Raw genomic sequence first — 57,671 nt, forward strand, 5'->3', positions numbered from 1 at the left:
CGTGGGACGTGGGACGTGGGACGTGGGACGTGGGACGTGGGACGTGGGACGTGGGACGTGGGACGTGGGACGTATAAGGGTGAGGTAATGCGGGTTTAGTGTCAAGAAAATAACGCCCTTGGAACTATTTCTTTCACCTTGTCAAACATTTAACTCAATAGCGAAAGGCCGATCATTTTACAACCGGCCTTCCACCTACCCGCAGTTACGTCCAACGTCCAACTTCCAACTTCCAAACTACAGTTCTACGCCGCTCAGCTCATTTCTGCTGTGGGAATTTTGGGGGAGCTGAAATGTACGTGGACAAGGCATAGAGGGGGAAGCTGTATCTTTCATACCGCGAACCTTCCATAACGCCGCTCGCGAGCTTGTTTGGTTTTGTGAAGCTGAAAGATTCACAGACAAAACAGAGTCATTAAAGCAGACTGTAATACAAGGCTAAAATCGCCATACCAACTCATTTCTGCTGTGGGAATTTTGCGGAGCTGAAACGTTCGTGGACAAGGCATAGAGGGCGAAGCTGTATCTTTCATACCGCGAGCCTTCTATAACGCCGCACACGAGCTTGTTTGGTTTTGTGAAGCTGAAAGATTCACAGACAAAACAGAGTCACCAAAGCAGACTGTAATACAAGGCTAAAATCGCCATACCAACTCATTTCTGCTGTGGGAATTTTGCGGGCTGAAATGTTCGTGGGCAAGGCATAGAGGGCGAAGCTGTATCTTTCATACCGCGAGCCTTCTATAACGCGGCACACGGACATTTCAGCCCGCAAAATTTTAGGCCATGCCGCCGTTGGCGCATATCTGCTGTCCTGATATCCAGCCAGCCTCCTCCCTGACCAAGAGAGACACCGCGTCCGCGATGTCACCTGGGGTCCCGATTCTGCCAAGGGCTGACATTGCTGCCATCTGAACAATCTGCTCTTCGCTCTTGCCTTTCCGAAACAGCTCGGTATCGACCGGCCCGGGGGAGAGAGAATTGACTGTGATCTGCCTGTTCCCCAGTTCCTTTGCCAGCACCCGGGTCAGCTGATCAACTGCGCCCTTGCTTGCTGCATATGCACCGTAGGTCGGAAGCAGCATTTTTGTCACGGTGGATGTGATGTTTATTATACGACCACCATCCGCCATGGTTTTTGCAGCTTCCTGACAGGCGAAAAAGACACTCTTCAGGTTCAGATCCATCAATTCATCATAGCTTTCCTCATCCATTTCGATAACTGGTGTATTCAGCAACATCCCGGCGTTATTAATCAGTATATCCAACCTGCCGAATTCTTTGACAGAAGATTGAAAGAGTTCTCTGATCTGCGACACTTTCTTCATATCCGCCTGTATGGCCACACCCTGCACGCCCTCTTGGGCGAGTTCCTGCACAACATCTTCAGCCTGTCCTTTGCTCTGTGCATAATTAACACTGACGTTGGCGCCCATCCGGCCCAGTTTCAATGCTATCTGCCTGCCTATGCCACGTGAACTGCCCGTTACAATTGCCACTTTTCCTGCAAGCGTTTTTTCCATTTCCCTTCTCCCAAATTGAACTTAAACTTAATTTGGTCTGTTGAACTCTTTGCATGAATAATGTGAAGCACCCGACGAGATATGCGTTTAGCTACCATTTTCCGCATAGACCATGGTAATTGCATCGCTGGACGATGACACGCTCCGGCCTTTACTCTTGACTAAATCTGTCATAACGGGTTATACATTACAGTTTTTCTACGCGCCCTGAGACCTGCATCGGGTACTGTGAGTATGCACCCATGCTGCCAGCCACCCGCACAACCACGCCTGCACCGCAGGTAATGTGTCAGATCCGCAGCAAATGCGCTAATTTGTCAAGCACATCTTCACTCATCCTGCAGATGCCTTAAGGTACTATCACATCGGCACAGGTACAGAAAAAAAAGGATACTATAGAATGAAAGTACTCATCGCCCTGGAAGACGGGACAATCTTTGAGGGACAATCCTTCACCGGCGCTGGCGAAGCCATCGGTGAGATTGTCTTCAACACCTCTATGAGCGGCTATCAGGAAGTTCTTACTGATCCCTCCTATACCGGCCAGCTGGTCACCATGACCTACCCCCTCATCGGCAACTACGGTGTCAACCCTGAAGATATGGAATCATCTAAGGTTCACCCTAAAGCCTTTCTGATGAAAGAGTATAATCCGGTTCCATCTAACTTCCGATCCACCGCAACACTCGCAGATTTCCTTAAAGAGCACGATGTACTTGGTGTACATGGATTTGATACCCGCGCCCTGGTGAAGCACATCCGTACTGTCGGTGCCATGAAGTGCATCGTATCCACTGAAGATCTAGACCCGGAATCACTGATTCGTCGAGCCGGTGAATGGTCCGGCCTCGTTGGCCAGGACATGGTTAAGCGTGTGAGTTGTACCGAGCCATATGGCTGGGCTGATAACAAACCTGTACCAGGTACGAACTTTGAAACCGCTGACTGCACCACCAGCGACGACCCTTTTAAAGTTGTAGCTTTCGATTTCGGCCTCAAATACAACCAGCTCAGAGAACTGACGGAGCGAGGCTGCAAGCTTCAGGTTGTGCCGGCTACCACCGACGCCCAGACCGTGCTCGATATGGCCCCTGACGGCATCTTCCTTTCCAACGGCCCCGGTGACCCGGAAGGCGTTGAAGGAGTTGTAGATACCTTGAGAACACTGCTCGGCAAGAAACCGATCTTCGGAATCTGCCTCGGCCACCAGATGCTCAGCCTGGCCTACGGAGGTTCAACCTTCAAGCTCAAATTCGGACATCGTGGCGGTAACCAGCCCGTAAAAGACCTGACCACCGGCCATGTTGAAATTACTGCCCAGAATCATGGCTTCTGTGTTGATATGGACAGCCTCAATTCAGATGAGGTTGAACTTACCCATATCAATCTCAACGACAACAGCTGCGAGGGTATGCGCCATAGGAAGCACCCTGCGTTTTCAGTTCAGTACCATCCGGAACATGCCCCAGGTCCACACGATTCTCTTTATCTCTTTGACCGTTTCGTCGACATGATGCGGGACAACAAATAGGACCCTCGAAAACCGGTACGCGAAGCACACGCAATTATTTTAGCATATAGAGAACGAGATCATGCCGAAAAGAACAGATATCAAGAAAATCCTCATCATCGGCTCCGGCCCAATTATCATCAGCCAGGCCTGTGAGTTTGATTACTCCGGTGCCCAGGCAGTCAAAGCCCTGAAAGAGGAAGGTTACGAAGTTGTCCTGATCAACTCCAACCCGGCAACCATCATGACCGACCCGGAACTGGCCGACGCCACGTACATTGAGCCTATCACCCCGGAGTTCGTCATTAAGGTTATTGAGAAAGAACGTCCAGACGCACTTCTACCGACCCTCGGTGGCCAGACCGCGCTCAATACCGCGATAAAAATTGCTGAGACCGGCATCCTCGAGAAGTACAACGTCGAGTTGCTGGCCGCCAACATAGACGTTATCAAAAAAGCTGAAGGTCGGGAGGAATTCAGGGCTGCCATGCACGCTATCGGCCTCAACGTTCCGCAGTCCGCTATCGTCCGTACCCTGGAAGATGCAATGGCTGCAGCCGATGATATCGGTTTTCCGGTCATCGTTCGTCCAAGCTTCACCCTTGGCGGCACAGGCGGTGGTGTTGCCTACAACCGCCAGGAGCTTGAAGAACTCTGCACCTCCGGCCTCGACCTCTCCATGACCACCGAGATCATGCTCGAAAAAAGCCTTCTTGGCTGGAAAGAGTACGAACTCGAAGTAATGCGAGACAGAAAGGACAACGTTGTGATCATCTGTTCAATCGAGAACATGGACGCCATGGGTGTACACACCGGTGACTCCATCACTGTCGCCCCGGCCCAGACCCTGAGCGACCGTGAATATCAGGAGATGCGCGATGCGGCTATCGCCATTATCCGCGAGATCGGTGTTGAAACAGGTGGCTCCAACGTGCAGTTTGCCGTAAACCCGGAAGATGGAGAATTGGTCATTATTGAGATGAATCCAAGGGTTTCAAGAAGCTCCGCGCTCGCCTCCAAGGCTACCGGTTTCCCGATCGCCAAGATCGCCGCTAAGCTTGCCGTAGGCTACACCCTGGATGAGATCCAAAACGACATCACCCGTGAAACCTACGCCGCATTTGAGCCAACCATTGATTACTGCGTAGTCAAAATTCCCCGCTGGACCTTCGAGAAATTCCCGGAAGCGGAGGACGTACTCACCACCGCCATGAAGTCTGTTGGTGAGACTATGGCTATTGGCCGTACCTTCAAGGAAGCTTTCCAGAAAGGTATGCGCTCCCTGGAGATAGGTCGTTTCGGCTTCTCCGCCGATGGTAAAATCGATCTTTCCGAGCTCGAGATCGAAGATCTGGAAACCAACTTGCGGGTGCCGAACTCCAAGAGAATGCCGCATCTGTATGAGGCTCTACGTCGTGAGATGCCGATTGAGGCAATCTACAAGTTGAGTGCCATCGACCCATGGTTTCTGCATAACCTCAAGCAGATCGTCGACACCGAGCGCGAAATCGTCAAACGCGGTTTTCAGGGCCTCGATAAAGGATTCCTTAAAACCTGTAAAGAGCAGGGATTCTCCGATATTCAGCTGGCACATCTTACCGGCACTTCCGATGACGATATCCGCAAACTGCGCAAGTCACATGAGGTGACCCCGGTATACAAACTCGTCGACACCTGTGCTGCCGAGTTTGAGTCGTACACCCCATACTACTACTCCACCTACGAGATGGAGAACGAAGCAGTCGAGACCAAAGGCAAGAAGATTGTCATTCTCGGCGGCGGTCCCAACAGGATCGGCCAGGGTATCGAATTTGATTACTGCTGCGTGCACGCCGCCTTTGCCCTGGAAGAGATTGGGGTAGAGTCGATCATGATCAACTCCAACCCCGAGACCGTTTCCACCGACTACGACACCTCCGACAAGCTCTATTTTGAGCCGCTGACCCACGAGGATGTACTTAACATCATTGAGCAGGAGAAGCCGGACGGCATCATCGTCCAGTTTGGTGGTCAGACTCCATTGAACCTGGCTGTACCCCTTGCCAAGGCAGGAGTACCAATCATTGGCACTCAGCCGGACGCCATCGACCGCGCCGAAGACCGAAAGCGGTTCCAGCAGTTTCTGCAGAAACTCAACCTGCGTCAACCCGAAAACGATACAGTTCATACACTCGAAGAGGCACTTGAGGCCGCAAGACGTATCGGCTATCCGGTCGTGGTTCGCCCGTCTTATGTTCTCGGTGGTCGAGACATGCGCATCGTCTACAATGATGATGGTATCAGAAAATTCATGAAAGCGGTTGGCGGCTCCAAGCTCGAGCACCCGGTCCTGATTGATAAATTCTTAAAAGACGCCATCGAAGTAGATGTGGACGCACTCTGCGACGGTACCAGAACCATCATCGGCGGCATTATGGAGCACGTCGAAGAAGCAGGTATTCACTCCGGTGACTCATCCTGCGTATTGCCTCCATACACTCTCGGCAAAGACATCGTAGACCAGATCAAGGATGCCAGCCGGGCTATGGCCCAGGAGCTTGGTGTGGTGGGCCTGATGAACGTGCAGTTTGCCGTAAAGGATGAAACTCTCTTCATTCTTGAGGTAAATCCGCGTGCCTCCAGAACCGTACCCTTTGTCTCCAAGGCAACCGGCTTACCACTGGCAAAGCTGGCTACCAAGGTAATGATGGGAATGAGTCTCGATGATCTCGGTATCACAAAAGAAGTTGAGATCGACCACTGGGCGGTGAAGGAAGCCGTTTTCCCATTCGACCGTTTTGAAAATGTAGATACCCTGCTTGGACCTGAGATGAAGTCTACTGGCGAAGTGATGGGAATCGATGAGAAACTCGGTCTTGCCATTGCCAAAGCACATCTGGCAGCCGGTTCCACCTTACCGCTCTCCGGCGCTGTATTCATCAGTGTGCGGGATGGTGACAAAGCTGCGATCCTGCCGGTTGCAAAAAACCTTGAAGCGCTTGGTTTCTCCATTGTAGCCACAGACGGTACCGGCAATTATCTTCAGGATAACGGTGTGTCCTGCGAGCTGGTCAATAAAATTTCCCAGGGAAGACCCCACATTCTCGATAAGGTACGCGACAAGGAAATCGTGCTGATCATCAACACTTCCCTTGGCAGGCGGACGACCGAAGATGCCTATACAATCAGGCGCTCCGCCCTTAATTACCACGTGCCATACTCCACTACTATTACCGGTGCCCGGGCAGTGGTTCGAGCAATACGTGAAGTACGTACACATGAAATAGGAGTTCAGCCTGTACAATACTTTACCTAGTGGTATACTGAAAAAAAATGATTACGGCCCCTCGACATACCCTGATAATGCTTTACTGTTACCAGTGCGATATGAGAGGGGCTGACCAGTTTGAATAACATATCATTCTGGAAAGTTACCGATAAAACCCCATAATAAAAGGAGCCACCGGAGGACTCTTTGAATACTTTTTATAAAAATTTAAGCATGTGGTTGGTGATTGGTCTCACCATGATCCTGCTCTTCAACCTTTTCAACAGTCCGCAAACAACCTCACCGTCCATTACTTATAGTGAGTTTATCAATAGCGTAGATAAAAAAGCTATTACCCGCGTTGTCATCAATGGCGATGTGATCAGCGGTACTACCCAGGACGGCAAGGCCTTTCAGACCATTTACCCCGTTGCTGACCGGGATCTCATCCCGATGCTTCGACAGGCGGGTGTTGACATAAGCGTCAAGGAAGTTCAGAAGGACTCATGGTTTATGACCATCTTTGTCTCCTGGTTTCCGATGCTGCTGCTGATTGGTGTCTGGATTTTCTTCATGCGTCAGATGCAGGGCGGTGGCAAGGGAGGCGCGCTTTCCTTTGGTAAGACCCGTGCCAAACTTATGGAGCAGGGCCAGAACAAGGTAACCTTCGACGATGTAGCTGGTATTGACGAAGCCAAGGAAGAACTTGAAGAGATCGTTGATTTTCTTAAAGATCCGCAGAAATTTACCAATCTTGGTGGTCGTATCCCTAAAGGTGTGTTGCTTGCCGGCCCTCCAGGTACCGGTAAGACTCTCCTTGCCAAAGCAATTGCGGGTGAAGCGGACGTACCATTTTTCACCATTTCCGGTTCCGACTTTGTTGAGATGTTCGTTGGTGTAGGTGCTTCCCGTGTTCGTGATCTGTTCACCCAGGGCAAGAAAAACGCACCATGTATCATCTTCATAGACGAGATCGATGCAGTAGGTCGTCACCGTGGTGCAGGTCTTGGTGGTGGTCATGACGAACGTGAGCAGACACTGAACCAGTTGCTGGTCGAAATGGATGGTTTCGAGTCCAACGAAGGTGTTATCATCGTTGCCGCAACCAACCGTCCTGACGTTCTTGATCCTGCCCTGCTTCGCCCCGGTCGTTTTGACCGCCAGGTAGTGGTACCGGTGCCTGATGTTGGAGGCCGTAAGAAAATTCTTGAAATTTACGCCGCCAAGACCAAGATGGCCCCGGGAATCGATCTGGAAATTGTCGCACGAGGTACCCCAGGTTTTTCTGGTGCCGATCTCGAGAACCTCATCAACGAAGCAGCCCTGATGGCAGCGCGCAGTGGTGCTGCTCAGATCGATCTGACCTTGCTTGAGAAGGCCAAGGATAAGATCCTGATGGGTGCAGAGCGTCGATCCATGATCATTACCGACAAGGAAAAAGAGGTTACAGCCTACCACGAGGCGGGTCATGCACTTGTTGCCTGGCTGCTGCCCGGAACCGACCCGGTTCACAAGGTTACTATCATCCCACGCGGCCGTGCGCTTGGTCTCACCATGCAGCTGCCAATAGATGAGAAATATACCCATTCCAAGTCGTTTCTCGAGAATTCAATTTGCATCCTCTTTGGTGGCCGTATAGCCGAAAAGATCGTTTTTGACGAGATAACCACCGGTGCCGGCAACGACCTTGAGCGAGCAAGCGCCCTGGCCCGTAAAATGGTTTGTGAATGGGGCATGAGCGATGAACTCGGTCCGCTTACCTACGGTAAAAAAGAGGAGCAGATTTTCCTTGGCCGTGAGATTGCACAACACCGTGACTTCAGTGATGATACTGCTCGCCAGATTGATACAGCTGTCAAAGGTATCATCAGTACTGCTGTCGATAAAGTCACCCAGTTACTGACGGATAACCGTGATATTCTCAACAAGATGACTGAATTGTTACTGGAAAAAGAGACTATCGTGCTCGAAGATATCGACAGGATGATCAACGAGCTTCGTCCTGGCCAGTTCCCTGACGTCGAAAAGCGCATGGCTGAAAACGCCACCAAGAAATCCGCAGCTGCAGCTGCTGCCCAAGCCGCAGCCCAGGCAACCCCTGAGCAACCGGTTCAATCGGAAACCGCAGCTACTGAGAGTGCTACCGAGTCCTCCGCCGAAGAAGCATCAGAAGCACCTGGCTCTGAATCTTCTGCCCAAACCGGTACCGATACGGAAGACCCAAAGAATCCGTTCTCCCGTAACGACGCTGCATAACTTTGCTATCGCAGTAAGCTCTCTACGGTTATCAAGGATTTCCTGAATGCGAACCATACGAACCAGAATCATGGGGATACTGAACGTAACCCCTGATTCCTTTTCCGACGGCGGCAGTTTTGATTCGATTGACAAGGCAGTACACCACGCCACAGAGTTAATTGAAGCAGGAGCAGACATTCTGGATGTGGGCGGGGAATCAACCCGCCCATATGCAGAACCTGTATCCCTGCAGGATGAACTTGCCCGCACCATCCCAGTAATCAAGGCAGTTCGTGAACTGCACTCCACTCCTATCTCCATTGACACCACCAAAGCAGAGGTAGCCAGACAGGCACTCGCTGCCGGAGCCGACATCATCAACGATATCAGTGCGCTGAATCATGATCCTGAAATGATCGAAGTTGTTCAGGAGACAGATGCACCAGTTGTCATCATGCATATGCAGGGTACCCCCGCCGACATGCAGGATAGACCTGAATATCATGATATCATTTCAGATATCATGACATTTTTTGAAAAACGTATTGAGTGGATGGTCGCAAATAACGTTGACAGAAATCGGATTATTGTTGACCCGGGTATCGGTTTTGGCAAGACTCTATCTCATAATCTGGCAATAATCAGACATCTGGACAGGTTCCGCAACCTCGGCCAGCAGGTACTTCTTGGCCACTCCAGAAAGAGTTTTCTCGGCCTGCTCACCGGCATGGAAGCTGAACAGCGTGATCTCAGTACCGCAGTGGTATCAGCCCTCGCTGTTCAAAGCAGGGTCGACATTATCAGAGTACATAATGTCGAGGCCACCAGGCAGGCTTTGCAGATAGCGGAAGCTATTCATCCAGAACAATAAATTGATAGCGGTACGGTGACTGAGTGGTTCCCATCACAAAAACGTCACCGTCCACCAGCTCCATCTCTCCCCCATCATCACAGCCGCCAACTGCCCTCTCGCCGATGCGAACGCCACAGGCACTGCCACGGTCAGTGAGCTTATAGCCATCAGGATGTTTTTCCAGTTGCAGATGCTCCCTGGAGATGTTGAGTAATTCCCCTCCGTCTAACAGGTAGAGATCGTTATTGGGTTCCCGTCCTCCAAGTTTTGGTCGTTCGACCCGCACAATTCGTCCATCGACCATTCGTACTCTGGACTCCCGGCCTATACGAAAAGGGATTTTTCTTATAATCACCATATCATTAACCCGCTGGGGCTGAGGTATGGCTTCGATCGCTTCCGGCGTCAGAGCTTTCAGCACAGCTCGTACTTTGACAATCTCAACTATCTTTCGCTTTTCATCCATGGAATATTCCTGTATTACAAAATTACCTCAACACTACTATTGTGATGCTTTAGCTTGGAACTTATTGACCTTACTCTAAGATATAACATTCTGATATAACAGCTGATAACTATAATAATAGTTATCAGCTGTCCTGTAATTATTCAATGAGTTTCGGGAAGTCGCTATTTTTACAATAAACTCTTCAACTACCATACGTTATATTCAATAAGATTATGGAAACAACCACCTGCGTTAAAACGATCAGCACCAGCCTTCAATTAATTCCGCAAAACGTGCAGGGCGTCATATCCCTGCTCGAAGATGGTTGTACGGTCCCCTTTATAGCCCGGTACAGAAAAGAAGCCACAGGCTCCCTGGATGAAGTCGAGATAACCCGGATCAGGGACAAGCTACATCTTTTTCAGGAAATCACCAAGCGCAGAGAAACTATTCTCGCAACGATTAAAAGCCAGGGAGCACTTACATCAGAGCTCAAGGATGCCATTACCAAGGCTCAATCGTTATCCGTTCTGGAAGATCTCTATCTGCCGTATCGGCCAAAGAGAAGAACACGGGCAACCATTGCCAGAGAAGCCGGGCTCGAGCCTCTCGCTGAGAGCTTGTACAGCAAAGCACAGGTCCCCTTTTCGCTAGAAAGATTTTTACGCTCTCTTGAGCAGGAGATGAGCGAGGAAAGCGCTCTTGCCGGTGCCCGTGACATCATCGCAGAACGAATCAGTGAGCACCAGCAATCACGGCAGGCACTGCGGAGATTGTTTGCCGAAAAAGCAGTCATTATCTCGAAGGTGGTTGAAAAGAAACGGGAAAAAGCAGGAAAGTACCGCGACTACCTGGATTGGCAGGAACCGGTGAAAAAAATTGCAGGCCACAGGCTTTTGGCAATGTTGCGCGGTGAAAATGAAAAATTGCTCACACTCTCACTACGACCACCGGCAGGAGATGGTATTGCAGCACTCTACCCTTTCCATATTACCAAGAAAACAGGCCGAGCCGACCAGGTCCGCCTGGCAATCGAAGATGGATACAACAGACTTCTTGCGCCATCGCTCGAAAACGAATTGCGCAAGACCCTCAAGGAGCAGGCCGACCTTGAGGCAATTGATGTTTTTGCCGGTAACATAAAAGAATTGCTCCTTGCTTCTCCTCTTGGGCAAAAACGGGTACTGGCATTGGACCCGGGTTTTCGTACCGGAGCGAAACTGGTCTGTCTTGATGGCCAGGGATCTTTACTTGAATCAACCACCATTTTCCCGACTCAGTCCGCAAAACAGCAAGCAGCTGCAGCTGAAACCGTTCTTCGACTGGTAAAGAAACATCAGATCGAGGCCATCGGAGTTGGCAGTGGCACCGCTGGTCGTGAAACGGAAGAGTTTATCAGAGGGCTCAGCCTTCCTGATGATATCATTATTACCATGGTCAATGAAGATGGTGCTTCAGTCTATTCTGCTTCAGAGACTGCACGTAAAGAATTTCCTGATCTGGATCTCACTGTCCGTGGTGCCATTTCCATAGGCCGGCGTCTGCAGGATCCTCTGGCTGAACTGGTTAAAATAGACCCTAAGGCAATTGGTGTTGGCCAGTACCAGCACGATGTCGACCAGAAAGCGCTGAAGCAAGGCCTTGATGACGTTGTGGAATATTGCGTGAACAGTGTTGGCGTAGAGGTAAACAGTGCCAGTGCAGAGCTTTTAACATACGTATCGGGCGTAGGGCCAATGATTGCAACCAACATCGTTGAGTACCGTACGCAAAACGGCCCCTTTACCACTCGTAAACAGCTCCTTAAAGTTCCCCGGCTCGGTCCCAAGGCCTTTGAACAATGTGCCGGTTTTGTAAGAGTTGCAGCGAGTAAGAACCCTCTTGATAGAAGCGCTGTCCATCCTGAACGATATCCTATTGTCACTCAGATGGCAAAAGATGCGGGAACGGATGTTGCCCAGTTGATGCGCTCGGAAAATCTTCGAAAGAACATCAAACTTGAAAATTATCTCACCGAAACGATCGGCCTGCCGACCTTGAAGGACATCATCGCCGAATTGGCGCGACCGGGCCGCGATCCGCGTCAGGCCTTCATCAGCTTCAGTTTCGCGGAAGGCATCAATACTGTCGACGATCTGGAACCTGGAATGGTGCTGCCCGCAATTATTACCAATGTTACCAAATTCGGGGCCTTTGCCGATATAGGCGTTCATCAGGATGGTCTGATCCACATCAGCCAACTTGCTGACCGTTATGTGAAAGATCCGGCAGATGTGGTCAAAGCCAGACAACAATTAAAGGTCAAAGTGCTTGAGGTGGACAAGGAAAGAAAGCGTATATCGCTCTCATTGAAAAACGTTGTCCAATAACCACCTGACTACAACATCAGCACAATGCACACTGGAGAAATTCAATTGCAACTACTTCTCCAGTGAATGTTTCGAAGCACCGGAGGCTATTTTCCAGCTTCCCCCGAATCATCTTCTGTTTTCCCTGGTCGCGCACCTGTCACCTTGGCAGGGCAACCATAGGCGATAGCCATTGCAGGTATATCCTTGGTAACCAAGGCATGTGCCCCCACCACTGCGCCAGAACCAACATTACAGCCATCAAAGACTGTCGTTCTGGTTCCCAGCCAGGAGCCTTTGCCAATTTCCACCCCTTGGTTCGCCCTGTGTCCTTGGGCTATTATGCTGAGCGCTGGATTATCAAACCTATGAAAACCTGCAGCAACCACATAACTGAAAGCCCCAAAGAGCACCTCGTCGCCGACAATCAGTTTTTTTTCTGAACCCAAAATACAGTTTCTGCCAAGTGAGCAACCTCTCCCAATTCTAATAACACCATTCCTTGCCCGAATAACTGTCGCCCCGGAAATCAATACGTCATCATCAATAACAATTTCCGCCTCATTCCCACGGGCATCGATAACACATTCGTCATCAATCATCACATTATTACCAACTGATATGCGATTTCCTCCTCTTATACATACATTCCGGCCAATGGTAACGTTTTTCCCCATGTCTCTCAGTAAAAACCTGTAAAGGAATCGTCTGAGAGCTATGCCCACCGCACCAAACATTCCCGAGCAGAAAAACATAATCAGTTCATATCGCAGTAAGTGCCAAAACGAGGCACTCCCGGTCACTACCAGCGAGTACCAGCGAAGTGGTGATTGGGAATCGTCCGATCTAATCTTTTTCAGGTCAACAACATTGTCCGAGTTGTTCAATGACAGGCTCCCAAGTTAATGTTTGAACAGAGTCCTGCAAATGTAGCCTTTTTGTCTATGAGGTGGCGAATTTGTTCCAGGTGAATTGCCGTGTGGCTCTTCCAACCACTTCACGACAGCGTATCTTTTTTGTCAGGCAGAGACAACCTTTTTCTACCCAACAGATGGCGTATTCAGGAAAATTGTCACATCTGGGAATAGCTACCCATGCGCAGGATCTCTTCTATGGAACCAACTGAGTAATAACTTGATATATCGCAACAGTTGGTTCTAATAGAAATTAGAATCGCTTGCAGAAAGGCATTATTCCTTTACCGACCCAGCAAGTAAACCACGAATAAAATACCTGCCCAACACTATGTAGATCAGCAACACAGGTAACGCTGCCAGAATAGAACCGGCCATGGGCAGGTTCCAGCTCACTGCCTGGCCACCGGCAAGTTGTGCTAGACCGACAGTAATCGGGTTGTCAGCATGCCTGGTAAGAGTGATCCCCCAGAGAAATTCGTTCCAGACCTGGGTGAACTGCCAGAGAGAGGTGACCACAAAGCCCGGTATTGACAGCGGCAGAATAATCTTGGTGTAAATCGAGAAAAATCCGGCCCCGTCAAGGGAGGCGGACTCCATCAGTGAGTTTGGAATCTGGGCGTAAAAGTTCCTGAAGATAAGGGTGGTAATGGGAAGACCATAGACCACATGGGCCAGAATCAACCCCGGCAATCCGCCATACAGATTCATGGCGCGTAGCGTCTGAAAAAGAGGAATCAGGATAACCTGATAGGGAATAAACATCCCGAACAGGAAAAGGGTAAAAACCACCTCACTGCCCGGAAATTTCCACTTCGAGAACACATAACCATTCAGGGAGCCGAGCAGGGTCGAGAGCGCTGTAGCGGAGATCACCAGAATGACTGAGTTGATAATGTTATTTTTCAGCAGTGCCAATGCTTCCGGAAAACTGGCGTAGTTTACCTCCGGCGGCAATTCCCAGGACGTTGGCAGGCTGATGTCAGCCGGAAATTTCAGAGCTGTCACCACCGCAAGATACGCGGGAAGCAAATAACCGATGGCCAGTAGAATCAGCACACCATAAAGAGCAATAGTGGAGAGAGAAACTTTTCGCATCATTATCTCGTTCTCCTCTGCTTATAACTGCTGACCATGTACGGAATAATAAAAGTTGCCGCGATAAGAAACAGAATAATAGCGATGGCAGCACCCTTGGCAAAATCGTTGGCACGGAAGGTTGTCAAATACATGTTGAGCGCCGGGTGCCCGGTCTCTGCGTTGTCCGGACCGGTCATGGCAAATATCAGATCAAACATCTTCAGTGAGATATGAGACAGGATAATTACAGCGCTGATAGTAATGGGTTTTACCAGAGGTAAGGCGATATGACGATAGTATCCGGCCGTAGTCGCTCCATCGAGCATTGCCGCATCGCGCAAATCCTGCGAGATGCCGGTGAATCCGGCCAGATAGAGGGCCATGGTATAACCGGAATACTGCCAGATAGTGGCCATGATGATACCGATGGTGGCGGTATTGAAACCGTGCATCTCCTCCATAAAGAGCGTTTTTGGCAACAAATCACCCCAGATCCAGGCTCCAGCCCCGGCCACAACACCCGGTACCAAAAGCCACAGAGCCCGACGCTGGCTGGAACGAATCGTTAAAAATCCCCAGATTATCAGAACAGCTGCGACAAGGTAAATGGCCACCTGTAACAGGTTCTGCCAATCAAAGGTAAGAACCGTGGTTGAACTGGAAAGCCAGGAATATTGCAATGGCTCAAACCCGGCATAGGTAGGCAAAATATTGACACCACCCTGGGGTGCCAGCATCCAGCGCCAGATGGTACCGGTTACGATGAAGGAGAGAGACATCGGGTAGAGGAAGACGGTACGGAAAAACGCCTCCCCTTTCGGCTTGTTATCGAGAAGCATGGCAAGTATCAGCCCTATACCTATGGCTCCCGCCAGCAGCATCACCGAATAAAATACCGCATTAACCAGATCCTGACGGAAACCGCCGCCTAAGAAACCAGTAAAGAGCTCCACATAATTACCGAATCCGATAATATTTTTCACCGGATTCTCGGCCAGTGCTCCCACCCCGCCCCAGTCTGTCATCGACAGCCAGAAGGTGTTGCCGATAAAGCCATAAACAAAGATCGCTATCAAAACGATCGACGGCAGAAGTGTCAGGAAAGCCTTGACCCTGTCTTGGTTACGCATGTCCACTCCAGATAATCCGACCCGGGCATGCCGGGCCGGACGATAAAACACAACGAACCCGAATTTCTCATCAGTTCAGGCAGCGTCATGGATACAATTTTCGGTAGTAAGCCATAGTTGTCTATGTTTACTACCGAAATATTGAATGAGATGACGTTGCTTGAATTGAGCTTCGGTCTAATAGTTCTACGAAAATTGTCTTATTTGCTGATGCCGTTCTTCACCGCAATCTGCTGCGCTGCTTTTGCTGCTGTTTCTGCATTGCGGCTCTTAAGAAACATCTCCATAACTGAAGCAAAATCGTTCATGAAGCCCTCATTAGCGGTAACGCCGTGGGCCAGGGAACCAACAATTATGTTTTTGCTGAAATCAACAGCTGCGGACTTGCCGTAGTTGTTGTAGAGACCGAGCTCACTGTCTTTACGGGCAGAGATGGAGCCCTTCAGCGGGTTAAAGGCATCACTGCCCTCACGGCTGCCGAGGATTGCCAGCCAGGCCATAGCGTTATCACGATTCTTCACACCTTTCGGCAGACCGAAAGAGTCAGCGAGGAACATGAACTCACCGGTGGTACCAGGAGAAGCAGCCCAACCGAAACCGCTGCCAGGAACAAGTTTTTTGGTGGTACTCATGTAACCGGCAGCCCAGTCGCCCATGACGTTAAAGGCCGCGCGGCCGTCCACAACCATATCGGTGGCCTGCTGCCAGCTGAGAGAAGAGGCATCCTTGTTGGTATACTCAAGAACTTTACCGAACAGTTCCCAGGCAGCTACACCCTCGGCGCTGTCAAATGCAAGCTCACCAGCCCAGAGAGCATCCCATTTTTCCGGTCCCATGGAAGCAAGCGCAACAGACTCCCAGAGATGGTTGGCGGTCCAGTTCTGGGCCAATGCCAGAGGAACGATACCTTTCTCCTGAAGTTCAGGAGCTACAGCAAAGAACTCATCCCAGGTAGCAGGTGGCTGAACGCCCCACTCCTGCAGTTTCTCTGGAGAATACCAGATAACGTTGGAACGATGGATATTTACCGGAACCGACCAGATACCATCTTTGGTTCCGATATTCTTGATCAGGCCTTCAGGAAAAACATCCATCCAACCCTGCTCTTTAAACAGAGGGGTAAGGTCCTCCATGCGATCAGCCTCAACCCAGGTGCCGATAAGCTCCTGACCTGCGTGTACCTGAAAGCTGTCTGGCGGCTCGCCACCAAGCATTCGGGTTTTCAATACCGCCTTGGCGTTCACACCAGAGCCACCGGTAACAGTCGCGTTGATGACTTTTACACCTGGGTTTTCCTCGTTGTACTTATCGATCAACGCCTGCAGAGCAGGACCCTCATCGCCAGCCCACCAGGAAAAAATCTCCAGATCACCGCTAAGTCCCTTGGCCTGTACTACGGGGGAAACAGCGAGCAGCATGGCTGTACATGCCGCAACGCAAGTACGCACAACAAGCCTTTTCATAACATCCTCCTCATGAATGATAATGATGGTTTTGACGGCAGGATCACCCATACCGCCAATGGCGACATATGATTGTCACATCTCTACTTCAATACCTCTTCAGTTTCCGGGTCGAAAAAGAGCAGTCGATTCAAATCAAATCCCAACTCCATCTTTTCACCTGGACGAGCAACAACTCTGCCTTCTAACTCGGCGATCATGTTAATGCCCCCCACACTGAACTCCAGCAGGGACTGACCACCAAGAATCTCTGATACAATCACTTCGACCTCTATTCGCCACTCTTCCGGGAATCTATGAATCGCATCCCCTCTCTTGATCGCGTCGGGGCGAATACCAACCAGAACACTCCGGGGGGTAGCACAATCCGGTACAACAGGTACCGGTAAGGTCAGTTCACCCATTTTTACCCGGGTCTCACCACCTGAGCCGCTTAACTCACCATCCAGAATATTTATGGGCGGATTACCGATAAATCCGGCAACAAACTTGTTTGCCGGACGTTCAAAAACGTCCACCGGCGAACCAACCTGCTGGATATAGCCGTCTTTTAAAATGACAATTTTATCGGCCAGCGTCATCGCCTCCACCTGATCGTGGGTGACATAGATGGTGGTGGTCTGCATCTTCAGGTGGAGCTTTTTCAGCTCCATACGCATCTGGGTGCGCAACTGGGCATCGAGATTTGACAGTGGCTCGTCGAAAAGAAAGACACTCGGCCGACGTACAATGGCACGGCCCATGGCAACACGCTGACGCTGACCACCGGAAAGCTCCGCAGGTTTTCTATGCAGATACGGGGTCAGCTCCAAAATCTCGGCAGCCTCCTGTACCTTTCTCTTTATCTCGTCTTTGGTCTCTTTGGCCATCTTCAGGCTAAAGGCGATATTGTCAAAGACGTTCATGTGTGGATACAGAGCGTAGTTCTGGAAGACCATGGCCACGTTTCTATCCTTGGGAGCCATTTTGCTGATCGGCTTGTTGTCGATACAGATCTCCCCATCGCTAATAGACTCAAGCCCGGCAATCATACGTAAAATTGTTGATTTACCGCAACCGGACGGACCGACAAGAACGATGAATTCATTATCTTCAATGGCAAGATTCACCCCATGAACAACCTGGGTACTGCCAAACCGCTTTATAACCTCTTTCAACTCCACCTGGGCCATTTGGTAACTCCGGAGTACGTATATTTGCTCTTTAAGGGGATATCCCCGTTCATGTAGATTCTCTCACCACCAGAGTGGTTGGTAAGACTATGGTTTCTGTTGCAGGAGCGGATTCGGAAGTGAGATTCTTCAACAGCAATTCCGCAGCTCTTCTGCCAATTTCAAACGCCGGCTGATTGACGGTGGTCAGCTTCGGTCGTACCAGAGCGGTATTCGGATTATTGGAAAATCCCACCAAAGCAACATCATCAGGGATCTTCACCCCGACCTCATCGAGGTATACAAAAGCCCCGATCGCCACCGGGTCATTGATTGTGAAGATCGCATCCGGTGGTTCCGGTAAACTCATCAGCCTCTCGGCGGCTCTGCGGCCATCCTCTTCATGATAGCCTGCATAAAGTATATAGTCGTCCGACACCTGCAGTCCATTGTCCCGAAGCGCGGCTTCATAACCCTGCCGTCTGGCTCGGGAAACATACATGGACCTGGTACCACCGATATGCGCAATTCGTTTTCTACCACGTTCCACCAAATGCTGCACGGCCTCATAGGCACCCTTGTAGTCATCGACGATGACCCTGCTCACCTTGAGATCTTCAGCCACCCGGTCAAAGAGAACCAGAGGAATTCCCTGCCGCACCACCAGCTCCAGATGGTCGTAACTGGTGGTCTCCTGAGAGATGGAAACCAGCATGCCAGCAACTCGGTTTGCAGCCAGTGCCCTGATATTCAGCACCTCGCGGGCAACAGTATCTGCAGATTGACAGACCATAATGGTGTAACCAGCCTCATAGGCCACCTCTTCTATGCCACTGATGACCGTGGAGAAAAATGTGTTGCGAATTTCCGGAACCACCACACCGATATTATTGGAGCGGCGATTCTGCAAACTCTGGGCGATCAGATTTGGTTGATAGTCGGTTTTGGTCGCCATGGCCAGTACCCGCTGCTTGGTCTCTTTGCTTATGTCCGGATGATTGCGTAAAGCCCGCGACACCGTCGACGGTGACAAGCCCAGCTTTTTTGCCAGATCATTTATGGTCACATGGCGCCTATGCATCGTTCTTCTCTTCGCACTCACACCAGACCTGCTCAAGCCCGTCCATACCGATACCACAGATTCCCGGTCGGCCTATGTGCACTGAAATAACACTGTTTAAACCAAAGACATGCTCCATTCGACGTCTGTAGTCGGCAAGTTCCCTGGCAGGAATATAGGCCTGTATGGTTCCGGCAAAACCGCCACCATGCACCCGGCAGATGCCATTCGGACAAAATCTTTTACTCAGCGCAAGCCCCAGCAGCACTCCCTGCTCAGTTGTTGACTTCTGTGAAGCGCAATTCTGCAGTAACATTGCCGAAGATTCACCTGAATCTGCCGCGAGCTGCAGAAATTTTTCAAAATCAGAACGTTCCAGCGCATGGGCCATGGCTACAGCGCGTTCATTCTCCTCCACACAATGCAACAACCTGAGTGCAGCCCTGTCCCCGGCCTTTTGGCGGATTTCCGGCATAGCAGCCAATACCTGCAGTACGCTCAGACCACGGGCCACCGGCTGGTTCAACACCCGCGCCGCCGCCTGCATTTCTTCCGGGATAGCTGCGTATTCCGGAGTAAGTTCTACATGGCTGCCACCTGTATCGACCACCACCAGAGAATAGCCAAAAAGATCATCCGGCACCCTGATTCGCCTGATCTTCGGAGCCTGCGGCATAGCAAAATCGATGGCGGTGATCCGCCCTACACCACTGCTCATCTGGTCCATCAAACCGCAGGGCTTACCGAAATAGCGATTTTCAGCGCTTTGGGCCATGATGGCAATTTTTTCAGCACTGAAGCTGCCATCATTGTACAGCAGGTTGAGAATCCCCCCCACCAATACCGAAAAAGCGGCGGAACTTGAGAGACCGGTGCCGGGCCTGCACGTGGCATGCAGACAAGCATGAAAGCCACCGACCTTTCCACCCTCTGCCCGAAACATGCCAGCCATGCCACGAACCAGCGATCGTGCGCTGCCCTCCTCACCAACAACCGGCTGCAGCTCACTGAGATCCACCCTGATCTCTTCTGTAATCCCTTCTGAATCGATGATAATTGCAGAGTCTTTTATCGGGGTAACCGCAGCCACGCAGTCGAGATCGACCGCAGCAGCCAATACATTGCCATGATTATGATCTGTGTGATTGCCGCCAAGCTCCGTTCTGCCCGGGGCACTCACCATGAGTCCCTGTGCTTCCGGTCGCTGGCTGAGCATAGTTTCAAGAAGCCGGAGATATCGTTGCTTCTGCTCACCAAGGGCTTCCCTGCCATAAAGACTGATAAAATCACGATCAAGATCGCCGGAAACAACCTTGGACTTTAGCTTATCCAGACGGCCGATCATGCTATTTTCTCCGTATAATGACGTACCGAAAGCCCTCTCAAACGTTCTGCTGCAGACTCCGGGGTAATATCCCGTTGCGGCATTGCCAGCAACTCATACCCCACCATGTGCTTGCGCACGGTCTGCGACCTCAACAGTGGCGGCAGGTAATGCATATGCCAGTGCCAATGCGGGTGGTCTCCACCATCTGTCGGTTGTTGATGCAGCCCCATGGAATATGGGAAAGAAGAAAGAAAAAGGTTGTCGTAGCAGATGCCAAGGCGAATCATCATCTCAGCGAGATCATTCTTTTCTGTCAGGGTCAGATTATTTATAGACGAGCGGTGGTGTCTTGGCAGAATCATAGTCTCAAATGGCCAGACCGCCCAGTACGGGACAAGTGCCACAAAAGAATCGTTGGCAAAGAGGATACGTTCCCCCTCCGTCAATTCACGCTCCAGGTAAGAACAGAGCAGGCATTTGCCTTTTTCCCGGAGGTAGTTGCGCTGTTGACAGTCCTCGGCTGCAGGCAAAGTGGGGATAGTCTGGTTTGCCCAGATTTGTCCGTGGGGATGAGGGTTTGAACAGCCCATTATCAACCCCCGATTCTCGAAAATCTGGACGTGATTAATATCAGACCGTGCCCCCAGTTCCGCATACTCCCTCTGCCAGGTATCAACGATGGCCAGCACCATCTCCTGCGACATCCGGGCAACGGTCAGGTCATGGCGGGGAGAATAGCAGATCACACGGCAGATACCGCTTTCAGGCTCGGCCCGCAACAGGTCATCTGAATCTGAAGCGGATCCGGTGCCATCTTCAGGCAACAGCGCCGCAAAGTCGTTAGTGAAAACAAAGGTGGAAGTATATTGTGGATTATCGGCCCCTTCGGCACGCACGTTACCAGGGCACAGATAGCAATCAGGATCGTATTGAGAGGCTTTACCTTTTTCCGGTTCTTCATTCAAGCCGCTCCAGGGTCGTTTCGCCCTATGCGGAGAGACCAGAACCCATTCTCCGGTAAGCCTGTTGAAACGGCGGTGGGGACGTTCCAGAAATTCAGCGTTTTCCATACGTTGTTTTACCTCTCGCCGCTGCCTTAACGCACAAAGCACGAAACATCGCCATGGCAAACCTACGTGCTTTTTGCGTATCGCCAGACTCGCGCACTCGAATTACCCAAACACAAGACCACTATCTGAAAACCGGTTTCCCTTTCCAACAGGAAATGCATAACACCAGCAAAAGGCAAAGCCGGTTCTCCGCAAAAAAACTCGGCAGCTCATGAAAACTCGGCTATAATAACTTTCGCAAACGTTGCCGCAATCGTTTGCATAAATGTCACTATAGTGAACGATAAGGAAAACTGTCAATCTCTTTTTAGGGTTCTATTAGGATGAAACGTTCTGAAATAAATCACAGTATACTGGACGCCATTGCTCTTTTTGAAAGCATGCAGTTTAAATTGCCGCCATTCGCCCTCTGGTCACCAGAACAATGGCAGCAGGTAGGCGAAGAAGCCCGTGAGATTTTAGATAACGGCCTCGGCTGGGACGTGACTGATTACGGCAAGGGAGACTTCCCCAACACCGGTTTACTGCTCTTTACCATCCGTAATGGCAATTATGGCAACCGTGAGACCTACCCTAAAGGATATGCCGAAAAAATCATGGTGGTGCAGGAAAATCAGATGACCCCCTGGCACTTCCACTGGAATAAGCGGGAAGATATTATCAACCGTGGTGGTGGAGATCTGGTCGTTGAACTTTATCTGGCTGATGAGAATGACAAATTCTCAGATAAGGAGTTTGAAGTAACAATCGATGGCATACGCAGGAAAGTTGCCCCCGGCGGTACTGTGGTGCTCACCCCCGGCGAGTCGATCTGCCTTGAGCCGTACGTGTACCATACCTTTTACGGACGAGAAGGTGGTGGTACCGTGATGGTAGGTGAAGTTTCAGATGTCAACGACGATGCCAACGACAACCGCTTCTATGATGAGATTGGACGCTTTCCCACAATCGAGGAAGATGAGCCACCCACACATTACCTTTGTACCGAATATCCAGAACTGAAGAAATAACTCGAGGTCGGATAATGCTCTGCCTGCAGGGGAAGCACAGCTACCCCTGCTCAATCACATCCCGCACCAGTTCGCCCAACCGCTTCACACCGCTTTCAAGCCGCTCGTTCCATGGAAAGCCGTAGTTGAGCCGGATGCAGTGGTTGAAACGATCGGTGACCGAGCAAAGATCCCCCGGCACTATGGCGATATTTTCCCTGGCAGCGAGTTTAAAGAGCTGCTGACTGTCCACCCGTTTGTCCAGCTCCACCCAGAGACAAAGCCCACCCTTCGGTGCGGAAACCCTTGTGCCGTCGGGGAAATATCTGGCCACCGCCAGCATCATATTCGCGGCCTGCTTTTTGAGCGTTGCGCGCATTTTACGCAGGTGCCGCTCATAGGCTCCGGTTGCCAGAAAGCGTGCTGCGACTTCCTGGTTGAGTTGTGAGCTGCTGACTGTAGAGTTAAATTTGATGCGCTTGACCTTCTCCTTGAAACGACCGGGAATAGTCCAGCCGACTCGCAGATCGGGTGCCAGCGATTTGGTAAAAGATGAGCAATAAAGAACCAGCCCCTCACGATCAAAGCTTTTTAAAGGCCTTGGCCGCGTCTCGGTAAAGTAGAGATCACCATAAATGTCATCTTCTATGAGCGGGATACCACGGCCGGTGATAATCTCCACCATCCTCTTTTTACCCTCGTTAGACACCACGTAGCCAAGCGGATTATGGGCACTGACATTCACCAGCGCGGCCTTCACATCATGTTCTCCCAGCACCTGCTCCAGCTCATCGAGATCAAAACCATGCTCAGAATCCACCGGCACCTCCAGCGCCCGCATGTTGAGATCTTCAATGAGCTGCAGATAGCAGAGAAACGTGGGAGACTCGATGAGTATCACGTCTCCCTCACGAGCCACCGCCCGCAGACAGAGAGCTATGGCATCCATACAGCCTCCTGATACGATGATCTCTTCTCCCCGCTCGCGACTGAAATACCCCACAGATCGTTTAGCCAGCTCCTTTCTCAGGGCCGGCACACCTATCGGGTGGCCATAGCCTATCATGTCGCCTGTCATATAGCCGGCGGCAACGGCCCGGACCTCCCGGCCCAGTTGTTTCAACGGCAGCAACTCAGGAGCAGGAATTGCTGTCCCCATGGGCAGCATATCCGGGTTACTGATATACTGTTGCAGCATGGTCGAGTGGGTATTAATGGTGACCTGATGCGGCCGGATTATCCGTTTTTCCTGCACCGGACGCGGCAACACCTTTTCCAGCAACGGCTTTACATAAAATCCGGATTTTTCCCGAACCTCCACCACCCCACGGTCTTCAAGCTCGTTATACGCCTGGTACACTGTGGAAATTGACCGGCCTGTCTGGGCTCTGAGACTCCTCAAGGAAGGCAGTTTTTCACCCGCCCTGAAATTACCTGCGCGTATCTTACGCTCAAGATCGTCTGCTATCTGAAGATATTGATATTCCATTTTTTACGGTAATAATTGTATCTGTGAACTGACTAAAACACATCATCCAGGCAGGATTAACATGCTTTTTCAACCCTACTTGACTCGGTCTGCTGATCTTGATACGGATAACTATAGGGAAGCATTAACTGCTATATTCCATGAACAGTGAAAAGTACGAGAGACACATGGCAACTGTTCTCTATATTGAAGATAATCTGGCAAACAGAAAACTGGTTCAACTCCTTATCGCCCGACGAAGCGACCTCGAGCTTATCAGCGCTGAAACAGGGAGGGAAGGATTGTGCCTTGCCCATACATATCTTCCAGATATCATCCTGCTTGATATCAGCTTGCCGGATATACAGGGAGACCAGGTGTTGAAACAACTCAGGGACAATTCTCAAACCTCGCAGATTCCTGTTATCGCCATCTCCGGCGACGGCATAGAAGAGACCCGATTGCGTTTTCCTGAATTCCAGGCCTATCTTGAAAAGCCCGTCGACATCCAAATGTTCTACGATACCATAGACGCCCTGCTTGACAAAGTAGCGTAACTGCACTTAAACGGCCACTTCATTATTATGACTGGATAGTCATGGCCCGCTTCTGGCGACGGCTCAGCATAATACTCTCCATCATATACAACGCCAACGCACTCCAGATCAGGACAAAGCCGATCATTCTGCTTATTGGAAAGGGCTCGTGATACACGAAAATCCCAAGCACCAGACTAATACTCGGTGCGATATATTGCAGTAATCCAAGATGGGTCAAAGAGATATTCTGGGCGGCATAACCAAATAACAACAATGGCAGAGAAGTAATCACACCGGTGCCGAATAGCAGCAACGAGCCGGAAAGCCCGATGTGGCCGAAGGAACCTGTGGAATTGCTTTCCCAGAACAGCAACAACATTGTAGCAGGGACAAAAAGTACCATGGTCTCCATACAGAGACCTTCAAGCGCCGGAGTTGAGGATTTTTTGTGCAACAACCCGTAAAGCGCAAAACTACAGGCAAGACTCAGGGCAATCCAGGGAAATTTGCCATAATAAATTGTGAGATAGAGTACGCCAACCGCAGCTATCAGCAATGCTCCAGCCTGGGCTCTGCGCATATTCTCCTTCAGAAAAATCACCCCGAACAGCACAGAGATAAGAGGATTGGTGAAATAGCCGAGACTGGCCTCGATAACGTGGCCGGCATTAACCGCCCAAATATAAAGCAACCAGTTACCACCAAGCAGAACAGCAGCCATAATCGATATTTTCACACTCTCTTTATCACGTAAATTCTCAAGAAGGGAACGCGAGCGTTTCAGCAGAAAGATCAGGCCGATAGTGAAAAGCAACGACCACGACATTCTGTGGCAGAGAATTTCATGGGCAGGAACCTGTTGCAAAAGCTTCCAGTATACCGGCAAAACTCCCCAAAGTACGTAGGCAGCTATTGCAGAAAAGACACCCAGTTGAGTGTTCATTGAAAATTTACCTCAAGGCAGTACCACGCCCACCAGTATCGACCTGTAATCAGATCTATACTACCGGGCAAAGCTGGTGATAGGGAACAATTATCAAGATGAAATGAGAAGACCGCTGGAAGCCCAGTAATAAATGATATATCCACCTGCAGTCAACAAAAATATAGCTGAAATTTTGTGGATATATGGCACAACCCGCCTCATGGTCCCCAGAACCATCCGCTTTTTTACGAGGGCTATCCCCAGGGTGAGTGTGTGCATCACCAACCCCATCCCCAACACATAGCTGAGAAACTGCAGCAGGCCTGCGCTGACATTGCCGGCTGTCATGGAGTTGCCGACCACAGCGAGAAATATAGGTAAAGTACAACCCAATGATGTCGCGCCAAAGGCCAAACCGAAAACAAAAAAGCCTTTGCTGTTCATCTGTCTGAGATCACCAACCTTATCAACCAATTTCAATGCCAGGGGGAAGGAAATCACCTTACCCATCAACAGCCATAAACCAAGCGCGACGAGCAAAACTCCCATGGCAACCGCGAACCATGGCATAATGCCCATCAAATAATAGCCTCCGATGGAAATCACCACACCTACCGCACCGAAGAGCAGACCAAACCCCAAAGTGACCATGACCGCAACCCAGGTAGCCTTCAGGGCCCTGGTCAGAAAAGTCTGTTCGAGATAGCCTGCCTCCTCTGATCCCAGATATAAGGTCATATAGACCGGCAACATGAAAAATCCACAGGGATTCACGGCCGAAACCATTCCGGCACCAAAAGCGTAACCAAACGGCAAAAGATCGGCGAGTTGCCCTATCCATTGACTGACCAGAGACTGAATTTCCATGGCAAAAATTTACGTTATCTGAAAGAGGAAATGGAAGTTATTAATACCACATAGGGTTCTGATTGTGCTGCAACAGGCACCGAATATAACAATTTACTTAAATAACTACACACTCTTTTCCTGCCCGGAAGATATTACACGACCGCAACACCAGCCATGACCGACAACGACTTTACAAATAAAACGCTATATCAAGGAAATATTCAAAGTCCACAAAAAGTCGACCGCGGTCATTTTTTATTTGACATTACCTGACAACAACGATAAAAGTCGACCATGGTCATTTTTATAATATTATGAAATTGTATAGGATTTATGGTGTCGTTACGAGAAAAAAAGAAGCGGAAAACCAGAGAAGCCATACTCAATGCAGCGATTGAGTTGTTTGGCAAGAATGGTTTCGAAGCAACCAGCATTTCTCAACTCGCTCAAAAAGCGGGTGTGGGCAAGGGAACGGTTTACAGCTACTTCAGTACCAAGCAGGATATTCTCAATGCCTTCTGCGAGGGTGAACTGGAGTATGTTCATGAACAGCTGAACACTAAAACCAACCCGGATGCCCCGGTGCTCGAACAACTGGTCACAATATTTTTAGCTGAGTTCGAATATGTGACTCGAACGCCTGAATTTGGCCGACTCTATATGCAGGAGATGCTCTTTCCCAAAAAAGAGATGGTGCTGAACCACAAAGAGCTGGAGAACAAGTTCCTCGATATGATCTTTCCTATAATCAGCCGCGCCCAGCAGAGGGGTGAACTTCGAGCAGACATGAAACTCCTCCATCTCTGCGGACATTTTTTCAGCCTCTTCATCCTGCTGGTTCACGCCTGGTACTCAGATCTGCTCGGCGACCAAACCGCGGAAGAAGCTTTAACCACACTGTTCAGCAACGCTTTGAATGGGTTACAACCACCTGGGACATCCATTGAACGATAATATCACAATCCAAATTGCCCCTTAGCACTCAACAAAGACGAGGGCAGCAGACAGTCGTACCTTAACACAATTTCAGCAAAGGAAGCAGTCATGGAAACTACGCCGCACCCACCTCACTCCACGAGAGGCAAAGTCGTCTACTTCATCTGGAGCAATATGCCTCGCTTCATGCTCCTCTTTATGATCGTGCTGATAGTGTATCTTGCATTCGCAGTAAAGAGTAAGGATGAATCCATAGCCGCCGGCAAGGCTGCCGCTATCAGTCAGGAAAAACCACCGGTCAACACCATCACCCTCGAACTCTCTCCCAGCACCATATCCGACCGCATTAACCTGCCGGGCTCGATCGAACCCTGGACCGAACTGCAACTTCTGGCCAAGATCAACGGTTCGATCACTGAAGTCCTGGTCCATGAAGGTGCCCGGGTGCAAAAAGGTGATGTACTCGCCCTGATAGAAGAAGCGGATTACCGCATCGCCCTCGATCGTGCCCGGGCTGCCTACAACCAGGCCAAAGCTGATTTTGAACGGGATCAGTCTATTTACACCAAGGGTATGATCCCTACGGCTGAGATTGAAACCCGTAAGACCAACATGCAAACCGCCAAGGCAGATCTGGCCGACGCAGAACTACAGTTGTCGCGCTGCTCCATCACTGCCCCCATGGACGGTGTTATCAAAAAGCTCGATGCCAAAGTTGGCCTGCTGCTCTCTGTTGGGGACCCTATAGCGGATATCCTCGAAATCGATCGGCTCAAGGCTGTCATCGGCATCCCCGAGTCTGATGTCAATAAAATACGTAAGCTTGACAGGATCGCACTGACAATACAGGCGCTTGGCAACGAGACAATCTACGGTACGACCCATTTCATCTCACCATCCCCTGACTCAGTGGCGAGACTCTACATGATGGAGCTGGAGATCGAGAATAATGACGGTCGGATTCTACCCGGAATGTTCGTGCGGGCAGACATCGTTAAAAGCAGAATTGACAATGCTGTCACCATTCCGTTTTACAGTGTAATTTCAAGAAATGATGAGCAATTCGTCTTCGTCGAACAAGACGGTATCGTCGAGAAGAGAAATGTCCGACTGGGCATCATGGAAAAATGGCTGGTGCAGATAACTGAAGGGCTTGATTTCGGTGACCATCTGGTCGTCGAAGGTCACAGGGATGTGGAAGACCAGCAACAGGTACGGGTTGTGAAGGCGGCTACCAGCCTGGAGGATCTGAAGCTATGATAATCTCTGATACTGCGGTCAAAAAGAGTACGACCGTTGCCGTATTGGCGGTAATGCTCATCATCTTCGGCGCCTATTCCTATAAGGTGCTGCCGAGGGAGAGTGACCCGGACATCACCATTCCCAATGTCTTCGTCTCCACCAGTTACAGAGGAGTATCGCCTTCGGATATCGAGACCAGCATCACCATCGAGATCGAGAAAAAACTCAAAGGACTGGAAGGACTTAAAAAACTTCAGTCGGTCAGCTCCGAAGGGCTCTCGTCCATCAACGTTGAGTTCGTGACCGGCACCGATATAGACCAGGCGATCCAGGATGTAAAGGACAAGGTTGATGAAGCATTAGGCGAATTGCCCAGTGACCTGGAAGATGACCCCTCAGTCTTTGAAGTCAATTTCTCCGAAATGCCCATTGTGGTCTACTCACTCAGTGGAACCTGCGGTCTGCCATGCCTTAAGGATATTGCCGACGATCTCAAAGACGATATTGAAGGCGTCACCGGCGTGCTGGAAGTTGAGGTCACCGGCGGCCTGGAGCGGGAAATCAGGGTTGAAGTTCACCCTGAAAAACTCGCCTATTACGGGCTGAACATCGGTTCCCTGCAACAGGCGGTGGAGAGCGAGAACCAGAACACCTCGGGTGGTAACATTCGCCTGGGAAGCGGTCGATTTCAGCTACGGGTCCCTGGTGAATTCGAGACACCCGAAGAAATTTACGGCCTGATCATCGGCACGCACCAGGGACAACCTGTCTACCTCAAAGACGTTGCCCAGGTCGTTGACGGTTTCAAGGAAGAAGCCAGCCGCTCACGGCTCGATGGTCGCTCTGCCGTCAATATAACGGTGAAAAAACGCTCTGGTGAGAACATCATCAGTATCAGCAAGAAGATTGATGAAATAATCAGCGAAGACCAGGCCAGCTGGCCCTCCAGCACCAAAATCACCAAAGTCATGGACAAGTCCAGGGATATTGAGCTGATGGTTGCCGATCTCGAAAATAATATTCTTTCAGGTCTGGTACTGGTGATGATTGTTATCTTCTTCGCTATGGGTATCCGCAACGCCCTGCTGGTAGGTCTTGCCATCCCCTTCTCCATGCTGCTCTCGTTCACCGCGCTGTACCTTATGGGCATTACTCTCAACATGGTGGTACTCTTCAGTCTGACCCTGGCTCTGGGTATGCTTGTCGATAACGCCATTGTTATCGTCGAAAACATCTACCGCTTCATGGAGCAAGGTGTAGGCCGGGTGGAGGCAGCCATGCGCGCCACATCGGAAGTTGCCTATCCGGTAATTGGTTCCACCCTCACTACCTTGGCAGCATTTTCGCCACTCCTCTTCTGGCCGGGTATCATGGGTGAATTCATGAGCTATCTGCCTCTTACCCTGATCGTCACCCTCTCGGCAAGCCTCTTCGTGGCCATGGTAATTAACCCGGCAATGGCTTCGATCTTTATGAAAGTAAAGAGCCCTGCCACGGGCAGTGAACCCCCAAAAAACGCCGAAGAGGTTGCCAAAGCCATAGAACAGCCAGCTGAAATAGAGGGGTTTCTGCTCAAGAATTACAGCCGGATCCTCAGAAACGCACTTGACCGGCCATTCGCCATAATCGGTGTTGCCTTCTGCATCCTGATCGTCATGTTCAAGAGCTGGCAACTGGTGATAGGTTTGGAAAAGCCCGTTGAATTTTTCCCGGAAATAGAACCTAAAGGCATGTACGTCAATATTGACGTACCGGAAGGGGCTGATCTTGACTATATCGACAAGATTATCGAACGCGTCGAATTCGGAATTGCCGGCGTTGCCCCCGGCACACTCGATGAACGCGGCGCCCCTGTTTCTTCCCTGCAGGCACTTGCCCCAAAACTGTATGAAAAACCAGACGGTGATGAGTATTACGGCCCGAGCGACCTGAAAAACATCAAAAACGTCTACACCCGTGGGGTGGTTTCAAGTGGCGGTTCCTCCGCCTTTTCCGCCAACACCCCGAACCATATCGGCGTACGATTTTTAGAGCTGGATGAACGCTGGCGCAGCTCCCATGACACTGTGGACGATATTCGCGCACGGGTAAGAGACATTGCCGGCGGTGAGATCACCATCGCCATGGAAGAAGAGGGTCCACCCACCGGTTCACCCATCAATATAGAAATTTCCGGCGACGACTTCGCAGTGCTCGGTGAGATAGCCAAACGCATAAAGGAGTATCTGGTCCGCATCCCCCACGTTGAAGACGTGCGCGATGATTTTGTCGAAGGTATACCCTCCGTACAGGTTATCGTGGATCGCCAGAAGGCTGCCCTGTTCGGCCTGACCACCGATGGGGTCGGCTTCGCCTTGAAGAGCGCCTACAATGGTCTGGAAATCTCATCGTATAGAGAAGGAGATGAAGATTATGACATCACCCTGCAACTGCAGGAGTCTGATCGTAAAATGGTGGACATCCTCCACGAGCTCATGCTGCCGACGCCTTCCGGCCAGCTGGTTCCGCTGTCAACCATTGCCGAGGTTACCTTCGCGGGAACCATCGGCAACATTAACCGTATCGACAATGAACGGGTGGTAACCGTAAAGGCCAACGTCAACGAAATCCACAAACCAGGTCCCGTAGCACGGGAAGAGGCGGAAGAGCTGCTCAAGCAGTTCCACCTGCCGCCGGGCTACAAGATCAAATTCACAGGTGAGTTCGAATTCCAGCAGGAATCAGAGGACTTTCTGACAAAAGCCTTCGCTGTGGCACTGCTGCTTATCTTTTTGATCCTGGTCTCCATGTTCAACTCGGTCAGCCAGCCATTTATTATCATGACCTCGGTGATTCTTTCACTTGGCGGTGCTTTTCTCGGGTTGACACTGTTCAAATCGCCTTTCGGCATAATTATGACCGGCGTGGGAGTTATCTCTCTGGCCGGTGTAGTGGTCAACAACGCTATTGTCCTGATCGACTACACCAACAAACTGCGTGAGCGCGGTTATGCCCTGCGAGATGCCGTAATATCTGCAGGTGCCACCCGTCTTCGTCCGGTTCTGCTCACGGCAATCACCACCATACTGGGACTGATCCCGATGGTGACAGGCATCTCATACGATTTCCATAGCTGGTCTATCTCCTGGGTAAGTGAGTCCAGTCAGTGGTGGCGTTCGATGGCTGTGGTGGTCATTTTCGGTCTCATTGTCTCAACCTTCCTGACTCTGGTCGTGGTACCAACCCTGTATTATCTCATCAGTCGATTTGGCACTATCTCTCAACAAGTGATGGCACGACTTCGCTACCTCTACTGGAAGCCTTATTATTATTTAGCTGGCGAACCAGCTCAACAGAAGGATAAATCGTTATGATCCGACCTATATTTCATTTCTTCTTCGGCCTCCTGCTGCTGGCTCCTGTCACCGCTTCGGCCATGGACAATGGTACTACTCCTCTCACTGTCCGTGATGCTGTGGAGCAGGCCCTGGCAAATAACCTGAACCTGATGCTGCAAAAAGAGAACGTCAAGGCTGCCGCGGGTGCCGTCGGCATTGCCGGCAGCAGGTTCGACAAGTTCATCACTGGTGAAGCAGATGTGGCCAGGAGTGAGCGTACCCCTATTTTCCCAGGAGGCGCCGAAGTTGAAGAAGATGCGAACCTGGATATCTCTCTTATTAAACGGTTCACCACGGGTACCGAAGTGCAGCTTGGCTGGAACAACAACCGCTTCGACACAGATGTAGATGAACAGACCCTCAGCCCGATGTTCAGTTCAGGTCTCTCCCTCGGGCTCACTCAACCCTTACTGCGGGGCTGGGGTCAGGATATCCAGCTGGCACCTGTTCAAGCCGCAGAAAGAGACCTTGAGGCAGAGACCTTTCAGGTCAACAGCCTGGCGGCTGATCTGGCGGCCCAGGTAAAAAGCGGCTACTGGACTCTGGTCTTCGCAAGACAGGATATCGAAGTTAAACAGTTCTCCCTCACCCTGGCTGAAAAACTGCTTGAGGAGACAAAAGCCAAAATTGCCGCAGGCAAGCTCGCTCCGGTGGAACTTTTTCAGCCTCAATCGGAAGTTGCCTTGAGAGAAGAGCAGCTCATCGCTGCCGAAAGGGCAATCGGTGTGGCCGATGATGAGCTGAAACTGCTTTTAAACAGTGATGACTGGTACAGTTCATATACCCCTATCGACACGCCTAACACTGAACCGGTCTCCCTGACGGCGGAAATTATCCTCGATAATGCCTTGAACAACAGGCCGGATATAAAAGCAGCTCAGATTGATGTGGATGCTGCCCGACTGCGGGAAAAAGTCGCCCAAGATGACCTTCGTCCCGAGCTCGATCTGGTGGGAAGTCTCGGATATGGTGGTACGGATGATAGTTATGGTAGCGCTGTTGACAACAGTTTTGACGATGGTGATACCCAATGGCTGGTTGGCCTCAACCTCACCTTTCCGCTCGATAACTCAGCCGCAGAAGGAGCCATGCAACAGGCCAGAGCCTTTCATTCCCAGGCCAGAACCTCCCTGGAACTGCTGAAACTTCAGGTAATACGTGAAGTACGAACCACAGTGCGTGATGTCCGCCTGGCAATCAAGGCCATTGAGGCGACACGCAAAACCAGTCTGGCCACCAGAAAGCGCCTTGAGGCCGAGCAGGCTAAATTTGATGCCGGGCGTTCAACGACCCTTGATGTGCTCATCGCCCAGGAAGCCTACTCAAACGCTCTCAGCCAGGAGAACCAGACCCATGTGATTTATGCCCAGGCACTTGCAGAGCTGGATCGAATCCAGGGGCTCATCTCCTTTGACCATGAAGAAGGTCGGACAAACTAATAGATAGGTGCACTGAATGGCCCGCGAGGAGAAGCCCGAGATGGTCATCACCGACTGGATGATGCCCATCTCGGACTGCAACAGAAGCGACGGTTGAAGAACATGAAATCAAGTTAAGCGATGGCACTACTACCGATGTTACCATCAGTGCAGGCGTGGCAACCTGGACAAGTGATTTCAATAATCAGGACCAATTGATAAAAGCGGCCGACAAAGCACTCTACAGTGCCAAACAGAATGGTCGCAATCGTGTTGAACTGACCGGAACACAACAGCCCTAATAGTAGGTTATCAGAGCTGTTTTGAGCTTTTTACAAATCAGCGGCCTTTCAGATCATCAGGTCGTTTTACCGCCAGGTGGTAATAACGGTTCAGGTCAAAAAGCCCGGCCCGCAACGGATCACTCTGCAAAAAATCTTCCTGAAACCAATCATACTCTTTCCAGAAATCCGCATCTGCCCGGTTCACACCATACTTCAACAATTTTCTAATTGCTGCTTCACTGTGGTCATAATCTTCCAGAGTCTTTAAGAAATCAGGTAGATCAGCCAGCGTCACATCAAAGAAATAATTTGGGTAGGAACCGATATAACCGCGAATAAAATCAGCCGTATCTTTCGAAGGATTGAGCTTATCATCTTCGTGGCTCAGGGTGCGGACATCATCGTGCCAGCGGTTAATTACCATGCTGACAACCTCATCACGGTTCTCCGAAACCCGAATCCGTACCATCGCCAGATTAGCGTTATGATCCTTCACATATTTAAAAAATGAAGTTCCCGAGGCAGATACCGCTTTGAATCCCTGGATATAATCATCTTCCGAAGTGTACGTTGTTGGCAGCGGTGGGTAATCTTCGCCCTCTTGCCGATAATTTTCGTCAAAGGCTATTCCCGTTGCCGGATTTATACGATCTTGAACAACATGCTCAACAAACTCACGTTTTGGATTCTCAGATTCAAAATCGATAACGGCCGGCATGAGCGATGGCGTATACTTCAGCTTTTTTAAACTCATTCCGCCATACCAGTCTGCCATCAGCTTCGGCCGCTGTTCTTCAGGCAGAAAATCGAGAAAGTAAGTCTCCCCCTCCTGACGAAGCTTATCCATATAGAGCCGGACAGCCAACTGATGTCCAACGGAACCATATACATCAAATCCGGCCACCAGTGCATAATAAACCCGTTCCAGTAGCGGGTAGTCAAACACCCAGATGGTACGGGGCAAATCACCCAGCGCTCCCTTACTGACCGAGGCACTGTTAAAATGCCTGAATACGGTAAGCACAGGGCTGTCGTCCTGGTCATCCCCCGGCCAGATCGCCTCATAGCCAATACCGCGATTTCCATAATTCTTATTATAATAATCCTGCCTTGCGCTTACGTACCTGGCTGCGTAACGCTCATAACGCGGAATCATGTACCACTTGAAAATACTGAAAAAACTCCCCTGTTCAGTAGGAATTCTGGTGAGTTTGAGGTGATCATGCAGAAAACCCGGTTGCTGCACCGAAAGATCATATTCCGGATCCATGAACAACAACCAGAAATGATCCCGCACCACATTCAGCGCCACCTGCCCTTTGCAGACCGGGCCGCGGATGAAGGTCATGATTATGTAGTGACTGTTATCCAGCAGAAACCTGTAACGCGACTCGGGCGGAATCTGCTCAAAGACTTCGAACGGGTTTGCGCTTTGCTTTTTATTAAAGCCAACCCAGTGCGGTTCACGCAGCCAACGGGGCTTGATGAACAATTTGTGGTACTGCTCATACTGCTTGTCGCCCAGCTCGAAAACCATATGCGTCTTGTGGACAATGGTGGAGTAGATTTTCCTGAACCGGTAATAAAACTGATCCACTTCAGGGTCATCATACGGTCGAACGGTGGGTATCACGCTGACAGGCGTACCCGGTGGAGTGTATGAGCGAACTAATTCATAGAAATTTCCATTATCATTGAAATAGATATGGGCCAGAAACAGATGTTCGTAGAGGTAGCGGGCAGTCATCCGATGCTTCGGGTCCTGCTCGTTGAAAAACACCTCCCATTTATCGACATTCTCCAGATCCGCTTCCGCAATCGCTGCCCGACGAGCATGCTCATCTTCTGTTGGCCCCTGGCCGCCAGCGGTGAGCCAGTCACTGATTAACTGGAATTCGTCTTTCTCTAGAGGCGGAAAGCCATAGGGCATCCCACGATTCGGGTGTTTCTCTAGATACTCATCCATCTCGATGGAAGTGGCGGCGCAGCTGAGCTCATCTTCCTCGGGCTTATAGGAATTTCTGGGATCTTCATAATCTGTTGTACAGGCGCTATCAGGGTTATCGCGCTTATGAGCCAGAATCTTCAGCAGAGGGGAGTTATTTTCCCCACTTTCCGCGCTGCTCTCGGTGACGCTGTGAAAACCCTTCTCCCGCCACTCGGCGGTGGTCTGCGCATCTGTGAAGAGACGCGTGGGCTCCATGGACCAGAGACGTTTGGAATTGTATACCGCCTCCTTGCTGGCACCGCGATCCAGTCCGTCCCAGGAACTCAGCTTGAGCTGGCAGGGAGAGTTGTAGCAGCTGTGGCACACCACACAGCGATTATCGAGGATAGGCTTAATCTTGTTAAGATAGTCAACACTTCTCTCCGGGGTTCGAACCGCCACAGCCTCCCCGGATTGCTCCACCACACACCCGGTGAGCACGACAAGACACAGTACCGCGAGCACAACTTCTCTCATTACCGACCTCTTAAGCTTGATATGGATGTATTCAGGCTGGCTGTTCGCGTTGCCCTGTTATAAATATGATTTTTTATCAGTAGAGAGAGTTATGCTGGTTCAACCGCAGTAAGCCGGTACTCAAGATGCGGGGTGGTACGCCCCTCAATGGTCGAAGGATAATCTTCGACATAAGTGCAACCCATTTTCTCGTAAAAACCGGCAGCGTTGGGATCAGCAAGGACCAAGAGAGATTCCGAACCGTTATGTTTTAAAACAGCGAGGCAATGTTCAAACAGCTCCCGACCGATCCCCTGCCCCATTTTACAAGGCAGCACAAACATGTGATCGAGCCATACTCCCTGCTGCAGGGTCACACAGGAAAACTCCTGATCATAGAGCAGTTCAACCAGAGAATAGTAGGCGACCACTCGCCCATCCTCCTCAAACACGTAGACCAGATGACTTTCCAGGTATTCCGGCGTGATAGTTAATTCATCCTGCCAGACCTGCATATAACTTTCAGGATATTCCCAATGAGACTTGGAATGAAAAGATATTGATGTGAGTGTGGTGTGTTCACCCTGCCGAGCCTTCCGTATCACGTTCTTCCCCCCAGTGAAACTTCGTAATGCGACACCGGCATATATTACGAAATAATTATGTAATTTCAACACCTTTCGTTCATTTCTAACGACTTCAATCCCCCTCACATTACATGATCTTCGATTCTCACCAAGCGAATTATTCAATAAACACCTGTGATAACAACACTCCCAGCCAACAGTGCATTCAGGTCACGCATTTCAGATGGGTATGCACAGCAAAAAAAATAAATTTTTCCAACTATCAAAATTGTATTGGGCTTTTCTCATTACAATTCTGCTCGGATCCAAATTTAACCTGGCGAGCCGGGTGAGACGCTGATTACCACTAAAACCGAACTATACATCTCCCCCCTGACTCATATCCCCTCAATGGTAAAGCAGCTAAAATTCCTCTATTTTTTTGCCTTTTTCCACATAGGCCCGGATGCGTTTATATATCAGGTCGTTACTGCGCAGCATCGAGTACATCTCCTGCACAATCGGGTCTTCTTCTCCAAGTGCTTCAACAGCATCCCGAAGCAGACGTGCACTCTGCCGCACATGTTCAGCAAGATGTGTTTCGATTTCCACCCGTTTTCTGTGTCTTGCTTTTTCACGCTCAACCAATGGAAGAATCCGCTGTATCGAAAATTCAACAAGGGCGTCACGTGGAGTATTGTACTGGGCTGAAATTGCCTCAAGTATCTCAAGAGTTTTCCTTGAGATCACAAATGTTTTGGTGACTCTTCGGTCTTTTTTCGGAAAATTTTCAAACTCGCGGGCAATGGTTTTGAGCGCATGGATGTCATCCATAAGATGATCAAACAATGATTTCTGCTTAATTCCCATCTGTCCAGCCAAAATGGATAAAGCGGTAATCGCTCTCTCAGACAGTTTGAAGGTTGTCCGGACTGATTGCCGCCCTCTCATCCCCAGGGCTGATTCGTCTGTTATCTCTAATATTATTGATGTTTTCTTTCTTCTCACAACTCTACCCCGACAGCAATCCTCTCATATTTAAATATTACTTTTATGACAGTGTAAAAAAAGTAACATTAGTTTATTGACAGCTACATTTTTATTATTACCATTTCACGTACAGAGGTAAAGCCAATAATAACCAAACATGGTGTCTCAATGGCAACCAGCAAAACTGCTTGTCTCGTAAAAGAACGTTGAACATGAAGAGACAAGGGCAATACTAAAGGAGAACATTATGAACATCGTACGTTACAATCATGGAAGAAATCGTGTGGTTCGTCCAAACACTGACATTGATCGTTTTTTCGACGGATTCTTCGGTGACTTTTTCGGCCCGACTTTCAATATCACCGGCAATACCGCCCGTCAGCACAACCAACTGCATGTTGATGTCTACGAACAGGAAGGCGTGATTCATGTGGAGGCCGAAATGGCGGGAGTCCCGAAAGAAGACATAAAACTCGATGTGAAAGGTAAACACCTCACTCTCGGCTATGAGCGTAAGGTCAACGAGAACGTCACAGAAGAAAACCGCTACAGAAGAGAACGCTCATACGGCAAATTCGAGCGCAGCTTCAGCCTGCCTTTCGATATCGACGCCGACAAGGTAGTGGCAAAATATGAAAATGGAATTTTGAAACTTGAAATTCCGAAACCGGAAGAACAACAGCCTAAGCAGATCACTATTAACTGATAGAGATCAACACTACAGGTTGTAAAAAAGACTCTGCTTCATTTTACTCCCTCCTCCTCAAGGCGGGGCTGCCCTCAGGCAGCTTCGCCTTTTTTACTGCTCAAACTCATGATCGACATACAAATCTTTTATATGCAAAATTCCGCCTGTACCTGGAAAAAAGCATCTAACACCCGCGGGTCAAAATGTATACCGCGCCACTCTTTCATTATCCTGAACGATTTTCCAACGGTAGAAGCAGGAATGTAAGGGCGTTGCATTGTCAGCAACGTCCTGAATTTTTGAATAATCCAGATAGCTGACATGATCTCTCACCTTTTTTAGTGAGACAGCCCCCCCATGCAACGTACCGGCAAAGATTAGCGGCGCGCCGTTATATGAACTCAGTTCAAGATGACCTTTGGGGAAGCCGACAGGAGAAATTAGGGTGGGAAAATCAGACAAAAACCGGGCTTCACCACGAGGCGGCAAGCCCGGTTTAAAAGTGCTACTGCAATTCTACAGCAATTTTTTCAAGCTCAGGGACCGAAGAGACTACTCCCTGCTCCTTTAAAAATTCACCAAACACCCGGTAACGCTTACTATCAAGTGCTCCGGGACGGAGAGCAAAACGAGGAAGAGTATCTACCCAGGCCCGGCGGTTAAGTTCATCATTGAGATCTTTGCGGTCCCCTTTGATGAAAAGCTGCCAGCTCTCATCAGGATGATTGACCAGGTACTGTACCCCCATCTCCACTGCATCGACAAATTTTCTCAACTTTGGCTCGGCAAGACTGTTTTTATTCGCTACAAGAATCAACTCGTCGTAGGCCGGAATACCGTTCTCCTCAACGAAAAATGGTCTGCCAGGACGCTTTTCAATATCCATCTGGTTCAATTCAAAGTTTCGAAAAGCACCGATAACCGCATCGGCCTGACCGGTGAACAAGGAAGGAGAAAGGGAAAAATTGACGTTGATCAGCTTTACGTCATCAAGCGTCAATCCCTCTTTTTCCAGCATTACTTTCAGCAGCACGGTTTCGAACCCGCCAACAGAATAGCCGATGGTCTTGCCCTTTAAATCGGCGATGGTTTTGATCGGCCCATCCTCCAGGACGACCAGTGAGTTCAGCGGAGTCGCCACTAAAGTTGCAATACGGACCAGCGGCAATCCCTGTTCGACCTGCATATGGTGTTGATGCTGGTATGATACGGCAATATCTGCTTTACCGGCTGCAACCAGCTTGGCAGGGTCGTTAGGGTTCGCTGGCGCGATAAGCTCGACTTCAAGACCTTTTTCCGCAAAGTACCCCTTCTCAAGTGCCACATAGAGCGGGGCGTGATCAGGGTTAACAAACCAGTCCAACAGCACCGTCACCTTCTCTGCGGCCATAGTCTGAACCGGGAAAATGATTGCGGCAACAGTCAATGCCGCCACGGTATTACGTATTTTTTTAAACACTTCCATCTGTTTTCTCCCAAAAAAGAATATACACAACAAACTTGTCCACAATGAAATAGAGACCGAGTGACACCAAAGCGAGAATCAGCAGTGCGGCAAACATCACATCAACCTGCATTCTGGCATTGGCATGCAACATATAGTACCCCAGCCCTGAACTTGAACCGACCCACTCACCAACCACCGCACCTATCGGGGCAACAGCGGTCGCAACCCTTAAGCCTGAACCAAAGGCCGGTAAAGCTGAAGGAATCACAATCCAGCGCAGTACAGCGAGCGGCCGGGCTCCCATAATACGCGCCAATTCAAGAAGCTCCCGGTTCGTACGCTGCATCCCATAATACAACGACGATGTGACCGGAAAGAAAATAATCAGAACAGCCATGGCGACTTTAGACGCCATACCATAACCAAGCCAGAGCACCAGAAGAGGTGCCAGGGCAAAGACCGGAATAGCCTGGCTCACCACGAGTACAGGTAAAAGCCAGCGTTTTACCAGGGGCTGCAGAAACATGGTGAGTGCACATATGCTGCCAAGGACGGTTCCGATAATCAGCCCCAGCACTATTTCGCTGAAAGTTGTGAGCAAATGGCCCTGCAGACTTGACCAGTGCGTTACGACCGCCCTGGCAACAGGAATCGGCCCGGGCAGGATGAACTTCGGCACTCCGCTGAGCACCACCACCAATTGCCAGAGGAGCAAAAGTCCTGCAGCAAGAATAACCGGGCGCAGGATTCTCATATCTCCTCCATAAGCAACTTCAACAACTTCACATACCCCTGCTGAACCTGACCGTCCTCAGGATTTCTCGGTGTTGCTCCATCCATTTCAATAGAGGCGACAAGCCCTGCAGGCCGTCCGCGCAAAACCATCACTTTGTCACCAAGACGCATAGCCTCCATTGGATCATGGGTGACCATCAATACGGTTTTCCCCCTGGTGAGTCTGGCAGCAAGATTCTGCAGCTTCAAACGGGTCAGGGCATCAAGAGCCGAAAATGGCTCGTCCATCAAGATTACCGGCCTGTCTTCCAACAGGGTTCTGAGCAACGCCACACGTTGTCGCATACCACCAGACAGTTCGGCGGGTAGTTTCTCACCCTGATCGGCAAGACCCGCTTCATCTAGAAGGTGTCCCGCCATTTCGCGCAACTCCGGGGTTATTTCAGAGCGCAACCTGGCTCCAAGAAGCACATTTTCCTGCACCGACAGCCATGGGAGCAACAAATCACTCTGCGCCATCCAACTGATCCCCGGATTTTCGACGCCATTAAAGTGAACCCGCCCGCTGTAACTGAGGTCTGGATTACCTGATACAATTTTCAACAATGTCGACTTTCCGCAACCGCTAGGACCGAGCAGGCAGGTACAACTACCGGCCCCAATTGTGGCACTGAAATCGCTGAACAATAACTCTCCATCAAACGACAGGGAAATCGAGTCAAAATGAATAGCAGGCGGAGTGGTACAACTTTGCAAATGAAACTCTTGCATACTTAAACGATCCTTTTTGCTGAAGTCACCTGCTGCAATAGCTCACGGGCCGAAGCCTCGGGACTTTCAGCAGCAATGATCGCCGAAACCACCGCCACACCATCTGCGCCGTGCTGAATGACATCGGCTGCATTGGCAGCAGAGATCCCACCAATGCCCACCAGAGGCAGTTGTACGTTGTCACGGATTATTCGAACCCCTCCCAGGCCAAGAGGCTTGGCAATATCTGTTTTAGTCGCTGTGGCAAAGACCGGGCTGATGCCGATATAATCAGCCCCTTCCAGCTCGGCCCGCCTGGCGTCAGCCAGGGATTCCGCCGATATACCTATTATCTTCTGGCCTCCCAGCAAAGAACGGGCATCCTTTATATGCATGTCATTCTGGCCGAGATGCACACCGTCTGCATCGCATGCAAGTGCGACATCCACGCGGTCGTTGACAATGAGCGGGATCCCAAGTGGCCTGAGATGTTCAACCAGCCCCCTTGCCTCCTCCACAAATTGGCGTGTGGGCAGATTCTTCTCCCTTATCTGCACGCAACTTACTCCACCGCTGACTGCAGCAACCACGATATCTGCCAGATTACACTCTCCGGCCATCTCCCGGTCTGTAACCAGGTAGACTGAATAGTTCAGCTTCATAAAGTGCTTCCTTTTCAAATGCTGCAAGACTCGAATTTGTTCATGGACAAATTCGACAGCCTGTGCGGAGATCTTCCGGCGTAATTGTGTAGAGACTGTCAAGAAGGTTGACCATGAAGCTCCCCGGTCCTTTGGATATTTCACCTGCCATTTCTCCAGCCAGACCGAAATAGGCCAAAGCTGTGGCGGTAGCCATGACCGGATCATCGTCTACCGCATTGAAAGCACCAATTATGGTTGTTGCCGCACAGCCGGTGCCCGTTACATAAGGCATCAGCTTATGCCCGTTTTCAACGCGAAGCACCCGCATGCCATCGGTAACAAGATCCACCGGTCCGGTAACTGCCAGGGTAACTCCTAGCTCCCCGGCAAGAATCCCTGCAACGCCTGCCGCATCTTCCACGGAATGAAGCGCATCGACGCCTCGTGTTTTAGAATCAGCATCACGCAATGACAGTACCTCTGAAGCGTTACCGCGGATCACGGTTACCTGCGTATCAGCAATAATTCGTTTGGCGGCAGCAGTACGAAGTGCAGTTGCACCCGAGCCAACCGGATCAAGCACTATCGGAGTGCCCAATTCGGACGCTTTCCTGCCGGCCTTCACCATTGAATCGACCCAGGCATCAGTCAGGGTGCCAATATTGAGTACTAACGCTCCGGCAAAGCCGGCCATCTCCTCAACCTCATTTTCGGCATGGGCCATGACAGGCGACGCCCCTGCCGCCAGAAGCACATTGGCTGTTGAATTCATCACCACAAAATTGGTGATATTATGAATAAGCGGATTATTAGCTCGAACTTTCTGCAAGTTTTCTGCTGCACGTTCAGCAGGAGTGCCGTTCCGGGACATTGGTTCCCTCCTCGGTAAATTATTGCCGTTGGAGCTGGCAATATCTGCACAGCAAACGCCCATGACAATCTGGTGTTTACAGGCACGTTAAATGAAAACAGGAGGCAACAGAAAAAGAGATGTCTGAGCGGGATTGCTCAGCCGAAAACCGATGAAGAATCTGATATGAATACAACAATCATCCGTGCATCCCTACGCTGGCGTTAACCAGATCAGGTTCAAAGGGTATCATCTCAGGCTTATCAGCCACCCCTTGCAAATTATATTGAACATTTATAGAATATCATAAATGGAATGTCAAATGGTTGGTTGACAGCGAAACTACTCACAACATTTGCGTTAATACTCCCTGCAACCTGTGGCACTCATGCAGCAACCCCAAACACCTAACATGACTTATCCGTTGACAATATCTAAGGAGACATCTATATTTCTTAATGTATTCTGCTGAAATTATACAGCGTCGAAATCGTGTTTCTTCCAGGCCGAAAATCGCGGGTTTAATCCCTCCCACCCGATACTGCCCGACACATTCATGGACACCTGAAAATTTCACCAGTGGCAGCAGCAATAGCTTTCTCATGGGGACTATCAGCTTACCGGTATGGCCTGGATTCTGACACCCTCATTCTATAAATCAAGATCACGCTTCGTGGTTCTCGACACCTTACTTGCGGCCCTATCGCATTTTGTTGCCGACAACATTTCGCCGCTGGTCACAGCAAACAGGAGATCCTGAGTGAAGCTCTTTATAGGCAACCTGCCCTATGATATCAGCGAGAGCGAGGTATTAGCTCTATTTACCCAATACGGAGAAGTCGTCAACGCAAACCTTGTGACTGACCACTTCAGCGGACGATCAAAAGGCTTTGCCTTTATTGAAATGGGGTCTCGAAGCGAGGGACATAAAGCCATGGAAGATCTCAACAGACACGAGTATAAGCACCGTCAACTCGTTTGCCGTGAAGCCAAACCTCAGAAAAAAGGAAAGAAACGCAGATAAAGCCGTTATCATACGGTACTGCTTTTTGAATAAATAGCAGAAATATCAGTACAGAATTAACCCGTGAAGCGGGTTAAGACTCGATATCCTGGAAAAGAGAATATCGAGTTTGGAAAACGGGGCAGTTTCGCCCCACACTAACACAGGAGTTGTCACAATGGTTGAAGGAACAGTTAAATGGTTTAATGATGCCAAGGGATTTGGATTTATCGAGCAGGATGGTGGAAAGGATGTCTTTGTTCATCACTCCGCAATTCAGACTACCGGCTTCAAATCACTCGCAGAAGGCGAGCGCGTGAGTTTTGAGGTCACTGAAGGCCCTAAAGGCCCTTCAGCCCAGAATGTAGTTAAGATCAAATAAACTGCCAGAGGGGGTTGGCTGCAGAACAGCCAACTCCTTTGACACTGTAGTGATTTGATATACCTCGAAGTAACTTACTGTTTCCCGTCTTTCAGAGCAGCCTTCCTGTTATTCCAGAAGAAACCAGTTCTTAGCTTAGAGACCTAAGATTCACCCGGTTTTGATATTTCCTGCAGTTCAAATACAAGATCAGCCTCAGCATTAGCAAACGAAATACGTCGTTCTGATCCACTTTACCTGGTAATTGCCGACCCTGCCGAATTTCATACAAAAACTACCACAACGTCTTAGTTGACAACCCCAAACAAGAACTTTATACTTCTTCAACTTTCTTGCGGGAATAACTCAGTGGTAGAGTGTCAGCTTCCCAAGCTGAAGGCCGCGGGTTCGACCCCCGTTTCCCGCTCCAGAATTGCCAAAGGCTTACGATCTATTCGTAAGCCTTTTTTGTTTAAAATAAATTCAGCAGCCGATGCAACGGAAACGATAGATGTTTCTCTACCCTGCAATCTACAATCTTATTCACCCGGAACTAAAAATAGTATCCCATCTTAACTAAAGCAGAGTAAGACTCCCAATCCGCCCCGTTGAATTTGCTTTTGTAAATTGTGCCATCGGCCGCATAGGTTGTTTTTGTCCCCGAATCAGTACTCATGTTGTAGTAATAGAATTGAAGTCCCAGATACCAGTTCCTGGTAACGTCATATCGATATTCAGTATTGAGACTGACACCGCTGCCATCCGCATCATGCTCGAAGCTTGTCGGCTGCATCAAATCTTCTCTCAGGTTCCAGGTCGCGTCAGCCTCATAATCAAGCCAGCTATATTCAAACCCGACTATAAGACTGTGCTTTACAGCTGGTCTCCATTCCAGCTCTATTCCGATCCAGGGCCCGCTCCAGTCACTGTCGTAACTGCTGTCCAGCCCGTCAAACGGTCCTGGGGGCCAACTGATTCCATCCTCATCAATGTATAGCTCCTGATAGCCATTGGTCATTTCAAACTCCTGGGTGTGGAATGCGTAGCCAATCACCGGGATGAAGCGCCAATACGTACCTGGTTCCTGAAGAGCTACATCAAAGCTATAGCCCAACCCGAAACTCCCATCAAAAACTGAACCGTCGTCTGTATCTGCATAGGAACGTGAATATTCCATTGTCCTGTTATCGCCCTCGTAATCCGAATCGCGACTGTCACCGGAATAAATTGTGCCAATTAAAGCATGTGCACGGAAATATATATGGGTTTCAGTACACCAACGCACATCACCGGTCAGGACCATGCTCTCCACAGAATCCCACTCCAGCTCTGACAGAACGTTTGGAGTGCCCTCAAAACCAGCTATGGTAAAAGAAAGTTGGTCGTTTCGATACCCCAAACCAATGCTGACTTCAGGCAAAAAAACAGGTGTACTGTTTTCATCATTATCATTCGCGAATACCACCCGCTCCAGGGCCATTACAGTGATTATGGGCAATAGCATGTAGATTGCGACCAGCACACGTCTTTCTGACCATTCTTTAATCATTTAATCCCCCCGGTTCTTGAGATGTTTTACAATAACATTCCAGCAGTATTTAAAATGATATGAAAAGCGATCGAACTGATTTGAGAGCGTGATATACCCGGGCTCAAAAAGAATCGTGAGCCATAAAAACTACAACCGTATCCCAGTCTCCCTGCCTCCCTGCATTTGGCGTAGCGAAAACTGATCCATTTCCATGCTATTACCGAATATTAGACAAGTACGTCTCTTATGCACCACTATCAACAGAATCAGAACAGTCACCAATCCTTCATACCCGATAGCACCCGGCAGCTTCCCTTCACACCCGGCTTACAAAAGCTTGAAGCGTCGCCGTTTTAAAGACTGTCTGATACGGATCAAGGGCACCCTAAAATCAGAAGACAGGAATTTCCATAAAGGTAAACGAACTACTTTCTTTTTCCCCAGCTTCATAAGCAAGGAATCTATCCTTTCCTTTATTTTTTCCGCAGAGACAGTTTGAGGAGCCTTTCTGTCGCAACTGGGTTCCAGGGTGGTAGCGCAATGTAGCCCAATAATTACATTATTTTTTTAAACAAGGCCGGAACTTCATGCTAAAGCAGCCGAAGGCCATGCACCTGACAGGGCAAGGCGACAATAGCATAGCGACCCGTTAAATTGCGTAATTTCGCCAACAATGAATTAACCGGGATTACAACATATTTTGACTGCTGGCTCTGCCGTATCTCATCGTAACCTTTCGCGATATATAATTCCCCGCGGCATGGATTTTCGCGACTCATCCTGGTAACGATACAACCATCAATCGTTCCCTCTTTCTGCATGTTCCACAAGAGGGCGGATACTACGCCGCCACTGGCTCCACCGGTCCTGAGTTTTTCATCGGTCGCATAACCAATAGTCGACTGCAGAAAATGGTCGTCAAAATCTATAGTTGCTTCTTTATGGCCAAAGGTTATCTCAGACAGTTCTGCAAAATTTACACTGCCGCCCGCACAAACCTTGGCACAAAGTCCACATTGTACGCAATTGTCGAGATCGATTTCAGGATAGTTGTCCTTATCGAGGCTCAAAGCACCATTGGGACATACACCAACACAGGTTCCACAACGGGTACAAAGATCCTTTTCTGTAAAAGCTATATAGAGAGGGTGATTCGGTGGAAACCTGGCAGTTATTGTTCATTAAGTGACCTGCAACCTGTAGAGTTTGGGTGGCGGCCTTCGTTGATTTTCACTTTATTCACTGACAATTTGACATCCTACCACACATATAGAGCAGTCTCAATGTTACTCTTACAATTTGTTATACTCTTCCATGAGCTGCTTAGTTCAGGAAACGTGTCACCCACTGAGTGACGATACATTTTCCTTGCTCCCCTTTTCGCAACAGACCTATCAAGTTAAGTCATTGCCTCAAGATGACGATTCAACACTGTGACAAATTGGAATAAAAACGGACAAATACATTAATTTTACTAGTATTTTTACCCTTTTCTCGGCTACACTATGGCAAATCTGAACTTTTTTTATTTCGCCGCAAGTTCGAGGACAACACTCAACAACAATTTATGGAAGGGACACGTTATGAAAAAAACACTTGTTTTGCTCTTGGGCTCAGTTTGTATGATTTTTTTTGTTACCACAGCAAGTGCAATGACATATGTCTGCACCAAAGATGGTAAAGAACGCCTCATCACGGTGGTATATGATATTCAGGGAAGCAATGTTCCCTGCGAAGTGACGTACCAGAAAGAGGATGAATCTCTCCAGGGTTTGTGGCGGGCACAGAATACCGAGGGCTACTGTGAAGGCAAGGCTGCAGAGTTTGCCCAAAAGCAGGAGAGTTGGGGATGGCAATGTGAAATGGTCGAGGATGTCCCTGCACCCACTGCAGAAGACAATACAGCCCAGTAAGGCGACAATTACTTTCTCGGCATTACCAGGGGACAACGAACCCGGATTTCTCATCAGTACAGGCGGTGTCAGGTTCGTAGTTTTGGCAGTAAACTCCAGTTACCTCTATTTATTGCCAAAACAATGAAGAAGCTGGTACCGCATGGACTTACCTCCGGCGAACATTTTTCCCAAAAAACTACCGACGAAATATTTGTTCCGGCCTATCAATTGCTTAGTTTGAATAGTTTTTTGACAAAATGTTCGTGAGAAATCGGGCTAAGCCGCCCCTGAGCAGTCATTCCTTCAGGGCGGCTTTATAAAATCAAGCTTCACAGGACACATGCCAGACGGCAAGAAGCGCACCCGTCTGTTAGAAAAGAATCCTCCCAAAGGGGGATATTATGAACTCGAATAAAAGCTTCTTCAACACCAATAGTCTGATAGCCAGGCAGTGGGCTTGACGGTCTTATACCATTTCTTGTACCAGGGAACGGGTATTCCCCATTCACCGGCTATGGCCTCAGGCGGATTGGGATTACCGTGAAAAACAATGATCTTGGCGCCGTCGGGAATATGAGTGGGGGTAACAAAACTGTTCAGGATGCCTCCGGGCATACAGTGATCTTTAAAACTTCGACACCATTCTTCCGGGAACCAGTCAAAATTCCCTGCGCCTAAGGCTTGAGTGAGATAAACCTGCTCAGTTTCATAGTTTTGATAAACGTCCGCCTGATTACTGACCCACTGTGCAAGCAACTCCGGGTATTGTCCCATTTCATAGCAGATTACCGAACCCTGCCCTATATTTCGCCCCGGCTGGGACCAGTTCTCCGGCATGGCAAGTCTATCTGAGTAGCTGAAAAAGCTGTCAATGTTGTCAATTATGACCACATCAAGGTCAAGCATCAGGATCTTGCCTTTGATATCCTGATATTCCTTACCAAACAGAGCCAGCTTTCGCCAACACTGACATTTTTTCTGATATTCGGCTGGTGGTTCTTTGAAGTCCGGCAGCGGCAGTACTTCCACGCCATCGACTATTCCATCCGACATCTCTGTAAAGCAGATAAAACGGAAAGGCAGGGTAATATTTCGTTTCACCATATTGTAGAGGTTATTGACATACTCTACTCCGAACTTGTCCCCCCATTTCATACAAATGACATTAACCGGTTCCACGAAACCTCCATAAAGGTTGCAATGCCTTTTAATTTGAGATGAATTTGACGAAATCGTTCTCTTCATCAACGATGAAGGACCATCCACCAAAGCTAACCAATTAACAGATCCATTTCAACCATTTATTGGTCGTCGCGGCCACCTTTCACAAAGCTGAATATCAGCTTGTAATATTGGGGATTATTGATGAGAAAAGAGAGTGCCATTGAGCCTATATCAGTTGGTTTTCCTAACTCTTTTACGGATTTTCCCTACTCCCAGCTGTATCACAAGTGCCACACTGCCAACCAGGACACCAATGACCAGGTTTGCGAAAAATCCCGGCACAGCCTGCAGGTAATGATGTATCAACTCTACATTGTGGGTGAACATGCCGCCCCCCACCAACAGCATCGCCACTGTGCCTATCACAGCGAGTGCACGAATAATGCGTGGCAGTGAAACAACGAGCAGTGACCCTGTTGAGGATATCATTTTTTTCAACATTCCCTTCATGGCAGCGGCCCGTTTGATGAGGTAAAAACCAACATCATCCATCCGAACCAGCAAAGCAACAATCCCATACACGCCAACTGTTGCCAGTAAGGCGATAAAACTCACCACGAATATCTGTAGTACAATCGACTGGTCCATCACCGTCCCCAGAGCGATCATGATGATCTCGATGGAGAGAATAAAGTCAGTTCGAACCGCCGAACTGATTTTTGCTTTTTCAATTTCCAGTAATTTCGCCTTGTCTTCAACCTGTTCCGCGGCTGGCTTGTGACTTTCATCTTGCCTATGAAAAATGTAATGATAAACCTTTTCCATACCTTCGTAGCTCAGATAAACGCCACCTAAAAGCAGGATAGGAACAATAAGCCAGGAGGCATATGCACTGAGTAAAAACGCCAGCGGCAAGATCACCAGTTTGTTAATAATTGAGCCACGAGTAATGGCCCAGATCACCGGCAACTCCCGTGACGCTTTAAACCCAGTTGCTTTTTCAGCATTTACCGCGAGATCATCGCCAAGTATCCCTGCCGTTTTTTTGGCAGCTACTTTGCTCATCACCGCCGCATCATCGAGCAGCAGCGCTATATCATCCAGTATTGCAAAAATTCCACCTGTCATTCCAGTCTCATTGCGTAATTTTAGGCCAACTGACCAACAGTTTTCAGACTATGCCCAAACTGCATCACAAAGTATTGATTTTATATCATTTTCACACTCAGCTTGCCACTATTCCACGTGTAAAACAACAAAAATCCCATAACGGTGCAGTCTCTCTGCCAAGCTGATTTCTGCCAAAGTGATTGCATTGCTCCCTTCCTCGCTTTTTTCATCAACCCGGACATTCATCCAATTTAAACATAACGTGATACTCCCCATAGTAAGTGAGGAAGAAGGTTTCAGCATCACATCACTCAGATGCCTTAATGCATCTTTCGGGTAACTTAAATCCTCAAGTCGTTTTTCTAACTCAGCCTCAACTTTTGCCTTGGATGTTTTTGCCTTTTCAAGCTCCTCCAACATTTCAGGGTCGGGAGTGGCGAATCGGGAGTGCAGGTTGCTTCTCCCATTCAGGATCTGGATGAAGCCAGCCAGATAGTCCCGTTTCTGTCTGAGGTCAGATATTTCTGCACGAAGGTTGGTTATGTTTTCCATGGCAACAGTTGCCAGCACTTCAAGACCGCGATGCACCATTCCCGCCCGAGCCTGGTCGAGGTCCGGTGATGGTGAAACGATTCTATGACCTGAAAAATTTACAGTATGCTGAACCACGTCCCGCTGAATCAGCTCACCATGCTTTTCATGGCCAAACACCGTTTTTTCCTCTTTATCCATGGTGAGCAGTCCTATTGCATCTCCCCGGAAACCGCTTCTTCTGAGAACCTCTACATCGGGGCTGTTTTTAAGCAGCACCTCCACATCTTCAGCCTTGGCAAAAAGAGCACGAATCTCGGGTTCACTGCTATAGCTTTGCCTGCTCAATCTGACAGGGCCCGGTATTCTCCCTATTATCTCTGCACAGTATGAGGACGCTTCCTGCACCGGTTGCCGTAACAGCCGTTGATAATGGCCAGCCCTCCGTATCGATGGATCAGCAATGTCGACGATCTCTTCAATGGTTGTTTCGAGACTCTCCCGTTCTTCTCGTTTTTTCTGGAAACCTTGTAGCAACCTGCTCAGTGGGTTCATTTCGTCACCTCCCAGCCAGCGCCTACAGAAAACAGCATTACCTCTACACTAACTACGAAAGATCGCCTTTATGCCAACCCGGCTTTCTCAGCAGTTCAGGCGGCGTACTCTTCGATGAGCATTCTGCTCGAAAAAGTCCAAGGTCATCATCATGATAATGTCCTAAAATCAAATATTTTTTTTCCATTTCGACAAAATACTCATGAGAAATTCGAACTATGGGAAGCTTAAATGAGCACACTGCCTGCAAACTCGGCAGGCAGTGAATCAGAGGAGGATTGCAAGCGTAACTGTACTATTCGTACTTATACAAGCTATGCAATAAATCGAGCTCGGCCTTGGATCTGTAACCTGTGGTAATTGAATGTACGGCACCCTTGATGGCAAAAATTGTCATGTAAAGATGAGTTAGAAAAACAGATATCAAGAACGCGCCGAGAACGTTGTGAATAAGCGTGTAGATGCGAACCGTATCAAGGCTTGCCCCGAATGACCAGATTATATACCCGGTATACGCCATTACCACGCCACCGACAGTGGAACCCCAGAACCACATCTTCTGGCCTGCATTGAACTTCCCTGCCGGGACCGGTTTCTTGTCCTTGCTTAGGTACCCACCCATGATAATTACCCATTTCAGGTCATGCAGTGCCGGCATCATATCCTTTATCCAAACAGCAAACATCATTGGCGCAGTAACTGTGAAAATAATCGCCGCCCCAATATGAAAATAACGGCAAATGCGAATAAAGAAGCCTCCTCCCAGAAAGCTTCCGAAAATTATGAGCAAACCGGTAATAGTCAGAATACTGAAAGTAACCGCAGCCACCATATGAATCTTACGGCACAGGGGAGGAAAGATCAGCACTTTCGGCTCATGGGGAAATTCCATCGGCCCAACCAGCAGATAGTGCCCCAGAAACGCCAGGGGAACCAAGGTGATTACCGCAAAAAACACATAGCGCAGAATATCGAGTATGACATTGGTAAACAAGGCCCCGTATTGCTGCCAGTCCCCGGCAATATATTTCATCAGTTCCCTGAAATAATCTGCTGATGAGCCTGGAAACAGAACCGCCAGGGGATTAGCGCCGGAAATTTTCGTTCCCAAGACAAAACTGATCATTAGAACACCCACGACCAGGGTCGATATTGAAATGGCGCGTCGCATAAGAGACTCCCTCCATTTATTCAGCCGGGTTCCATCTCACATCCAGAGCCCGGCACCAAATATCTTTCCACGCCAGGTTACAAAGTATTACGTTCTGCTATTCTCAATTATTTTCTTTTATAGGCCCTGTCCCAGCCCCAGGCATTTGCACCGGAACCGCGTTTGAAGACACGTTCCCGATACACATCCGCCACGATATCAGCGTCTCCTGCCAACAGGGCCATGGTCGCGCACATGGCAGAGCAGAGTGGCGGCTTGCCTTCGGCAATGCGGTTCTGGCCGTAGAGTTTTTCTTCTTTCTTGCTGAAGGTCTCTTCAGGCCCGCCGGCACAAAAGGTGCACTTGTCCATAGCTCCCCGGGCACCGAACACTGCACCTTCAGGAAACTGCGGGGCACCAAAAGGACAGGCCATGAAGCAGTATCCGCAACCAATGCACGTTGGTTTGCTTACCAGTACAATTCCGTCTTCACGTTCATAGATGGCGTCCACCGGACACACAGCGATGCAAGGCGCATCAGCTCAATGCATGCAGGAGACAGAAATTGATTTCTCACCAGGTTTCCCCGAATCCAGGGTAATTACCCGGCGCCTGTTGATGCCAACCGGAATATGGTGCCCTTCCTTGCAGGCCACAACACAGCCGCCGCAATCTATACAGCGATCGACGTCACATAAGAACTTCATTGTTGCCATTGTTCTTCCTCCACTCTGTTTACCCAGGCCAGCTGCACCTATGCTTTGGTAACATTACAAAGACCATCCTTTGTGGACTGAATCTGGGTTATGATGTCGTAGCCATAGCCAACAACCAGATTCGCCGGTTCACCAATAATAATTGGTTCATTCCCTTCCGGATATTTATCCAGCAGCGACTCACCCATAAAGAGGCCACCAAAGTGAAACGGCATAAAGATGGTATTTTCGTCGACCCGCTCGGTATAAAATGCTTTTACCTTGATCCTGCTGCCTTCGTATGACTCGATCCACATCATGGCGCCATCGCGTATGCCGAGATTACCGGCCAGCCGTGGATGGATTTCAGCATACATTTCCGGCTGCAGTTCCGAGAGATATTTGTTCGAGCGGCTCTCTGCACCTGCCCCCATATGCTCAACCACACGCCCCGTGGTCAACACATATGGAAATTTCTCGACAATCTCAGGTTTCTGCTCACTGGCATAGCGAGTATCTATCCTGAAATGATTTGGCTTATCCTCATAGGTTGGATACTTTTTGATCAGGTCAGGTCGTGGCGAATGCAGCGGCTCACGATGGATAGGTACCTGATCCGGGAAATCCCAGACCACACAGCGGGCGCGGGCATTGCCGAATGGCGCCATGCCCCTCCTGATCGCTTCCTTGATGGTCTTCTGGGAAATATCAGTCTTCCAGTTGGTACCCGCTACCACTTCTGAGAACTCAGGATAGCCGCCTCTCACTTCACAACCCGGGTTAAAGACGCCGGCCGCGGCAAGCTGATTTTCGGTTCGGCCGCTTGAATCATACGTCTTCTCCAGGCCGAAACGATTTCTAAATGGTAACCCGCCTCGTGCTACGGGTTTACTGATATCATAGAGAATAGGTGTACCGGGATGCTCCTCGGTCCAGCAGGGCCACGGCAGGCCATAGTATTCCCCGTCACAGGGACCGCCAATGGCTTCCAGGGTATCGATATCGAAGCTATGCCAATTCTCAGAGTGTTTTTTCAGACGTTCCGGAGTCTGGCCGTTATAACCAATGGTCAGGGCCCCCTTGTTCAGCTCTCTGGTGACATCTTCCGGAATCTCTTTGATGTTCTTGTAAAATTCATCTGCAAAACCGAGGCGCTCCACCAGACCAGCCATGATCGTGTAATCATCGCGACAGTTATGGACAGGATCGACCACTTTATTGCGCCACTGGAGCTGCCGGGAGGTCGAGGTTACACTGCCGCTGGTCTCATACTGGGAGGCAGCCGGCAGCAGAAAGACGTTATCCTTTTCGCCAAGCACCGCCCCCATGGTGGGAAAGAGGTCAACGATGACCAGGAGTTCCAGGGTATCATATGCCTTCTTGACCCTGGCATATTGTGAGTTTGAGTTTGAGCCGCACCCCCACTGCAAAAGGGCCTTTATGGGAGTGTCCTGATGAATTTTGTCCCCATCGGCTAAAACACCGTCATACCACCTTGAGAGTGTGAACCCCCTTTTGTTCATCCACTCTTTGGCGGGGAATTTAGAAACGATGTAATCATAATCGACATCCCACACCCTGCACCAGTGCTGCCATGAAGTATCACTGAGACCGTAATACGCCGGCAGATTATCCGGGAGCACACACATATCAGTTGCGCCCTGTACATTGTCATGGCCACGGAAAATGTTCGTACCACCGCCAGATTTACCCATGTTACCCAGTATCAACTGCAGTATAGAAAAGGAACGGGTCATGGATGATCCGATCGAGTGCTGAGTCCCACCCAGACACCAGGTCAGACTGCCAGGCCTGTTGCGGGCAAGGAGCCGTGCCACCCGTGTTACTTCTGCTGCCGGAACACCTGTAATATCCTCCACCACCTCCGGAGTATAATGCGCTGCGACCTCCTTCATCTCCTCGTAGCCTGCGACTCTGGTGCGTATAAATTCCTTGTCCTCCCAGCCATTAGCGATAATAACATTGACCAACCCCATTATCAGGGCTGTATCGGTACCTGGACGGATGCGGAGATAGTCGGTAGCCTTTGCTGCCAGCTTGGTGCGGCGTGGATCAACCACGATAACAGGGGCATTATTTCTTTCTTTGGCATACAGAATATGCTGCATTGCAATGGGATGAGCTTCAGCGGCATTTGAACCAACAAACAAGAGACATTTCGCATGCCGCATGTCGTTCAGGCTGTTGGTCATTGCTCCGTAACCCCAGGTATTGGCGACACCTGCCACCGTTGTGGAGTGTCAGATTCGAGCCTGGTGGTCAATGTTATTAGAACCCCAGAAAGCGGCAAATTTCCTCTGCAGATACGCCATCTCGTTGGAAACCTTGGCCGATCCGTTAAAATGTAAGGCATCAGGACCGTCTTTCTCACGAATATCGAGGAGCTTGCTGCTGATCTCATCAAGAGCTTCATCCCATGAAAGGGTTTTCCACTTACCGTTCACCCTTTTCATAGGATTCTTCAGCCTCTTGTCGCCGTTGACCATCTCGATAGCCCCTGCCCCCTTACAACAGTGAGCCCCCCTGGAAATGGGGTGATCCCGGGCAATCTCCTGACGGACCCATACACCGTTATGTACTTCGGCGGTAACACCACAGCCTACAGCACAATAACTGCAGATTGTCCGTACTTTCTTCGAGCCCTCGTATGGGGAGTTAGCGGCAGATTCGGCAGAGGCCGGCCGGATCAACTTGCTGGTGAGAGCGGCACCACTCAGTGCCGCAGTTGCAGCTGACAATTTCAGAAACGAGCGTCTGGCCAGTTTCGGGTTCAGCGTTACACGTTTTCCTGGGCTGCCTGGGCTGACGGAAGAGCTGTCTGCCCGAGCGACTTTCCTGGTCAATTTTCTAACCATTGTCAATGTCTCCCTGGCTGATAATTTCTGTCAACAAATGGACTTTAAAGTAAACAATCAGGAATAGAGTTTTTTGTAATATTCCCTGAACTCTTCAGTCTCCCTGTAAAGTATTTCCGGATGCTTGCCTGGGCCTTCTGCACCTCCTTCACCCGGATGGTTTTGTGCTTTAGACTTTCCACCCGTTGCGGCCAGAGCAGTAGCAGCAACGGTTCCCGCCAGAGCATGTTTAAGAAATGACCGCCGTTCCTTTTTGACTTCGTTCATTATTTCCTCCTGCAAGACTGGTCTGAACCGGTATGAAACACTGCCAATATCTGCGATCAGGCAGTGCAGGAAATCAGTTGAAAGTTATAGGAGTACATTTGCGGTGAGCTTAGCTCAATGGTAGCAGACAAGTATAAGATCAACAAGAAACAACAGACTTTCAAATGCAGTGTTACCTTTGTGTTTATAGGCTCTCCAGCCATGCATCCTCTTTGCGGCACCGATAATTCAGAACCAGGAATAGATAACCCCTTTCCAGCCATCGCAGAGTATTCGATATCATATGGAAAATTTCATAATCTGCCTTGACCTGTCTTTAACGTGACACAGATTGAAATCGCCTATTGAGATCCTTGGCCTATGTGAACCGCTCAAAATCTACCTTCAATACCACATTATCAGCGAAAAGAGGTGTCAACGGCGTGAAGCCACATAAAAGCTTATCAGATGCAACACCTGATGAGCCCATACTACTTTCGACAAAGGGAAACCGGCTGAATCCGCTCCCGGTGAGGAGAGGGGGAAGAGCACCGGAACGAAGGGCTGCAAACTTAAAAGCAGCACGTGGTGGTCCTAAAGGCGGAACCACTTCTTGCAAAACTCATTTGACATGGAGATGCCGGGTATACGATAACGATTAGAGAACTACGCTCTCTTACTCTTTCATTTCAACCTGCCACTATTCTCTTTTAAGCTACTCAAGCTCACACAATTTGGAGAAATCATGATTTCGTTACAGGTCAATGGTACGCTCCAGCAAGTAGAAGCAGACCCGAAAACCCCGCTTCTATAGGTGTTCCGCGACACTCTTGGTATCACCAGCGTGAAATATACCTGTGGGATAGCTCTCTGTGGAGTTTGTACCGTGCTTTTAGATGGTGAAGCCATACGGTCCTGCTCAATCACCCTGGAAGACGCAAAAGACAGTGAGATTATCACAATCGAGGGACTCGCGGATGAGCACCCTGTCAAACTCGCCTGGCTGGAAAAGCAGGTGCCGCAATGCGGTTACTGTCAGCCTGGTATCATGCTGCAGACTGTCGATTTTCTCTCCCGGCAGCCCAGCCCCACTGACCAGCAGATCAATGAACAGATGGATGATGTCTACTGCCGGTGTGGGTCTCATCCGAGGATAAAAGAAGCCATTCATATGGCAGCAGACTTGAGCAAAAAACAAGGAGGCTGATTATGACCAGCAAACTCACTCGACGTGCATTTTTAAAGAAAAGCAGTCTGGTAATTGCAGCCTCGGCTCTTCCCGGAGACTGTCTGCTGCTCCGGGTCAGCCCAGCCATGGCCAGGGAAATATCGCATTTCACACCCCACGCCTTCGTTGAAATCGCCACCGACGATACAGTCACGGTCTGGATAGGCCAGACCAACCTCGGCCAATGCACTCATACCGGTATATCCTTGATAATAGCAGAAGAGCTTGATGCTGACTGGTAAAAGGTCCAGCCCAAAATGGCACTTGCCGGAGAAGACTTCAAAGATCCGTACTGGGGCATGCAGGTAACCGGTGGCAGCACCGGTATTCGTCATCGCTGGGATATGTTTAGAAAAGCAGGGGCTGGTGCCAGACAGATGCTGCTTGAAGCTGCCGCAAAGAAGTGGGATATAGCTCCGGCAAAACTTTCCACTAGGGAAAGTACAGTTATTCACCCTGACGGGCGCACCATCAGCTATGGGCAGCTGGTTGATGCTGCTCAAACACTTCCCTTCCCTGAAAAACCTGCCCTGAAGGCCCCTGAAGACTACCGTCTCATCGGCTCCGATAAAGAGCGATTTGATATCCCTGATAAAGTCGCTGGCAAAACGAAATTCGGGATCGACCAGTTCCAACCGGATATGTGTATCGCCTGTGTTTCTCGCCCCCCACGATTTGGCGCAGAACCGGAATCTTATGACGAGGAGGCGGCCATGTCGGTGACCGGAGTAATCAAGGTGGTGCGATTCGCAAACAGAGTCGGAGTCTGCGCCGAAAATACCTGGGCTGCCATGCAGGGCCGTGAAAAGTTGAATATTCAATGG

Annotated in this window: 47 protein-coding genes, 1 tRNA gene, 2 pseudogenes and 1 riboswitch (1 of these 51 running past the window's edge); of the genes and pseudogenes, 20 read left to right on the forward strand and 30 right to left on the reverse strand. The window is 49.6% G+C overall.

Features of this window, described 5'->3' with window-relative positions; genetic code table 11:
• Positions 1 to 779: 779 nt before the first annotated feature.
• Entirely contained in the window at positions 780 to 1,523 is a 744-nt protein-coding gene (locus ACN5NT_RS19550; protein WP_419176577.1) for an SDR family oxidoreductase, read from the reverse strand.
• A gap of 400 nt (positions 1,524 to 1,923) precedes the next feature.
• On the opposite strand from ACN5NT_RS19550, the gene carA reads away from it, so the two are divergent.
• From carA to folP, 4 genes are all read left to right on the forward strand, one after another.
• Positions 1,924 to 3,054, forward strand: coding sequence for a glutamine-hydrolyzing carbamoyl-phosphate synthase small subunit (gene carA, locus ACN5NT_RS19555; protein ID WP_419176578.1), 1,131 nt, complete (start codon positions 1,924 to 1,926; stop codon positions 3,052 to 3,054).
• Between the two features lie 61 nt (positions 3,055 to 3,115).
• The gene (gene carB / locus ACN5NT_RS19560) at positions 3,116 to 6,328 is read left to right on the forward strand and encodes a carbamoyl-phosphate synthase large subunit (protein WP_419176579.1); all 3,213 of its coding nucleotides are present in this window, start codon (positions 3,116 to 3,118) and stop codon (positions 6,326 to 6,328) included.
• A 159-nt stretch (positions 6,329 to 6,487) separates the two neighbouring features.
• Positions 6,488 to 8,536 (forward strand): ATP-dependent zinc metalloprotease FtsH, encoded by a 2,049-nt coding sequence (gene ftsH / locus ACN5NT_RS19565; RefSeq protein ID WP_419176580.1) that lies wholly within the window; start codon positions 6,488 to 6,490, stop codon positions 8,534 to 8,536.
• 46 nt (positions 8,537 to 8,582) lie between these two features.
• Positions 8,583 to 9,389 carry a dihydropteroate synthase gene (folP, locus tag ACN5NT_RS19570; protein WP_419176581.1) on the forward strand — a complete coding sequence of 269 codons (807 nt, stop codon included), beginning with the start codon at positions 8,583 to 8,585 and terminating at the stop codon, positions 9,387 to 9,389.
• On the opposite strand, the gene ACN5NT_RS19575 is transcribed toward folP, so the two are convergent.
• The gene (locus tag ACN5NT_RS19575) at positions 9,370 to 9,837 is read right to left on the reverse strand and encodes an FHA domain-containing protein (RefSeq protein WP_419176582.1); all 468 of its coding nucleotides are present in this window, start codon (positions 9,835 to 9,837) and stop codon (positions 9,370 to 9,372) included. The two genes, folP and ACN5NT_RS19575, sit on opposite strands and share 20 nt — an antisense overlap.
• Positions 9,838 to 10,052: 215 nt before the next feature.
• On the opposite strand from ACN5NT_RS19575, the gene ACN5NT_RS19580 reads away from it, so the two are divergent.
• A complete protein-coding gene (locus ACN5NT_RS19580) occupies positions 10,053 to 12,188 on the forward strand; it encodes a Tex family protein (RefSeq protein ID WP_419176583.1) in 2,136 nt (711 codons plus the stop codon).
• A gap of 86 nt (positions 12,189 to 12,274) precedes the next feature.
• Here the strand turns inward: ACN5NT_RS19580 and ACN5NT_RS19585 are convergent, their stop codons facing one another.
• From ACN5NT_RS19585 to ACN5NT_RS19620, 8 genes are all read right to left on the reverse strand, one after another.
• Entirely contained in the window at positions 12,275 to 13,054 is a 780-nt protein-coding gene (locus tag ACN5NT_RS19585) for an acyltransferase (RefSeq protein WP_419176584.1), read from the reverse strand.
• Between the two features lie 303 nt (positions 13,055 to 13,357).
• Positions 13,358 to 14,182: a carbohydrate ABC transporter permease gene (locus ACN5NT_RS19590; RefSeq protein WP_419176585.1), complete on the reverse strand. Its 825-nt coding sequence runs from the start codon at positions 14,180 to 14,182 to the stop codon at positions 13,358 to 13,360.
• Entirely contained in the window at positions 14,182 to 15,291 is a 1,110-nt protein-coding gene (locus ACN5NT_RS19595) for a carbohydrate ABC transporter permease (protein WP_136796810.1), read from the reverse strand. The genes ACN5NT_RS19590 and ACN5NT_RS19595 overlap by 1 nt, the downstream gene beginning before the upstream one ends.
• A 200-nt stretch (positions 15,292 to 15,491) precedes the next feature.
• Positions 15,492 to 16,709, reverse strand: a complete 1,218-nt coding sequence (locus ACN5NT_RS19600; RefSeq protein ID WP_419176687.1) for an ABC transporter substrate-binding protein — start codon at positions 16,707 to 16,709, stop codon at positions 15,492 to 15,494.
• A 128-nt stretch (positions 16,710 to 16,837) separates the two neighbouring features.
• Positions 16,838 to 17,926 carry an ABC transporter ATP-binding protein gene (locus ACN5NT_RS19605; RefSeq protein ID WP_136796812.1) on the reverse strand — a complete coding sequence of 363 codons (1,089 nt, stop codon included), beginning with the start codon at positions 17,924 to 17,926 and terminating at the stop codon, positions 16,838 to 16,840.
• A gap of 49 nt (positions 17,927 to 17,975) precedes the next feature.
• On the reverse strand, positions 17,976 to 18,986 hold the full coding sequence (locus ACN5NT_RS19610; protein WP_419176586.1) for a LacI family DNA-binding transcriptional regulator: 1,011 nt from the start codon (positions 18,984 to 18,986) through the stop codon (positions 17,976 to 17,978).
• On the reverse strand, positions 18,979 to 20,310 hold the full coding sequence (locus tag ACN5NT_RS19615) for a galactokinase (RefSeq protein ID WP_419176587.1): 1,332 nt from the start codon (positions 20,308 to 20,310) through the stop codon (positions 18,979 to 18,981). Before ACN5NT_RS19615 ends, ACN5NT_RS19610 begins: the two co-directional genes overlap by 8 nt.
• Positions 20,307 to 21,362, reverse strand: coding sequence for a UDP-glucose--hexose-1-phosphate uridylyltransferase (locus ACN5NT_RS19620; RefSeq protein WP_419176588.1), 1,056 nt, complete (start codon positions 21,360 to 21,362; stop codon positions 20,307 to 20,309). The genes ACN5NT_RS19615 and ACN5NT_RS19620 overlap by 4 nt, the downstream gene beginning before the upstream one ends.
• A 323-nt stretch (positions 21,363 to 21,685) precedes the next feature.
• On the opposite strand from ACN5NT_RS19620, the gene ACN5NT_RS19625 reads away from it, so the two are divergent.
• A complete protein-coding gene (locus tag ACN5NT_RS19625; RefSeq protein ID WP_419176589.1) occupies positions 21,686 to 22,372 on the forward strand; it encodes a D-lyxose/D-mannose family sugar isomerase in 687 nt (228 codons plus the stop codon).
• 40 nt (positions 22,373 to 22,412) lie between these two features.
• Here ACN5NT_RS19625 and ACN5NT_RS19630 read toward each other — a convergent pair whose 3' ends face one another.
• Positions 22,413 to 23,840, reverse strand: coding sequence for a PLP-dependent aminotransferase family protein (locus tag ACN5NT_RS19630; RefSeq protein WP_136796816.1), 1,428 nt, complete (start codon positions 23,838 to 23,840; stop codon positions 22,413 to 22,415).
• A gap of 167 nt (positions 23,841 to 24,007) precedes the next feature.
• Here ACN5NT_RS19630 and ACN5NT_RS19635 point away from each other — a divergent pair, with 167 nt between their 5' ends.
• Entirely contained in the window at positions 24,008 to 24,376 is a 369-nt protein-coding gene (locus ACN5NT_RS19635; RefSeq protein ID WP_419176590.1) for a response regulator, read from the forward strand.
• 25 nt (positions 24,377 to 24,401) lie between these two features.
• Here the strand turns inward: ACN5NT_RS19635 and rarD are convergent, their stop codons facing one another.
• Entirely contained in the window at positions 24,402 to 25,301 is a 900-nt protein-coding gene (rarD, locus tag ACN5NT_RS19640) for an EamA family transporter RarD (RefSeq protein WP_136796818.1), read from the reverse strand.
• Between the two features lie 93 nt (positions 25,302 to 25,394).
• The gene (locus ACN5NT_RS19645; RefSeq protein ID WP_419176591.1) at positions 25,395 to 26,150 is read right to left on the reverse strand and encodes a cytochrome c biogenesis CcdA family protein; all 756 of its coding nucleotides are present in this window, start codon (positions 26,148 to 26,150) and stop codon (positions 25,395 to 25,397) included.
• A gap of 315 nt (positions 26,151 to 26,465) precedes the next feature.
• Here ACN5NT_RS19645 and ACN5NT_RS19650 point away from each other — a divergent pair, with 315 nt between their 5' ends.
• The 5 genes and pseudogenes from ACN5NT_RS19650 to ACN5NT_RS19670 all read left to right on the forward strand — a co-directional run.
• On the forward strand, positions 26,466 to 27,086 hold the full coding sequence (locus ACN5NT_RS19650; protein WP_419176592.1) for a TetR/AcrR family transcriptional regulator: 621 nt from the start codon (positions 26,466 to 26,468) through the stop codon (positions 27,084 to 27,086).
• Positions 27,087 to 27,176: 90 nt separating this feature from the next.
• A complete protein-coding gene (locus tag ACN5NT_RS19655) occupies positions 27,177 to 28,328 on the forward strand; it encodes an efflux RND transporter periplasmic adaptor subunit (protein ID WP_136796821.1) in 1,152 nt (383 codons plus the stop codon).
• Positions 28,325 to 31,663 (forward strand): efflux RND transporter permease subunit, encoded by a 3,339-nt coding sequence (locus ACN5NT_RS19660; protein WP_419176593.1) that lies wholly within the window; start codon positions 28,325 to 28,327, stop codon positions 31,661 to 31,663. Before ACN5NT_RS19655 ends, ACN5NT_RS19660 begins: the two co-directional genes overlap by 4 nt.
• On the forward strand, positions 31,660 to 33,126 hold the full coding sequence (locus tag ACN5NT_RS19665; protein WP_419176594.1) for a TolC family protein: 1,467 nt from the start codon (positions 31,660 to 31,662) through the stop codon (positions 33,124 to 33,126). The genes ACN5NT_RS19660 and ACN5NT_RS19665 overlap by 4 nt, the downstream gene beginning before the upstream one ends.
• A gap of 95 nt (positions 33,127 to 33,221) precedes the next feature.
• Positions 33,222 to 33,407, forward strand: a pseudogene (locus ACN5NT_RS19670) (GGDEF domain-containing protein); the annotation flags it as partial.
• A gap of 37 nt (positions 33,408 to 33,444) precedes the next feature.
• Here the strand turns inward: ACN5NT_RS19670 and ACN5NT_RS19675 are convergent.
• From ACN5NT_RS19675 to ACN5NT_RS19685, 3 genes are all read right to left on the reverse strand, one after another.
• Entirely contained in the window at positions 33,445 to 35,853 is a 2,409-nt protein-coding gene (locus ACN5NT_RS19675) for a fatty acid cis/trans isomerase (protein WP_419176595.1), read from the reverse strand.
• An 89-nt stretch (positions 35,854 to 35,942) separates the two neighbouring features.
• The gene (locus ACN5NT_RS19680) at positions 35,943 to 36,437 is read right to left on the reverse strand and encodes a GNAT family N-acetyltransferase (protein WP_136796825.1); all 495 of its coding nucleotides are present in this window, start codon (positions 36,435 to 36,437) and stop codon (positions 35,943 to 35,945) included.
• Positions 36,438 to 36,821: 384 nt separating this feature from the next.
• Complete coding sequence (locus tag ACN5NT_RS19685; protein WP_419176596.1) at positions 36,822 to 37,406, reverse strand: hypothetical protein; 585 nt, start codon at positions 37,404 to 37,406, stop codon at positions 36,822 to 36,824.
• A gap of 229 nt (positions 37,407 to 37,635) precedes the next feature.
• On the opposite strand from ACN5NT_RS19685, the gene ACN5NT_RS19690 reads away from it, so the two are divergent.
• Positions 37,636 to 38,094, forward strand: a complete 459-nt coding sequence (locus tag ACN5NT_RS19690; protein ID WP_136796827.1) for an Hsp20/alpha crystallin family protein — start codon at positions 37,636 to 37,638, stop codon at positions 38,092 to 38,094.
• A gap of 487 nt (positions 38,095 to 38,581) precedes the next feature.
• Here ACN5NT_RS19690 and ACN5NT_RS19695 read toward each other — a convergent pair whose 3' ends face one another.
• Genes ACN5NT_RS19695 through thiM form a run of 5 tightly spaced genes read right to left on the reverse strand, consistent with a single transcriptional unit; the run spans position 38,582 to position 42,523 of the window.
• Entirely contained in the window at positions 38,582 to 39,541 is a 960-nt protein-coding gene (locus ACN5NT_RS19695) for an ABC transporter substrate-binding protein (protein WP_419176597.1), read from the reverse strand.
• Positions 39,528 to 40,277, reverse strand: coding sequence for an ABC transporter permease (locus tag ACN5NT_RS19700; protein ID WP_136796829.1), 750 nt, complete (start codon positions 40,275 to 40,277; stop codon positions 39,528 to 39,530). The genes ACN5NT_RS19695 and ACN5NT_RS19700 overlap by 14 nt, the downstream gene beginning before the upstream one ends.
• Positions 40,274 to 41,029: an ABC transporter ATP-binding protein gene (locus ACN5NT_RS19705; protein WP_419176598.1), complete on the reverse strand. Its 756-nt coding sequence runs from the start codon at positions 41,027 to 41,029 to the stop codon at positions 40,274 to 40,276. The genes ACN5NT_RS19700 and ACN5NT_RS19705 overlap by 4 nt, the downstream gene beginning before the upstream one ends.
• A gap of 2 nt (positions 41,030 to 41,031) precedes the next feature.
• Complete coding sequence (gene thiE / locus ACN5NT_RS19710; RefSeq protein ID WP_419176599.1) at positions 41,032 to 41,670, reverse strand: thiamine phosphate synthase; 639 nt, start codon at positions 41,668 to 41,670, stop codon at positions 41,032 to 41,034.
• Between the two features lie 40 nt (positions 41,671 to 41,710).
• A complete protein-coding gene (thiM, locus tag ACN5NT_RS19715; RefSeq protein WP_419176600.1) occupies positions 41,711 to 42,523 on the reverse strand; it encodes a hydroxyethylthiazole kinase in 813 nt (270 codons plus the stop codon).
• A gap of 172 nt (positions 42,524 to 42,695) precedes the next feature.
• Positions 42,696 to 42,787: riboswitch (TPP riboswitch) on the reverse strand.
• A gap of 475 nt (positions 42,788 to 43,262) precedes the next feature.
• On the opposite strand from thiM, the gene ACN5NT_RS19720 reads away from it, so the two are divergent.
• The 3 genes from ACN5NT_RS19720 to ACN5NT_RS19730 all read left to right on the forward strand — a co-directional run bounded on the left by ACN5NT_RS19720 (position 43,263) and on the right by ACN5NT_RS19730 (position 44,296).
• Positions 43,263 to 43,526 carry an RNA recognition motif domain-containing protein gene (locus ACN5NT_RS19720; protein ID WP_136796833.1) on the forward strand — a complete coding sequence of 88 codons (264 nt, stop codon included), beginning with the start codon at positions 43,263 to 43,265 and terminating at the stop codon, positions 43,524 to 43,526.
• 157 nt (positions 43,527 to 43,683) lie between these two features.
• Positions 43,684 to 43,887, forward strand: coding sequence for a cold-shock protein (locus ACN5NT_RS19725; RefSeq protein WP_136796834.1), 204 nt, complete (start codon positions 43,684 to 43,686; stop codon positions 43,885 to 43,887).
• 334 nt (positions 43,888 to 44,221) lie between these two features.
• Positions 44,222 to 44,296: transfer RNA gene (locus ACN5NT_RS19730), tRNA-Gly, on the forward strand.
• Positions 44,297 to 44,419: 123 nt separating this feature from the next.
• On the opposite strand, the gene ACN5NT_RS19735 is transcribed toward ACN5NT_RS19730, so the two are convergent.
• Complete coding sequence (locus tag ACN5NT_RS19735) at positions 44,420 to 45,415, reverse strand: hypothetical protein (protein WP_419176601.1); 996 nt, start codon at positions 45,413 to 45,415, stop codon at positions 44,420 to 44,422.
• Positions 45,416 to 45,987: 572 nt separating this feature from the next.
• Positions 45,988 to 46,572, reverse strand: a complete 585-nt coding sequence (locus ACN5NT_RS19740) for a coenzyme F420 hydrogenase/dehydrogenase beta subunit N-terminal domain-containing protein (RefSeq protein ID WP_419176688.1) — start codon at positions 46,570 to 46,572, stop codon at positions 45,988 to 45,990.
• 408 nt (positions 46,573 to 46,980) lie between these two features.
• Between ACN5NT_RS19740 and ACN5NT_RS19745 the strand changes: the two genes are divergently transcribed.
• Entirely contained in the window at positions 46,981 to 47,310 is a 330-nt protein-coding gene (locus ACN5NT_RS19745) for a hypothetical protein (RefSeq protein ID WP_419176602.1), read from the forward strand.
• 405 nt (positions 47,311 to 47,715) lie between these two features.
• On the opposite strand, the gene ACN5NT_RS19750 is transcribed toward ACN5NT_RS19745, so the two are convergent.
• From ACN5NT_RS19750 to ACN5NT_RS19780, 7 genes and pseudogenes are all read right to left on the reverse strand, one after another.
• Entirely contained in the window at positions 47,716 to 48,471 is a 756-nt protein-coding gene (locus ACN5NT_RS19750) for a glycosyltransferase (protein ID WP_136796838.1), read from the reverse strand.
• A 216-nt stretch (positions 48,472 to 48,687) separates the two neighbouring features.
• The gene (locus tag ACN5NT_RS19755) at positions 48,688 to 49,584 is read right to left on the reverse strand and encodes a DUF808 domain-containing protein (protein WP_419176603.1); all 897 of its coding nucleotides are present in this window, start codon (positions 49,582 to 49,584) and stop codon (positions 48,688 to 48,690) included.
• A gap of 108 nt (positions 49,585 to 49,692) precedes the next feature.
• The gene (locus ACN5NT_RS19760) at positions 49,693 to 50,652 is read right to left on the reverse strand and encodes a hypothetical protein (RefSeq protein ID WP_419176604.1); all 960 of its coding nucleotides are present in this window, start codon (positions 50,650 to 50,652) and stop codon (positions 49,693 to 49,695) included.
• A gap of 295 nt (positions 50,653 to 50,947) precedes the next feature.
• A complete protein-coding gene (locus ACN5NT_RS19765; RefSeq protein ID WP_136796841.1) occupies positions 50,948 to 51,823 on the reverse strand; it encodes a formate dehydrogenase subunit gamma in 876 nt (291 codons plus the stop codon).
• Between the two features lie 107 nt (positions 51,824 to 51,930).
• Positions 51,931 to 52,518, reverse strand: a pseudogene (gene fdh3B, locus ACN5NT_RS19770) (formate dehydrogenase FDH3 subunit beta).
• 38 nt (positions 52,519 to 52,556) lie between these two features.
• Positions 52,557 to 55,373: a formate dehydrogenase subunit alpha gene (locus tag ACN5NT_RS19775; RefSeq protein ID WP_419176605.1), complete on the reverse strand. Its 2,817-nt coding sequence runs from the start codon at positions 55,371 to 55,373 to the stop codon at positions 52,557 to 52,559.
• A 57-nt stretch (positions 55,374 to 55,430) separates the two neighbouring features.
• Positions 55,431 to 55,640: a twin-arginine translocation signal domain-containing protein gene (locus ACN5NT_RS19780; protein WP_419176606.1), complete on the reverse strand. Its 210-nt coding sequence runs from the start codon at positions 55,638 to 55,640 to the stop codon at positions 55,431 to 55,433.
• Positions 55,641 to 56,505: 865 nt separating this feature from the next.
• Between ACN5NT_RS19780 and ACN5NT_RS19785 the strand changes: the two genes are divergently transcribed.
• The 3 genes in view from ACN5NT_RS19785 to ACN5NT_RS19795 are tightly spaced (at most 15 nt apart) and all read left to right on the forward strand, a layout consistent with a single transcriptional unit that may run on beyond the window.
• Positions 56,506 to 56,826 (forward strand): (2Fe-2S)-binding protein, encoded by a 321-nt coding sequence (locus ACN5NT_RS19785; RefSeq protein WP_217907720.1) that lies wholly within the window; start codon positions 56,506 to 56,508, stop codon positions 56,824 to 56,826.
• A gap of 2 nt (positions 56,827 to 56,828) precedes the next feature.
• On the forward strand, positions 56,829 to 57,089 hold the full coding sequence (locus tag ACN5NT_RS19790; RefSeq protein WP_419176607.1) for a twin-arginine translocation signal domain-containing protein: 261 nt from the start codon (positions 56,829 to 56,831) through the stop codon (positions 57,087 to 57,089).
• A 15-nt stretch (positions 57,090 to 57,104) separates the two neighbouring features.
• Positions 57,105 to 57,671: the 5' end (the start) of a xanthine dehydrogenase family protein molybdopterin-binding subunit gene (locus tag ACN5NT_RS19795; protein WP_419176608.1), read on the forward strand. 1,305 nt of this gene lie beyond the right edge of the window; 567 of the gene's 1,872 nt are visible here — the first part of the coding sequence; it begins with the start codon at positions 57,105 to 57,107; the stop codon falls past the right edge of the window.

The sequence above is a fragment of the Desulfosediminicola sp. genome, assembly GCF_048381775.1.
Classification (GTDB): Bacteria; Desulfobacterota; Desulfobulbia; order Desulfobulbales; family Desulfocapsaceae; genus Desulfopila; species Desulfopila ganghwensis.

Bases quoted from the DNA above. Each gene is read 5' to 3' on its own strand.
- ACN5NT_RS19550 (WP_419176577.1), bottom strand. From the start codon at position 1,523: ATGGAAAAAACGCTTGCAGGAAAAGTGGCAATTGTAACGGGCAGTTCA.
- carA (WP_419176578.1), top strand. From the start codon at position 1,924: ATGAAAGTACTCATCGCCCTGGAAGACGGGACAATCTTTGAGGGACAA.
- carB (WP_419176579.1), top strand. From the start codon at position 3,116: ATGCCGAAAAGAACAGATATCAAGAAAATCCTCATCATCGGCTCCGGC.
- folP (WP_419176581.1), top strand. From the start codon at position 8,583: ATGCGAACCATACGAACCAGAATCATGGGGATACTGAACGTAACCCCT.
- ACN5NT_RS19575 (WP_419176582.1), bottom strand. From the start codon at position 9,837: ATGGATGAAAAGCGAAAGATAGTTGAGATTGTCAAAGTACGAGCTGTG.
- ACN5NT_RS19580 (WP_419176583.1), top strand. From the start codon at position 10,053: ATGGAAACAACCACCTGCGTTAAAACGATCAGCACCAGCCTTCAATTA.
- ACN5NT_RS19590 (WP_419176585.1), bottom strand. From the start codon at position 14,182: ATGATGCGAAAAGTTTCTCTCTCCACTATTGCTCTTTATGGTGTGCTG.
- ACN5NT_RS19595 (WP_136796810.1), bottom strand. From the start codon at position 15,291: ATGCGTAACCAAGACAGGGTCAAGGCTTTCCTGACACTTCTGCCGTCG.
- ACN5NT_RS19600 (WP_419176687.1), bottom strand. From the start codon at position 16,709: ATGCTGCTCGCTGTTTCCCCCGTAGTACAGGCCAAGGGACTTAGCGGT.
- ACN5NT_RS19605 (WP_136796812.1), bottom strand. From the start codon at position 17,926: ATGGCCCAGGTGGAGTTGAAAGAGGTTATAAAGCGGTTTGGCAGTACC.
- ACN5NT_RS19610 (WP_419176586.1), bottom strand. From the start codon at position 18,986: ATGCATAGGCGCCATGTGACCATAAATGATCTGGCAAAAAAGCTGGGC.
- ACN5NT_RS19615 (WP_419176587.1), bottom strand. From the start codon at position 20,310: ATGATCGGCCGTCTGGATAAGCTAAAGTCCAAGGTTGTTTCCGGCGAT.
- ACN5NT_RS19620 (WP_419176588.1), bottom strand. From the start codon at position 21,362: ATGGAAAACGCTGAATTTCTGGAACGTCCCCACCGCCGTTTCAACAGG.
- ACN5NT_RS19625 (WP_419176589.1), top strand. From the start codon at position 21,686: ATGAAACGTTCTGAAATAAATCACAGTATACTGGACGCCATTGCTCTT.
- ACN5NT_RS19630 (WP_136796816.1), bottom strand. From the start codon at position 23,840: ATGGAATATCAATATCTTCAGATAGCAGACGATCTTGAGCGTAAGATA.
- ACN5NT_RS19635 (WP_419176590.1), top strand. From the start codon at position 24,008: ATGGCAACTGTTCTCTATATTGAAGATAATCTGGCAAACAGAAAACTG.
- rarD (WP_136796818.1), bottom strand. From the start codon at position 25,301: ATGAACACTCAACTGGGTGTCTTTTCTGCAATAGCTGCCTACGTACTT.
- ACN5NT_RS19645 (WP_419176591.1), bottom strand. From the start codon at position 26,150: ATGGAAATTCAGTCTCTGGTCAGTCAATGGATAGGGCAACTCGCCGAT.
- ACN5NT_RS19650 (WP_419176592.1), top strand. From the start codon at position 26,466: ATGGTGTCGTTACGAGAAAAAAAGAAGCGGAAAACCAGAGAAGCCATA.
- ACN5NT_RS19655 (WP_136796821.1), top strand. From the start codon at position 27,177: ATGGAAACTACGCCGCACCCACCTCACTCCACGAGAGGCAAAGTCGTC.
- ACN5NT_RS19660 (WP_419176593.1), top strand. From the start codon at position 28,325: ATGATAATCTCTGATACTGCGGTCAAAAAGAGTACGACCGTTGCCGTA.
- ACN5NT_RS19665 (WP_419176594.1), top strand. From the start codon at position 31,660: ATGATCCGACCTATATTTCATTTCTTCTTCGGCCTCCTGCTGCTGGCT.
- ACN5NT_RS19675 (WP_419176595.1), bottom strand. From the start codon at position 35,853: ATGAGAGAAGTTGTGCTCGCGGTACTGTGTCTTGTCGTGCTCACCGGG.
- ACN5NT_RS19690 (WP_136796827.1), top strand. From the start codon at position 37,636: ATGAACATCGTACGTTACAATCATGGAAGAAATCGTGTGGTTCGTCCA.
- ACN5NT_RS19695 (WP_419176597.1), bottom strand. From the start codon at position 39,541: ATGGAAGTGTTTAAAAAAATACGTAATACCGTGGCGGCATTGACTGTT.
- ACN5NT_RS19700 (WP_136796829.1), bottom strand. From the start codon at position 40,277: ATGAGAATCCTGCGCCCGGTTATTCTTGCTGCAGGACTTTTGCTCCTC.
- ACN5NT_RS19705 (WP_419176598.1), bottom strand. From the start codon at position 41,029: ATGCAAGAGTTTCATTTGCAAAGTTGTACCACTCCGCCTGCTATTCAT.
- thiE (WP_419176599.1), bottom strand. From the start codon at position 41,670: ATGAAGCTGAACTATTCAGTCTACCTGGTTACAGACCGGGAGATGGCC.
- thiM (WP_419176600.1), bottom strand. From the start codon at position 42,523: ATGTCCCGGAACGGCACTCCTGCTGAACGTGCAGCAGAAAACTTGCAG.
- ACN5NT_RS19725 (WP_136796834.1), top strand. From the start codon at position 43,684: ATGGTTGAAGGAACAGTTAAATGGTTTAATGATGCCAAGGGATTTGGA.
- ACN5NT_RS19735 (WP_419176601.1), bottom strand. From the start codon at position 45,415: ATGATTAAAGAATGGTCAGAAAGACGTGTGCTGGTCGCAATCTACATG.
- ACN5NT_RS19745 (WP_419176602.1), top strand. From the start codon at position 46,981: ATGAAAAAAACACTTGTTTTGCTCTTGGGCTCAGTTTGTATGATTTTT.
- ACN5NT_RS19755 (WP_419176603.1), bottom strand. From the start codon at position 49,584: ATGACAGGTGGAATTTTTGCAATACTGGATGATATAGCGCTGCTGCTC.
- ACN5NT_RS19760 (WP_419176604.1), bottom strand. From the start codon at position 50,652: ATGAACCCACTGAGCAGGTTGCTACAAGGTTTCCAGAAAAAACGAGAA.
- ACN5NT_RS19765 (WP_136796841.1), bottom strand. From the start codon at position 51,823: ATGCGACGCGCCATTTCAATATCGACCCTGGTCGTGGGTGTTCTAATG.
- ACN5NT_RS19780 (WP_419176606.1), bottom strand. From the start codon at position 55,640: ATGAACGAAGTCAAAAAGGAACGGCGGTCATTTCTTAAACATGCTCTG.
- ACN5NT_RS19790 (WP_419176607.1), top strand. From the start codon at position 56,829: ATGACCAGCAAACTCACTCGACGTGCATTTTTAAAGAAAAGCAGTCTG.